The 57,671-nt window shown below is 42.2% G+C and carries 54 protein-coding genes and 1 tRNA gene (1 of these 55 running past the window's edge); 24 read left to right on the top strand and 31 right to left on the bottom strand.

Going from position 1 to position 57,671, the window contains the following annotated elements:
- From HWQ36_RS07590 to HWQ36_RS07580, 3 genes are all read right to left on the bottom strand, one after another.
- Nucleotides 1-391: the 5' end (the start) of a Calx-beta domain-containing protein gene (locus HWQ36_RS07590; protein WP_292700072.1), read on the bottom strand. It extends 5,144 nt beyond the left edge of the window; the window shows 391 of its 5,535 coding nt (coding positions 1-391); its start codon is at nucleotides 389-391; its stop codon lies beyond the left edge, outside the window.
- A gap of 559 nt (nucleotides 392-950) precedes the next feature.
- Nucleotides 951-1,625, bottom strand: a complete 675-nt coding sequence (locus tag HWQ36_RS07585; RefSeq protein WP_292700070.1) for a response regulator transcription factor — start codon at nucleotides 1,623-1,625, stop codon at nucleotides 951-953.
- Nucleotides 1,626-1,754: 129 nt separating this feature from the next.
- Nucleotides 1,755-2,858, bottom strand: coding sequence for a HAMP domain-containing sensor histidine kinase (locus HWQ36_RS07580; RefSeq protein WP_292700068.1), 1,104 nt, complete (start codon nucleotides 2,856-2,858; stop codon nucleotides 1,755-1,757).
- Between the two features lie 789 nt (nucleotides 2,859-3,647).
- Here HWQ36_RS07580 and kdpA point away from each other — a divergent pair.
- On the top strand, nucleotides 3,648-5,333 hold the full coding sequence (gene kdpA, locus HWQ36_RS07575; protein ID WP_292700065.1) for a potassium-transporting ATPase subunit KdpA: 1,686 nt from the start codon (nucleotides 3,648-3,650) through the stop codon (nucleotides 5,331-5,333).
- Nucleotides 5,334-5,541: 208 nt separating this feature from the next.
- On the opposite strand, the gene HWQ36_RS07570 is transcribed toward kdpA, so the two are convergent.
- Nucleotides 5,542-5,709 carry a hypothetical protein gene (locus HWQ36_RS07570; protein ID WP_292700062.1) on the bottom strand — a complete coding sequence of 56 codons (168 nt, stop codon included), beginning with the start codon at nucleotides 5,707-5,709 and terminating at the stop codon, nucleotides 5,542-5,544.
- Nucleotides 5,710-5,751: 42 nt separating this feature from the next.
- Between HWQ36_RS07570 and HWQ36_RS07565 the strand changes: the two genes are divergently transcribed.
- The 5 genes from HWQ36_RS07565 (at nucleotide 5,752) to HWQ36_RS07545 (ending at nucleotide 10,372) form a co-directional block, all read left to right on the top strand.
- Nucleotides 5,752-5,964, top strand: a complete 213-nt coding sequence (locus tag HWQ36_RS07565) for a hypothetical protein (protein WP_292700060.1) — start codon at nucleotides 5,752-5,754, stop codon at nucleotides 5,962-5,964.
- Nucleotides 5,945-8,053 (top strand): potassium-transporting ATPase subunit KdpB, encoded by a 2,109-nt coding sequence (gene kdpB, locus HWQ36_RS07560; RefSeq protein ID WP_292700057.1) that lies wholly within the window; start codon nucleotides 5,945-5,947, stop codon nucleotides 8,051-8,053. Before HWQ36_RS07565 ends, kdpB begins: the two co-directional genes overlap by 20 nt.
- A 98-nt stretch (nucleotides 8,054-8,151) precedes the next feature.
- Nucleotides 8,152-8,376, top strand: a complete 225-nt coding sequence (locus HWQ36_RS07555) for a hypothetical protein (RefSeq protein ID WP_292700055.1) — start codon at nucleotides 8,152-8,154, stop codon at nucleotides 8,374-8,376.
- Between the two features lie 27 nt (nucleotides 8,377-8,403).
- On the top strand, nucleotides 8,404-9,006 hold the full coding sequence (gene kdpC / locus HWQ36_RS07550; RefSeq protein ID WP_292700052.1) for a K(+)-transporting ATPase subunit C: 603 nt from the start codon (nucleotides 8,404-8,406) through the stop codon (nucleotides 9,004-9,006).
- A gap of 217 nt (nucleotides 9,007-9,223) precedes the next feature.
- Nucleotides 9,224-10,372 (top strand): universal stress protein, encoded by a 1,149-nt coding sequence (locus tag HWQ36_RS07545; RefSeq protein WP_292700049.1) that lies wholly within the window; start codon nucleotides 9,224-9,226, stop codon nucleotides 10,370-10,372.
- Nucleotides 10,373-10,376: 4 nt separating this feature from the next.
- Here HWQ36_RS07545 and HWQ36_RS07540 read toward each other — a convergent pair whose 3' ends face one another.
- Both HWQ36_RS07540 and HWQ36_RS07535 read right to left on the bottom strand, forming a co-directional pair.
- Nucleotides 10,377-11,873, bottom strand: coding sequence for a carotenoid oxygenase family protein (locus HWQ36_RS07540; RefSeq protein WP_292700046.1), 1,497 nt, complete (start codon nucleotides 11,871-11,873; stop codon nucleotides 10,377-10,379).
- Between the two features lie 180 nt (nucleotides 11,874-12,053).
- The gene (locus HWQ36_RS07535; protein WP_292700043.1) at nucleotides 12,054-13,469 is read right to left on the bottom strand and encodes a folate/biopterin family MFS transporter; all 1,416 of its coding nucleotides are present in this window, start codon (nucleotides 13,467-13,469) and stop codon (nucleotides 12,054-12,056) included.
- A gap of 688 nt (nucleotides 13,470-14,157) precedes the next feature.
- On the opposite strand from HWQ36_RS07535, the gene HWQ36_RS07530 reads away from it, so the two are divergent.
- The 3 genes from HWQ36_RS07530 (at nucleotide 14,158) to HWQ36_RS07520 (ending at nucleotide 17,999) form a co-directional block, all read left to right on the top strand.
- Nucleotides 14,158-15,423, top strand: coding sequence for an anhydro-N-acetylmuramic acid kinase (locus tag HWQ36_RS07530; protein WP_292700040.1), 1,266 nt, complete (start codon nucleotides 14,158-14,160; stop codon nucleotides 15,421-15,423).
- A 113-nt stretch (nucleotides 15,424-15,536) separates the two neighbouring features.
- On the top strand, nucleotides 15,537-15,983 hold the full coding sequence (locus HWQ36_RS07525) for a hypothetical protein (RefSeq protein WP_292700037.1): 447 nt from the start codon (nucleotides 15,537-15,539) through the stop codon (nucleotides 15,981-15,983).
- Nucleotides 15,984-16,445: 462 nt separating this feature from the next.
- Nucleotides 16,446-17,999, top strand: a complete 1,554-nt coding sequence (locus tag HWQ36_RS07520) for a serine/threonine-protein kinase (RefSeq protein ID WP_292700035.1) — start codon at nucleotides 16,446-16,448, stop codon at nucleotides 17,997-17,999.
- A 475-nt stretch (nucleotides 18,000-18,474) separates the two neighbouring features.
- On the opposite strand, the gene HWQ36_RS07515 is transcribed toward HWQ36_RS07520, so the two are convergent.
- The 5 genes from HWQ36_RS07515 to HWQ36_RS07495 form a co-directional block, all read right to left on the bottom strand.
- Nucleotides 18,475-18,672 (bottom strand): NblA/ycf18 family protein, encoded by a 198-nt coding sequence (locus HWQ36_RS07515; RefSeq protein WP_041565841.1) that lies wholly within the window; start codon nucleotides 18,670-18,672, stop codon nucleotides 18,475-18,477.
- 681 nt (nucleotides 18,673-19,353) lie between these two features.
- The gene (locus tag HWQ36_RS07510; RefSeq protein WP_292700029.1) at nucleotides 19,354-20,079 is read right to left on the bottom strand and encodes a Stp1/IreP family PP2C-type Ser/Thr phosphatase; all 726 of its coding nucleotides are present in this window, start codon (nucleotides 20,077-20,079) and stop codon (nucleotides 19,354-19,356) included.
- Nucleotides 20,080-20,099: 20 nt separating this feature from the next.
- On the bottom strand, nucleotides 20,100-21,785 hold the full coding sequence (locus tag HWQ36_RS07505; protein WP_292700243.1) for an AarF/ABC1/UbiB kinase family protein: 1,686 nt from the start codon (nucleotides 21,783-21,785) through the stop codon (nucleotides 20,100-20,102).
- Nucleotides 21,786-21,928: 143 nt separating this feature from the next.
- The gene (locus tag HWQ36_RS07500; RefSeq protein ID WP_292700026.1) at nucleotides 21,929-22,255 is read right to left on the bottom strand and encodes a DUF6825 family protein; all 327 of its coding nucleotides are present in this window, start codon (nucleotides 22,253-22,255) and stop codon (nucleotides 21,929-21,931) included.
- Between the two features lie 138 nt (nucleotides 22,256-22,393).
- Nucleotides 22,394-22,840, bottom strand: coding sequence for a hypothetical protein (locus HWQ36_RS07495; RefSeq protein ID WP_292700023.1), 447 nt, complete (start codon nucleotides 22,838-22,840; stop codon nucleotides 22,394-22,396).
- Nucleotides 22,841-23,022: 182 nt separating this feature from the next.
- Here HWQ36_RS07495 and HWQ36_RS07490 point away from each other — a divergent pair, with 182 nt between their 5' ends.
- From HWQ36_RS07490 to HWQ36_RS07480, 3 genes are all read left to right on the top strand, one after another.
- Nucleotides 23,023-23,298, top strand: coding sequence for a hypothetical protein (locus tag HWQ36_RS07490; protein WP_366828574.1), 276 nt, complete (start codon nucleotides 23,023-23,025; stop codon nucleotides 23,296-23,298).
- Between the two features lie 82 nt (nucleotides 23,299-23,380).
- Nucleotides 23,381-24,082 (top strand): Uma2 family endonuclease, encoded by a 702-nt coding sequence (locus HWQ36_RS07485; protein WP_292700020.1) that lies wholly within the window; start codon nucleotides 23,381-23,383, stop codon nucleotides 24,080-24,082.
- 68 nt (nucleotides 24,083-24,150) lie between these two features.
- Nucleotides 24,151-24,831, top strand: a complete 681-nt coding sequence (locus tag HWQ36_RS07480) for a Uma2 family endonuclease (protein ID WP_292700018.1) — start codon at nucleotides 24,151-24,153, stop codon at nucleotides 24,829-24,831.
- 12 nt (nucleotides 24,832-24,843) lie between these two features.
- Here the strand turns inward: HWQ36_RS07480 and HWQ36_RS07475 are convergent, their stop codons facing one another.
- Complete coding sequence (locus HWQ36_RS07475) at nucleotides 24,844-27,540, bottom strand: CBS domain-containing protein (RefSeq protein ID WP_292700016.1); 2,697 nt, start codon at nucleotides 27,538-27,540, stop codon at nucleotides 24,844-24,846.
- 150 nt (nucleotides 27,541-27,690) lie between these two features.
- Between HWQ36_RS07475 and psbZ the strand changes: the two genes are divergently transcribed.
- The 7 genes from psbZ (at nucleotide 27,691) to HWQ36_RS07440 (ending at nucleotide 34,647) form a co-directional block, all read left to right on the top strand.
- On the top strand, nucleotides 27,691-27,879 hold the full coding sequence (psbZ, locus tag HWQ36_RS07470) for a photosystem II reaction center protein PsbZ (protein WP_292700014.1): 189 nt from the start codon (nucleotides 27,691-27,693) through the stop codon (nucleotides 27,877-27,879).
- 190 nt (nucleotides 27,880-28,069) lie between these two features.
- Nucleotides 28,070-28,648: a 6,7-dimethyl-8-ribityllumazine synthase gene (ribH, locus tag HWQ36_RS07465; protein ID WP_292700012.1), complete on the top strand. Its 579-nt coding sequence runs from the start codon at nucleotides 28,070-28,072 to the stop codon at nucleotides 28,646-28,648.
- A 122-nt stretch (nucleotides 28,649-28,770) separates the two neighbouring features.
- Nucleotides 28,771-28,842, top strand: a tRNA-Gly gene (locus HWQ36_RS07460).
- 667 nt (nucleotides 28,843-29,509) lie between these two features.
- Complete coding sequence (locus HWQ36_RS07455; RefSeq protein WP_041565838.1) at nucleotides 29,510-29,917, top strand: hypothetical protein; 408 nt, start codon at nucleotides 29,510-29,512, stop codon at nucleotides 29,915-29,917.
- Nucleotides 29,918-29,921: 4 nt separating this feature from the next.
- Nucleotides 29,922-31,187, top strand: coding sequence for a glutamate-5-semialdehyde dehydrogenase (locus HWQ36_RS07450; RefSeq protein ID WP_292700009.1), 1,266 nt, complete (start codon nucleotides 29,922-29,924; stop codon nucleotides 31,185-31,187).
- A gap of 529 nt (nucleotides 31,188-31,716) precedes the next feature.
- The gene (locus HWQ36_RS07445; RefSeq protein ID WP_292700006.1) at nucleotides 31,717-33,288 is read left to right on the top strand and encodes an alkaline phosphatase; all 1,572 of its coding nucleotides are present in this window, start codon (nucleotides 31,717-31,719) and stop codon (nucleotides 33,286-33,288) included.
- Nucleotides 33,289-33,795: 507 nt separating this feature from the next.
- Nucleotides 33,796-34,647, top strand: a complete 852-nt coding sequence (locus HWQ36_RS07440) for a universal stress protein (protein ID WP_292700003.1) — start codon at nucleotides 33,796-33,798, stop codon at nucleotides 34,645-34,647.
- A gap of 350 nt (nucleotides 34,648-34,997) precedes the next feature.
- On the opposite strand, the gene psbM is transcribed toward HWQ36_RS07440, so the two are convergent.
- From psbM to HWQ36_RS07415, 5 genes are all read right to left on the bottom strand, one after another.
- Nucleotides 34,998-35,114 (bottom strand): photosystem II reaction center protein PsbM, encoded by a 117-nt coding sequence (gene psbM, locus HWQ36_RS07435; RefSeq protein ID WP_012407089.1) that lies wholly within the window; start codon nucleotides 35,112-35,114, stop codon nucleotides 34,998-35,000.
- A gap of 117 nt (nucleotides 35,115-35,231) precedes the next feature.
- Nucleotides 35,232-35,528, bottom strand: coding sequence for a 2Fe-2S iron-sulfur cluster-binding protein (locus HWQ36_RS07430; protein ID WP_292700000.1), 297 nt, complete (start codon nucleotides 35,526-35,528; stop codon nucleotides 35,232-35,234).
- 186 nt (nucleotides 35,529-35,714) lie between these two features.
- Nucleotides 35,715-35,852, bottom strand: a complete 138-nt coding sequence (locus HWQ36_RS07425) for a photosystem II reaction center protein K (RefSeq protein ID WP_006195022.1) — start codon at nucleotides 35,850-35,852, stop codon at nucleotides 35,715-35,717.
- A gap of 100 nt (nucleotides 35,853-35,952) precedes the next feature.
- Nucleotides 35,953-37,089, bottom strand: a complete 1,137-nt coding sequence (gene tgt, locus HWQ36_RS07420; RefSeq protein ID WP_292699865.1) for a tRNA guanosine(34) transglycosylase Tgt — start codon at nucleotides 37,087-37,089, stop codon at nucleotides 35,953-35,955.
- 130 nt (nucleotides 37,090-37,219) lie between these two features.
- Complete coding sequence (locus HWQ36_RS07415) at nucleotides 37,220-37,672, bottom strand: hypothetical protein (protein ID WP_012407086.1); 453 nt, start codon at nucleotides 37,670-37,672, stop codon at nucleotides 37,220-37,222.
- A gap of 378 nt (nucleotides 37,673-38,050) precedes the next feature.
- Between HWQ36_RS07415 and cobS the strand changes: the two genes are divergently transcribed.
- The gene (cobS, locus tag HWQ36_RS07410; RefSeq protein WP_292699858.1) at nucleotides 38,051-38,824 is read left to right on the top strand and encodes an adenosylcobinamide-GDP ribazoletransferase; all 774 of its coding nucleotides are present in this window, start codon (nucleotides 38,051-38,053) and stop codon (nucleotides 38,822-38,824) included.
- Nucleotides 38,825-38,995: 171 nt separating this feature from the next.
- On the opposite strand, the gene HWQ36_RS07405 is transcribed toward cobS, so the two are convergent.
- The 10 genes from HWQ36_RS07405 to HWQ36_RS07360 form a co-directional block, all read right to left on the bottom strand.
- Nucleotides 38,996-39,451, bottom strand: coding sequence for a PPC domain-containing protein (locus HWQ36_RS07405; protein ID WP_292699856.1), 456 nt, complete (start codon nucleotides 39,449-39,451; stop codon nucleotides 38,996-38,998).
- 87 nt (nucleotides 39,452-39,538) lie between these two features.
- On the bottom strand, nucleotides 39,539-40,216 hold the full coding sequence (locus HWQ36_RS07400; RefSeq protein ID WP_292699853.1) for a ComF family protein: 678 nt from the start codon (nucleotides 40,214-40,216) through the stop codon (nucleotides 39,539-39,541).
- A 96-nt stretch (nucleotides 40,217-40,312) separates the two neighbouring features.
- Nucleotides 40,313-40,804 (bottom strand): GNAT family N-acetyltransferase, encoded by a 492-nt coding sequence (locus HWQ36_RS07395; protein ID WP_193949681.1) that lies wholly within the window; start codon nucleotides 40,802-40,804, stop codon nucleotides 40,313-40,315.
- A gap of 275 nt (nucleotides 40,805-41,079) precedes the next feature.
- Complete coding sequence (locus HWQ36_RS07390; protein WP_292699850.1) at nucleotides 41,080-41,484, bottom strand: VOC family protein; 405 nt, start codon at nucleotides 41,482-41,484, stop codon at nucleotides 41,080-41,082.
- Between the two features lie 18 nt (nucleotides 41,485-41,502).
- Nucleotides 41,503-42,141, bottom strand: a complete 639-nt coding sequence (miaE, locus tag HWQ36_RS07385; protein ID WP_292699848.1) for a tRNA isopentenyl-2-thiomethyl-A-37 hydroxylase MiaE — start codon at nucleotides 42,139-42,141, stop codon at nucleotides 41,503-41,505.
- A gap of 86 nt (nucleotides 42,142-42,227) precedes the next feature.
- Nucleotides 42,228-44,123, bottom strand: coding sequence for a CheR family methyltransferase (locus tag HWQ36_RS07380; RefSeq protein WP_292699845.1), 1,896 nt, complete (start codon nucleotides 44,121-44,123; stop codon nucleotides 42,228-42,230).
- 501 nt (nucleotides 44,124-44,624) lie between these two features.
- Nucleotides 44,625-45,251 (bottom strand): chemotaxis protein CheB, encoded by a 627-nt coding sequence (locus HWQ36_RS07375; protein ID WP_292699842.1) that lies wholly within the window; start codon nucleotides 45,249-45,251, stop codon nucleotides 44,625-44,627.
- A 109-nt stretch (nucleotides 45,252-45,360) separates the two neighbouring features.
- Nucleotides 45,361-46,266: a polyphosphate kinase 2 family protein gene (locus HWQ36_RS07370; protein ID WP_292699839.1), complete on the bottom strand. Its 906-nt coding sequence runs from the start codon at nucleotides 46,264-46,266 to the stop codon at nucleotides 45,361-45,363.
- Between the two features lie 400 nt (nucleotides 46,267-46,666).
- On the bottom strand, nucleotides 46,667-47,143 hold the full coding sequence (locus HWQ36_RS07365) for a hypothetical protein (protein WP_292699836.1): 477 nt from the start codon (nucleotides 47,141-47,143) through the stop codon (nucleotides 46,667-46,669).
- A gap of 85 nt (nucleotides 47,144-47,228) precedes the next feature.
- Nucleotides 47,229-48,503 (bottom strand): proton extrusion protein PcxA, encoded by a 1,275-nt coding sequence (locus tag HWQ36_RS07360; protein WP_292699833.1) that lies wholly within the window; start codon nucleotides 48,501-48,503, stop codon nucleotides 47,229-47,231.
- 211 nt (nucleotides 48,504-48,714) lie between these two features.
- Between HWQ36_RS07360 and HWQ36_RS07355 the strand changes: the two genes are divergently transcribed.
- The 3 genes from HWQ36_RS07355 (at nucleotide 48,715) to HWQ36_RS07345 (ending at nucleotide 52,056) form a co-directional block, all read left to right on the top strand.
- Nucleotides 48,715-49,287, top strand: a complete 573-nt coding sequence (locus HWQ36_RS07355; protein WP_366828563.1) for a COP23 domain-containing protein — start codon at nucleotides 48,715-48,717, stop codon at nucleotides 49,285-49,287.
- 190 nt (nucleotides 49,288-49,477) lie between these two features.
- Nucleotides 49,478-50,290: a serine protease gene (locus tag HWQ36_RS07350; RefSeq protein ID WP_292699830.1), complete on the top strand. Its 813-nt coding sequence runs from the start codon at nucleotides 49,478-49,480 to the stop codon at nucleotides 50,288-50,290.
- A gap of 242 nt (nucleotides 50,291-50,532) precedes the next feature.
- Nucleotides 50,533-52,056: a tetratricopeptide repeat protein gene (locus HWQ36_RS07345; protein WP_292699827.1), complete on the top strand. Its 1,524-nt coding sequence runs from the start codon at nucleotides 50,533-50,535 to the stop codon at nucleotides 52,054-52,056.
- Between the two features lie 106 nt (nucleotides 52,057-52,162).
- Here the strand turns inward: HWQ36_RS07345 and radC are convergent, their stop codons facing one another.
- Nucleotides 52,163-52,894 (bottom strand): DNA repair protein RadC, encoded by a 732-nt coding sequence (gene radC, locus HWQ36_RS07340; RefSeq protein WP_163937806.1) that lies wholly within the window; start codon nucleotides 52,892-52,894, stop codon nucleotides 52,163-52,165.
- 168 nt (nucleotides 52,895-53,062) lie between these two features.
- On the opposite strand from radC, the gene HWQ36_RS07335 reads away from it, so the two are divergent.
- Complete coding sequence (locus HWQ36_RS07335; protein WP_292699821.1) at nucleotides 53,063-53,635, top strand: hypothetical protein; 573 nt, start codon at nucleotides 53,063-53,065, stop codon at nucleotides 53,633-53,635.
- Nucleotides 53,636-53,723: 88 nt separating this feature from the next.
- Here HWQ36_RS07335 and HWQ36_RS07330 read toward each other — a convergent pair whose 3' ends face one another.
- The 3 genes from HWQ36_RS07330 to HWQ36_RS07320 form a co-directional block, all read right to left on the bottom strand.
- Nucleotides 53,724-54,662 (bottom strand): phosphoribulokinase, encoded by a 939-nt coding sequence (locus HWQ36_RS07330; RefSeq protein ID WP_292700226.1) that lies wholly within the window; start codon nucleotides 54,660-54,662, stop codon nucleotides 53,724-53,726.
- Between the two features lie 506 nt (nucleotides 54,663-55,168).
- On the bottom strand, nucleotides 55,169-57,160 hold the full coding sequence (locus tag HWQ36_RS07325; RefSeq protein ID WP_292699818.1) for an alpha-amylase family glycosyl hydrolase: 1,992 nt from the start codon (nucleotides 57,158-57,160) through the stop codon (nucleotides 55,169-55,171).
- A gap of 30 nt (nucleotides 57,161-57,190) precedes the next feature.
- Nucleotides 57,191-57,352: a hypothetical protein gene (locus HWQ36_RS07320; RefSeq protein WP_292699815.1), complete on the bottom strand. Its 162-nt coding sequence runs from the start codon at nucleotides 57,350-57,352 to the stop codon at nucleotides 57,191-57,193.
- Nucleotides 57,353-57,671 lie beyond the last annotated feature (319 nt).

Raw genomic sequence — 57,671 nt, 5'->3', positions numbered from 1 at the left:
TGCCCTCACCACTGGCTACATCACAGCCATAAAGTAAGATGTCAGCTTTATCAGTTAAAACATTTGCCCACTTGCGTAACTGATTTGCATAGCTATTTAGGTTGGTGAGGCTAAGGGAAGTTGACCCTAATTGTAAACTCCCTTCAGCACCGTGGGAGACAATGTGAACTGATTCAACTGAGCCAGGTTTACACCCTGCTAGAAACTCGCTGATTTGCGTTAAACCGTCTCGATTATGGTCAAGGATAACGACTTCACTACCTAGTGTGATACCAGCTACTAGGCTTTGATAATCGAGAACTGCTGTATCTATAAAAACAATATTTTTGCCCGCTTCTAATAATTTTCTGGCGGAATTATTTTGGTTTTTAGAGTGACTATTTTCTGTCATAATTATTGTCCTGTAATAAAATTCTGGATTGAATAAAAGACTTGTTAGCTCTAAGGATTTACGTCAATAGCATTTATCACACAACACCAAATAGGAAGCGAATGACTCAACATTCGCTTCCATGCTCAACTCAAATTGGTGACAGAACCTCTTGTTTATTGGAATAAAACCGCAATATTTCTAATCGTTATAGCGGTTCCCAGTTGAGTGAGGTACAAAAACCCCACCCCCTCTCCGCAAGCGATGAGGGGGCTATAATGTACCTCATTTGATTAGGAAAAGCTATATACGATCAAATACACCCTAGAAAAACTAAGTTATGTTCTATCTATAATTTTTCTAAGATAATAAAATTTATACCGTACAAACAATACAAGCAACTGTAATTTTACTTAAATAAATTACAGTTACTCCAATCCGATTTAGAAATTTCGCGTCTTTATGATTTATTTTTAGGATTTTACGATCGCTTCTATTTATAAAAAACTATAGTTTTTAACTAAAGCTCTAAGTATTTACATTTAATTTAGACGTAGCACTTAGCTCGATATAAATGAATCTAGTTAATCAACAATTCTGGTGCTACCAATCCTTTTTGGATCGCTAAAACTGCGGCTTGAGTGCGATCGCGTACTTCTAGTTTCTGTAAAATGGCATGGACATGAACCCGCACTGTACCAGGGGCGATGTAGAGAATCTCAGCAATCTCTTGATTGCTTTTGCCAGCTGCTACCAGTGCCAAAATTTCTTGCTCCCGCTTCGTTAGCGGATTTTCTAGGGTTCCCTCAGTTTTTGCAGGCAGCACCACAGTAGAATTGCCCTCAAAAGCGGCTCTAATTTCTGTTGTTGCCGTTTGATCCCACCAAGAAGCCCCAGCTGCAACAGATCGCACTGCCAATATCAGAGACTCAGCAGGAATACCTTTCAGACAGTAACCTTGCGCCCCGGCAGCAATTAACCGTGAAATCAGAGGTTTTTCAGAACGAGACGTTAAAACGAGAATTGGTAAATTTGGGTGCTTCTGCTTGATTTGGCGACAAGCTTCAATCCCACCAATGCCCGGTAAACCTATATCTAGCAAAACTAAATCCAGGGGATAGCGATTTGCTAATTCTACAGCTTGTTCTCCATCTTCTGCTTCTGCGACAATTTCCAAAGTAGCTTCTTGCTGCAACCGCATCCGCAGACCAAGCAGAAACAATTCATCGTCTTCAACGAGTAAGATTTTTGTCATTTGTTATTGGTCATTTGTCATTTGTCATTGGTCATTTGTCATTTGTCATTGGTTATTTGTCATTTGGTCATTATTATTCTCTTGCTCCCCCTGCTTCCCCTGCCTCCCCTGCTCCCTGCCCCCTGCCCCTCATCTCCCCGGTGGTGGACAAGCTGGGAGTCGAAAACCAAACATTGCTCCCCGTGGTGAGCGATTCTCTGCCCAGATTGTACCCCCATGAGCAGCGATAATTTGCCTGGTTAAATAAAGCCCTAGTCCAGATCCTGAAACGTGGCGATCGCTATCTCCTTGATAAAATCTCTCAAATAAGTGGGGTAATTCTTCTTCGGTAAAGCCGGAACCAGTATCGAGGATTTTTACCACTTGATCGCTAGAATAACCTTCAAGTACTACTTCCACTTTACCGCCACGGGGAGTATGGTTAATACCATTACTCAGGAGATTGGTGAAGACTCGCCCCAGTTGCAAAGGATCGCCGTTTACCCAGAGAAAGCTCCGAAAATCTGATTCGCCATAGTGGAGAGAAATATAAACCTGACGTGTTCTCGCTAGTTCAGCCAGGGTAGCTATTACCTCCTCCGCCACGGTTGCCAAGTTAACGGGTGATATCTGTAATTTCAGCCCTTCGGCATCATTCCGGTATACATCTAAAAGTGTTTGGACTAATTGGAGTGTACTCCGATGACTACGAGCCATCGTTTGGAGGACTTTTGCTTGCATTGGCGTGATTTCACCAAATTGCTCATTTTGAAAATATTTCAGCGTTTCAATTGCTCCTAATAGGGGTGTTTTCAAATCATGCGTTAGGGTAGAAACAAAATCTTCACGCATGATAGCTAGTTGTTCTTGGGAGCGTAATTGGGCTTGGGTATAAGCGATCGCTTCTTCATTGCGGTGGTTGCGGTCACTTAACCAACCTGTCACTACCAATGCCAATACTGCAATCAATCTGTTTGCCAACGTTGAGGCATTAATCATTTCTCCCCCTGGGACAAACAAATTTAACAATGTTAATCCTGTAGCTGCCAGAGTGATCCCCAATACTGCTCCCCGATTCAATCGAGAATCTGCTACCAAAATTGTCCCTGTGTAGAGGTAGCCAAATACGTACTCAGGTGGTGTCAAATATTCTAAGCTAATCACGATGGCAAAGGCGATCGCTATTAGCCCATAAGTCTCTCCACGCTCATTTATAGCTTCTTTCATCACTACTAATCTACTTAATATAGTCATTTCTGATTTATTAAAAAATCGTTTTCTTACTATCTTTACAACTATTTAATTTAGCGATTATGATTTATCTGCAATCTATATCTGCAAATATTCACTTGAGCATTAACCCGAAAATTACGATTGTCCAGATGCAAAAAAGGGGACTGGGAACTGAGGATTGGGGATTAAGTAGTTGTCACAAGGGGCAGAGTATCGGGAGCATCCCAATGCAAGCTTAAATCTTTTCCCTCACCCCCAGCCCCTCTCCCATCTTTGGGAGAGGGGAGACATAACTCTAGTTCCCCTTCTCCCAAACATAGGAGAAGGGGTTAGGGGATGAGGGCTATCAAGGTTTTTGCACATTTGAGATGCTCCCCAGAGTATCTAACACAACCTTTCTGTACTGTCATTTATTTAATCAAATCCTTTTAAATATTTATATTCTTTGAACGTAGCAAACTTCGAGAATGTATTGTATAAACAAATAATCCTAACTAGCGAAATAGATGAATTAAAAGTAAAGATTAAATATTTTTAACTACAAGTTAAACAAGTATCTGGAAAATAGTATTGAAGAAGAATTCAGGAGTCAGAATGGGCTAAACGCCCCGCTATCGCTAACAGGAGCGGAGCCGGAGACGCTCTTGAATCCTGAATTCTGTTTGATAACTGAAAATAGTAAATCCAGATTAAAAAATGGCGGTGATATGAGATATCACTAAATTCCTCCAGATCAAATACTCCAACAGTTAATCTGTTATTTCTAATAATTGGCTTGCTAGCACTTAAATTTTATCGAGCGCGAAATATATGGGACAAGGTTTTTTGCAAATTGGCTTAACGCTGTGTATTGTCATAGCAATTACTCCGCTACTCGGTAGATACATAGCCAGTGTCTTCTTGGGAGAAAGAACACTGCTGGATTTTTTAATGAACCCCATAGAGCGAAGTATGTTCGTACTCGCGGGTGTTCGCAGAAAAGATGATATGACAGGTTTACAGTATATCCGGGCTGTATTGTATAGCAACCTGATTATGGGTATTTCAGTATATTTGCTGCTATATTTTCAGAGGCTCTTGCCCTGGAATCCTAACGGTTTTGGTGCTACCAGTTGGGATGTGTTACTGCATACAACCATTTCCTTTGTGACGAATACCGACCAGCAGCACTATGCTGGTGAGACAACCTTAAGCTATTTTAGCCAGGTAGCGGCTTTAGGCTTTTTGATGTTCACCTCCGCAGCCACCGGTTTATCTGTGGGAATTGCCTTTATTCGTGGGTTGACGGGTAGAAAGTTAGGAAACTTTTATGTCGATATCGTCCGTGGAATTACGCGCATATTGCTACCGATTTCGATTATTGGAGCGATCGCTTTGCTTATAACAGGTGTACCACAAACATTAGCGAAGACTATGGATGTGAGAACCTTAGAAGGCGGGACGCAATATCTTGCCAGAGGCCCGGTGGCATCCTTTGAAATGATCAAACTTTTAGGCGAGAACGGCGGAGGCTTTTTTGGCGTAAACTCAGCACATCCTTTTGAAAATCCCAATGGCGCTTCTAACTTGATAGAAATGATCGCCATGATTTCTATCCCAGCAGCCTTGATTTACACCTACGGTATATTTGCCAACAACATCAAACAAGCTTGGCTACTTTTTTGGATGGTGTTTGTGATTTTTGTCGTTCTGGTGGGAGTGACAGCCGTGGGAGAACTACAAGGTAATCCCCTGGTTAATACTGCTTTTGGATTAGAACAGCCCAATTTAGAAGGTAAAGAAGTGCGATTTGGCTGGGCACAAACGGCATTTTGGGCAGTGATGACTACTGCCACTATGTCTGGCGCTGTGAATGGGATGCACGATTCTTTGATGCCCCAAGGAATATTTTCGACACTCTTCAACTTGTTTATCCAGATTATCTGGGGTGGTCAAGGAACTGGAACAGCTTACTTATTCATTTACTTAATTCTTACAGTGTTCTTAACTGGACTCATGGCAGGACGCACCCCAGAGTTTTTAGGACGCAAAATTGAAAAACGCGAAATTGTGCTTGCCAGCGTCGTGTTGTTGATTCACCCAATTCTAGTTTTGATTCCCAGTGCGATCGCACTAGCTTATCCCATCTCTCTCTCTGGAATTAGCAACTCTGGCTATCACGGTATTTCTCAAGTAGTTTATGAATACGCCTCAGCCGCCGCAAATAATGGTTCCGGCTTGGAAGGGTTGAGGGATAACACCCTGTGGTGGAACTTGAGTACTTTAGTTAGCTTAATAGGAGGACGCTACATTCCGATAATTGCCATCCTGCTGTTAGCTGACGGCATGTCTCGCAAACAACAAGTACAAGAAACCCCTGGTATTTTAAGAACCGATTCTCTAGTATTTACTGGTATCACTGCTGGAGTGACATTGGTTTTGGGAGTATTGACTTTCTTTCCCGTTTTAGCTTTAGGCCCCATAGCTGAGGGTTTGAAACTAGCATCTGGCAATTAGAAAATTTATGAGTTATAAGTCTGGAATTAAGAGAATACCAAAAAATAAATAAATGATCCTGTTTTGTAGGGGAGCCAGTATTTTGTGGTGAATCCATCGCTGTAGGCAGGTTTCTCTCCGTAGGCGACTGGTGTTAGCGCAGCGTAAAGCCAACTCTTAGAGACGCTCTTGCTAGCTTGCTTCCACGAAGTGGTACGGCATGGCAACGCTATGAGCAAGTTTTGTCTGCGACACGCTGTTCGCGTTCGAGCGTCCTTCTGGTGACACTCGAACGCGAACAGAGGTAGGGAGGAACGAGCGTCGCTTCCGTTGTAGCAACTGGCATTGTGTTAGCGATCGCATAACGCACCCTACTGGCAAAGTTGTGTATTAACAAACTCTTGTGGGATGGGCATCTTGCCCGTCCGGTGCAGGCAAGATGCCTACACCACAAGAAAATTTAATGCAACATTTTAGCTTTGCCATGCCATTACAGCTTGGATCTATTTTTTATTGGAAACAGACGCGATTAATCGCGTCTCTACTCCTAATTCCTGTACAGACGCGATTAATCGCGTCTCCTAATTCCTGTACAGAAGCGATTAATCGCGTCTCTACTCCTAACTTTATTCATGAATCAAGTGGCAACTAACTTCAGAGCTAGACGGCCAAATCATCGTTCTGGCGATCGCCGTCAAGGACGTAAAAAGGCGAGAAAAATTACTAAGTGGCTGTATTTAAGGGCAATCAGAGATGCTTTTGTCAAGCTCAACCCTAAGTATGCAATCAAAAATCCAGTAATATTTGTGGTTTGGGTGGGGACAATCATCATCCTATTGCTAACGATTGATCCCAACCTATTTGGCCCAGCCCGACAAAAGAACCCGCAACTTTTCAATGGCTTATTGTCGGGGATCTTATTTTTTACAGTTTGGTTTGCCAATTTTGCCGAAGCAGTGGCAGAAGGGCGGGGTAAAGCTCAAGCTGATGCCTTGAGATTAACGAAATCAGAAGCGATCGCTAAAAAACTCGCTCCCGATGGCACAATTAGTGAAGTTTCATCCACTAGCCTTCAAAAGGGCGATAACATCTACGTCGTTGCTGGCGATATCATTCCCGGCGATGGTGAGGTAATTATGGGTGTGGCCTCAGTAGATGAATCGGCAATTACTGGAGAATCCGCACCAGTATTAAAAGAATCAGGCTCCGATGTTTCCAGTTCTGTCACTGGTGGGACGCGGATTATCTCAGATGAATTAATTATCCGTATTACTATTGACCCAGGCAAAGGCTTTATTGACCGGATGATTGCCTTAGTAGAGGGGGCAGAACGCAGCAAAACACCCAATGAAATTGCCCTGACAGTATTGTTGGCAGTTCTCAGCTTAGTGTTTTTGTTAGTGGTGGTAACTCTGCCGGCACTTGCTTACTATGTCAACAGTCCAGTCAGCGTGCCAACTTTAATTGCCCTATTGGTGGCATTAATTCCTACAACCATTGGCGGCTTACTCAGTACCATCGGCATTGCTGGTATGGATCGAGTTGCCCAATTTAACGTCATTGCCACTTCAGGAAGAGCAATCGAAGCCTGTGGTGATGTCAACACTTTAGTTCTTGATAAGACAGGTACAATTACCCTCGGCAACCGTTTGGCGGAAGAGTTTATCCCTATCAACGGTCATTCAATATCGGAAATTGCTAATGTAGCCTGGGCCGCTAGTGTCTTTGACAATACACCAGAAGGTAAATCCATTATTCGACTGGCAGAAAAACTAGTAGCACGGTTTGATTTCGACTCCAACCAGGCAGAAGGAGTTGATTTTTCTGCCAAAACCCGGATGAGTGGGACTAACTTACCTGGTGGGTATGAGGCAAGGAAGGGAGCAGTAGAAGCCATTAAAGGATTTGTCCGTTCTCGCAACGGACGACACGATACGCCAGAATTGGATGCTGCTTACGAACGAGTTTCTCGCTTAGGAGGTACACCCCTAGCAGTTAGCCTAGATAACGAAATCTATGGGGTTATTTATCTCAAAGATATAGTTAAACCTGGTATCCGCGATCGCTTTGAGCAACTGCGGCGCATGGGAGTGCGTACCATCATGCTAACTGGAGACAATCAAATTACAGCTTCTGTCATTGCTAAAGAAGCTGGAGTGGATGACTTCATCGCTGAAGCCACACCAGAAGACAAAATCAACGTCATTAAAAAGGAACAAGCAGCAGGTAAACTAGTTGCCATGACGGGAGATGGGACTAACGATGCTCCCGCATTAGCCCAAGCTAACGTCGGCGTTGCCATGAATACAGGGACGCAAGCTGCAAAAGAAGCCGCCAACATGGTTGATTTAGACTCCGATCCCACAAAGCTGATCGATATCATTAGCATTGGTAAACAATTGTTGATTACTCGCGGAGCTTTGATGACATTTTCTATCGCTAATGATATTGCTAAATATTTTGCAATTATCCCAGTGATATTTGTCGCGGCTAACCTGCAAAGCCTGAATATTATGAATTTGACTAGCCCTAAGTCTGCTGTATTATCAGCGCTGATTTATAATGCTTTGATTATTCCCGCTTTGATTCCTTTGGCATTGAAGGGAGTGCGGTTTAGACCACTGACAGCTAATCAGCTAGTCCAACGCAATATCTTAATTTATGGCTTAGGTGGCGTGATTGCGCCATTTATCGCCATTAAGTTGATAGACATACTGATTACACTTGTAGGCTTGGCTTAAGGATAGCAAAAGTAGAGATGCGAAACGAGCGCATTTTGACCAAAGTAAAATAATAAACATTTTTACTTTTATCTGTTGAGAGAGGGAACCAAAAGAATATGAATAAACAGGTCGATGTTTGGGAAAAGTTTCTGCCGATAAATCTAATAAAGGCGATGTTCTTTGTTTGGTCACAATTGCGTAAACAACACTCACCACTCGCTATTTTTCTCCTGCTGTGCTTGAATGTGGTAATTGCCCCAGTTATTTATGCTGTTGCTAACAGCATTTTTGAATATCGTTCTGATTGTGTAAAAAAAATTAAATTAAAAATTAAAAACTAAGTTTTAGTAATAATTGGAAAAGTTTTTATGGCTATTATTCGAGAAACTATCAGAGCAGTTTTTATAACTCTAATGCTTTGGTTGTTGACTGCAATCATCTATCCTCTGATCATTCTTGTAGTGGGTCAAGTTTTTTTGCCCTATCAAGCCAATGGCAGCATTATGCTGAATCTAAATAATGAACCAATTGGTTCAGCTTTGATAGGTCAGTTGTTCACATCTGAGCGATATTTCCATCCTCGTCCCAGTACTGTTAGATATAGCCAAGGAAAAAAAGCCAAGCCAACTGGCATATCTGGAGCCAGCAATCTTGCTGCTAGCAATCCAGAGCTACTAAAGCGGATTCTAGAACAGGCAAATGAATTACGAGACGAAAATCTTCAACCGATCGCTGATATGATTTATACGTCTGCTTCTGGCTTAGATCCCCACATTTCTTTCAAAGCAGCACGGCAGCAATTGACGCGGGTTGCTGGTGCGCGGGGAGTCAAAGAAGATGAGATCCTACGTTTAATTAACAAGTATACCGATGGCAGATTTTTATGGATTTTTGGTGAGCCGGGAGTCAATGTTCTCCGATTGAATTATGCTCTTGACTTGCAAGATATTAATCGTCAGCAAAATCAGTAAATGGGAATTGGAAATTGGGCATTGGGCACTTGTACTGAGCGACTTGTACCGAGCCTGTCCTGAGCGTAGCCGAAGGGCGAAGTCGAGGTAAGTCGAAGTATTGGGCATGAGTAAAGCGCTGTTTTCGTTTCCGATGAAGTAGGAGTACTAAGTAAGTGGGCGGGAATAAGCGAAAATATGCTTAAAATCCTTATCAATGACAAATGACAAAGGACAAATGACCAATACTAGTTTGAATGGCACTGCACCTTTAAATTCTGGAAGTTACTCGCTTTATCCGGCACGACGGCGGGGTAAGCATAAAATATTTATTGGCATGGCTCCTGGAGTAGGGAAAACCTATCGGATGCTAGAAGAGGGACACGCATTCAAACAAGAAGGAATTGATGTTATCGTTGGGCTTTTGGAAACCCACGGACGTAAGGATACAGAGGAGAAGGCAGAAGGACTGGAGATTTTACCCCGTAAGCAATATCCTCGTGGTGAGTTGACGCTAACGGATATGGATACAGATGCTATTTTAAAGCGATCGCCCCAATTAGTCTTAATCGATGAACTTGCCCATACCAATGTCCCTGGTTCCCCACGCGAAAAACGCTACGAAGATGTAGAAGTAGTTTTGGCAGCAGGTATTGATGTCTACTCCACAATGAATGTACAACATTTGGAAAGTCTCAATGACTTAGTAGCCAGAATTACTGGTGTAGTCGTCCGTGAGCGTGTTCCTGACAAGATTCTGGATGAAGCTGATGAAATATTGGTAGTGGATGTTACGCCGGAAACGCTACAAGAACGGTTATTAGAAGGCAAGATTTATGCATCCGAAAAAATCCAACAATCCCTCGATAATTTTTTCCAACGCCGTAACCTGATTGCTTTACGGGAGTTGGCTTTGCGCGAGGTAGCAGATAACGTAGAAGGAAATGCAATCGCTACTTCTCCCAATGGGCAATTTTGTAATATTCACGAGCGGGTTTTAGTCTGCATATCTACTTATCCCAACTCAGTCCAGTTGTTACGCCGGGGTGCGAGACTGGCTAACTATATGAACGCGCCGATTTATACCTTGTTCGTTGCCGAACCAGAACGGTTCCTCACTAAGGAGGAAAGCCTACACATCCACACTTGTGAGAAACTCTGTAACGAATTTGAAGGTACTTTTCTTCGTGTTACCAACAGTAACGTAGCTAATGCGATCGCCCAAGTCGCCGAGAAATATCGGATTACTCAAATTGTAATTGGAGAGAGTCAGCGATCGCGCTGGCTTATGCTCCTCAAAGGATCTTTGACGCAAAAATTAGTGCGCTTGCTCAAAAATATCGATTTGCATATCATTGCCAGCGAAAAAATGGTTTCACCGAAATAGGGGATCAAATTTCCTCAAAAACTTCAGAAGTAAAGCTCCCATGCAGACCATAAGGGATATGATGCTTAAGATGTAGCCGGGCGATCGCTCCTTTAGAGAAATCACTAGCATCCAAAATTACCAAATCTGAGCAGTGATGGGCAGCATCATAAACCAAAGCTAATACCCAACCATCATCTTCCTTTTCAGAATCTGGGCGCGGGACAAAAATCGGTTCACCGACAAAACCACGGGGTGCAGCACTCCAAAGTTGTCTTTCTCCAGACTCTAAATCAATTTTCAACAATGCTTGTAAGGGAGCATTACCACTCTCTGCATGAGCCGCACCTATATATAGATATCGATAAGAGCGTCCCACATTTGCCGGATGGATGCTGGGAAATTCACAACAGCGACTATCAATTAATTCTCGCCGGACTGTCCCATTCTTGAGATTCAGATAAAATCGCCAAAGTTGCCCAGGTGAAGAACCTTCAAAATCAACTTGTCGAAAATCGCTTTTAGGTTTCACTTTTAGTAAATCTTGATAGCAAATAGAATCAATCAAAACTTCGTCTCCTACCTCAAAAGCATTAACATGGTGAAAGACAAAACCCGACTGAGTTTCCAGAAATTTTATCTTTTCTTGCCCCTCTTTGGGGAAGCGGGGAATAATTAGAATTTTAGTTGGCTGATTTGGTTGAAATTTAATACATTCTCCCGCCGTACGGATTCCCAAGGCGAAAGGTATGGGATTAAATGTAACAGGATTTTGAAAGAAGATGCAGTAATTGGGAGTAATAACAAAATCGTGAATGAAACAGAAACCGGCAACCTTATAAGTTTCCTGTCTAACAATTTCACCCACTAAGTTTAGCTCGAAAATAGTAATGGTGGTAGACAATCCTGGCTTAACCGAGAAATTTACTAGGCAAGGTTCGCCCCCATCTTGTTCACAATTCTTTTCCAAGCGGGGATGGGCAGCGAAAGCTTCACCTGTTGACAAAGCACCATTAAAATATTCATTCCCCAAAGTTTCAAGAGTGTAGGGGTCGAGGCGATATGCTTCAGAAGCTTCCCACAGGGCTAGCAGTTTACCACCCCAATAGATAACATTTGTATTAGCGATATTTTTGAGTTTGAAGTCAAAGATATTAGCTAGCCAACCGCCGGGTTTTTGAGTACCAAAAGTACCGCGATAGAGAATTTTTCCCGCCTTTTGTTCTGCCAAATACCCAGTTGTACGGACAAAGCGGTTGCGAAAATGGGCACGTCCGTTGGTAAAGGTAATTTTGCTAATCATCCCATCTCCATCAAACGGGTGATGAAGATATTGCCCATTCACATCCAGCAAACCTGGGCCATTTCTAAACAACGTACCTTCTAATTCTTTGGGAATTTGCCCTTCTATATCATCAATCCAATAATCAAATTCTTGGGTGAGAGATTGATATCCTCCTTGCCAATCTGCACGAGTATAAGATTTTTCTGTAACTAAGCTCTCTTGACTTTTAAAATGCATAAGCTTTGTTTTTTATTGTTACCTTGAACGAAAATATGTAGCAGCTGACAAAGAATTCCGTTACATGAGATTCATTACACTCAAGACTTACGGAAACAATAGCTTACTTAACCCTGATTCTCATGTAGGGGCAATTCATGAATTGCCCCTACAGTGTTTGATGATGCGTAAGTTCTAACACTATTCCACTATTTCCGACTCTGGTTCTCTCAGTACCAACTCAGACATCAAATCAGGCAAAAACGGTTGTTCCCCATCTTTGGATGTCTCAGCTTGCTCTTCAGCAGCAGGTAGCCAGTTGATAAATGGTAGGGGTAACAGCGTACTAAGGTTAGTAATTATCACCAATAGCCAAAGGGAATCAAAGTTAGTTGCAGTGATCCCCAGCCAATAGGTGATTAATGCCCCCAATGCTTGGGAAACTGTTCCGGCTGAATTAAATACCGACATCAACAAGGCAAATAACGTTGCTTCCACTCCAGAGGGACAAAGCCTTGCTGCTAGAACCATCACTTGCATAAAGGCAATTTTGCCCATGACAGTGAGAATAAGACTATCACCTAAACTAAACCAGTGGTCATCTATACCCAACAGCCTATTTGTGTGAGTCACTAACAACAGCATCGTCATCCCTAACATTGAAGAAAGGACGGTACTCCAAGCGAAAATCACACGAAAAGGGATGCTTTTGAGGAAACGTTGAAAAATCCAAACACCTGCTAAAGAAGCGAAACTTGTTACTAAGTTTACCCGCCCCAAAAATTCTGGTTCAAAGTGGAGTTCGTTGGTAGAGAAGTAGAAAAAGGCTGATTCAGCATTTGGAGTAGCTTGCCAGATGAAGACAAAAGCTGTTGGTAGCCAAATTGTTTTTTGGGTAATGGCTTGGCGTAGCTGCTTCAGTTGATGTTTGATTGGTAAAGGGTTAGTTTGATTACTCTCATTAGTATCTTTACTAACGGGGGACTCAGCAATTAACCAAGCTACCCCTGAGACAATGAGAGGGAATAAAGCGGTAATTCCAAAGACAGTACGGGTAGTAAAGTATTGAAGCAGCAGACCGCTAAAGTATGCTGTTATTAAACCTCCGATCGCAGAAGCACCCCAGCATAGAGATTGTAGTGAACCGGCTTTTGCTTGGGATTCGCCTCTGGCACGTTCCACAACTAGCGAGTCAACTATCACGTCACTCATAGCGACACTAAGAGAACTAAGAGCGATCGCTAACGTAGCCGCCCAGCTAGTATAAACTACTGTGGCCAAACTCATCCAGGAAGCAGTTCCCAGTATCCCAGATAAAATCAAGTAAGGACGACGACGATAACCAAATATAGGCAAGCCATCAGAGATAAAACCAAACACCGGCTTAATCATCCAAGGTAGGAAGACAATTCCCAATAGCGCCGACACCTGGACTGGACTCAGCAGCAGTTCATCTTTGAGGAAAAAGCTCACAGCTAGACGCGATAGCCCTAAAATTCCTTGGACAAAGTAAACGGTGAGAATTGCAACTAATTCCGCATTTGGTTCATTACCCAAGAAGATTTTTTGTGTTATTGAGTCTTTGACCTTGGACAAGCCAGATGATTGAAATACCATTCGATAAATATTTTGTAAATTTTATTTACTTTTCTATCATATCTAGGACTTACGCACTATACAAAAGAATCATGTTGTGCATCAACGTATTTACGTCGTTTCAGGTTTTTATTAATCATTCATTGATGGTAAATAGACCCGCGTCGTAGGGATAATTCATGAATTGCCCCGATGACGGATCTGGTTTTCAAATCATCTATACTTGGTCTTTCCTGGCAATGCGTAAGTCCTAATATCGATTCTTAAGACCTTGGCTTTAGGATCAGTTCTCAATACGGTTCAGATAAAACTAAAACCCTTGTTCTGTAGAGACGTTGCATTGCAACGTCTCTACACTGCTGTGATTCTCGAAAAAATCCTTAACTGAACCGTATTGGATCAGTTCTATCCCAAGTTAAGTCTGTAGACTGGTTAATGCCGATATCTCTTGCTATTGGCTTTGATATTCTTCCCTTCCTCTGTTTACCTATGTCACCTGAATTTTTTGACATGGGTAGTAACATGAACTAAACTACCTCTCTATAAGCTTCGGTTAAGATCCCCCGCTTATATCGACTCCCTTCAAAAGGGAGTAAAAAGGGTTATGAATACCCCTTTTGAAGGTGAGTTTGGGGGATACTGAAAATATTGAAACGTTAACCGAAGCGTATCGAATTACCTCTTGCAATTCATAAAAGAATCTTTATCAATGCATCCGACTAAAGAAGCTGTCTCTACTTGCGTTATCGGTTTAATTAGTGGCACATCCGTAGATGGCATAGACGCTGTGTTGGTAGAGATTTCCGGTACGGAATTGGATCTTAAAGTTGAATTACTAGCCGGGAAAACATATCCTTATCCATCTGAACTCAGAGAAAAAATACTAGCAGTTGGTGCAGGCGTTGCCATCTCAATGGCAGAATTGGCAGAAATAGATGATGCGATCGCCCAGGTCTTCGCCCAAGCCGCCCAAAATATTCAAATTGGTCATCAGCCAGCTACTCTCATTGGCTCTCACGGTCAGACAGTTTATCATCGCCCACCTGGGGGAAGAGGGGGAGCAGGGGGAGCAGGGGAGCAGGGGAGCAGAGGGAGAGAAATGCTCACTTCTCACTCCTCACGGGCTAAACGTCCCGCTCCCGCTAACAGCACTCTCTTGGGTTATAGTCTCCAACTAGGGCGCGGTGCATTAATTGCCCATCTTACGGGCATTACAACTATGAGCAACTTTCGGGTTGCTGATATTGCTATTGGCGGCCATGGTGCGCCTCTCGTGCCCAGAGTAGATGCCTATTTGCTCAGTCATCCTGAAGAAGGGCGTTGTATTCAAAACATTGGTGGCATAGGTAATGTAGCTTATATTCCGCCTCGGCATGGCGATTGGCTCTCAAAAATTCGCGCTTGGGATACTGGCCCAGGAAATAGTCTGTTGGATCTGGCGGTGGAGCATTTAAGCGCTGGTGCTAAAACTTACGATGAAAATGGCAATTGGGCAGCAAGTGGTACTCCTTGCCATCCTTTGGTAGAACAATGGCTCAACCAAGATTACTTTCATCTGCCACCGCCAAAATCTACCGGTCGAGAGTTATTTGGTGTGACTTACCTACATCAGTGTTTAAAAGATGCCCAAGAATACCAACTCAATGCTGCTGATATACTGGCAACTCTGACGGAACTTACAGCTGCTTCAATTGTTCATAGTTACCGCACTTTTTTGCCAGAAATGCCACAACGGGTACTATTATGTGGTGGTGGTAGTCGCAATCTCTATTTGAAACGTCGATTAGAGTTATTGTTCGCATCAATCCCAGTATTGACTACAGATGAAGTTGGATTAAGTGCAGATTTTAAAGAAGCGATCGCTTTTGCAGTTTTAGCCTACTGGCGGCATTTGGGCATTCCCGGCAATCTACCTACTGCAACTGGGGCACCTCAAGAAGTGCTTTTGGGAGAAATTCACCAAAGTCAGTCCTGAATTATGAAACCAGAACAATAAAAAATTTCTTCATTCTTCACTCAGCACTGACAACTCAGCACTGCTATAACTGTAATCTTGGCGGCACTCGATCAAGACAGGGAATATATAAGGTGGCTCATACTTTTTTATTGGAACCAGGACGCTGGGCAATGCAAGGAAATTGGCTAGAACGAAATGGTCTGCCAATCAGCGTCAAGGGTATGACCTTGGTAGCTTGGAATCGAGATAACTGGTTTACTATGGCTACAAAGCTAATATTTCCTGGTAGCGATCGCTCAGAAATCTCTCTACAATACAAAGGACGACTGCATGAGGGAGAGCGTCAGTATACTTTTTTACTACAACATAATATTTTGGGGCAAGTTGAAGGTGAAGGCTGGATTGGTTTAGATACTATTGTGCAGCGTTACTGGGTACTTGGCGATCGTCAGCGTCGTAGTGGCTTTGAAACCCTACACCGGATTTCAGAAGATAGATATTACCTAAGTAGTGGTATCTTGGCTGGTCATTTTTTAACCAATACAATGGAAGTTAGCCTAGAACGTCAATCAAGCTAAGTGGTTCAAGTGATAAAACTGTAGAAGTCGCTAAAAGTTTTACTGACCAACGCCTCAAAATAATAGTTAATCAACAAATCTTTTCTTTTTTTATTTCCCGGTTGAACAATATTATCAAACGTCGAATTCAACTCTATGTAATGGGTAACAAATCAGTTTTTGATATGTTATAAATTCTAGCAAACTAGAGCATTTTTTACGAGATACAATGGCTTGGGGCTGATAAAAGCTAGACAGGAAGCCTTTATCTCGTTCACTGATGCTCTTTTATTGCTATTCAAAACCCCGACTCATCACTCAGTTATCATAACTCTGTAGTGAGTGTGGTACTTTCTAATTAAGGTTTTTGGTAGATCCTAAAGTTATCTATTTACTCAAAATTGGGCAAACTAAAACTACTATCGGTTTGAATGCACTTTTTCTCATAAACACTTACAACCTGCTTTTGGATTCAAATTCTCTATGTCAGACCCCAACATTGGTCGCTTACTCAGCAAACGCTACCAACTCCAAGAGTTAATCGGTACTGGAGCAATGGGTCGGGTTTATCGTGCTAAAGATACTTTGTTGGGAGGTGTACCTGTTGCGGTTAAGTTTCTCGCTCTATCAATTCAAAATGAAAAGATGCGATTGCAAGACCGCTTTGAACGAGAAGCAAAAACCTGTGCTTTACTAGGGCAAAAAAGTATCCATATTGTCCGAGTTATGGATTATGGCGTAGATGACAATAACACGCCGTTCTACGTCATGGAATATCTACAAGGACAAAGCCTAAACAATATTATTCGTAAGCAACGATTGCCCTTACCAAGATTTCTGAGTATGGCGCGTCAACTCAGCCTGGGGTTACAGTGCGCTCATGATGGCATCCCAGTTGAGGGCACAATTTGCCCAATTATCCATCGGGATGTCAAGCCAAGCAATATACTGGTGATTCAAGATCCCAGTTTCGGAGAATTAGTTAAGGTTCTAGATTTTGGTATTGCTAAGTTATTACAGTCGGATGGCGACCATACAAAATTCTATTTGGGGACATTGGCTTATTCTTCTCCCGAACAGATGGAGGGTAAGGAATTAGACAACCGTGCTGATATTTATAGTTTGGGTGTGATGATGTTTGAGATGCTCACAGGCAAAATGCCACTGGTGGCACAAACTCATTCTTTTGGAGCATGGTATAAAACACATCACTATCAAAAACCACGTTCTTTTGCTGAGGTTGCACCTGGGTTAGAACTACCACAAGAAATCGAAAATTTGGTGATGAGTTGTCTAGCTAAGGTAGCACGCGATCGCCCCCAAAGTATCACTGAAATCCTCAAAGTTCTGGCATCTCTAGAAAAACCTGAGCATACACGCAAAGTTAAGCAAGATAGCTATGCCCTAATTCCTACTACTACGGCTAGTTCTGAGCTTGAACAGAAGACTAAAGCCGATTTGCGGGCATCCTTGTCTAACGATGAAATCGCTCGTGCTATTTCCTGGCCCCAAAATAAACCAATTGCCGATATTGTGTTTCCTCAGTCCATTCACACCAATGGAGAGGTTTTACCAGCGCTATGGGTGATGCTACCGCAAGAAGAAATTCAGAAGCGCTTACTCTGTACCCGCTATAACCAATTTCTTTTCATCTCTATTCCCCATCCCATGTTGCTATGGATTACTGTCATCTACAACCGCAAGCATGGTGCAAAATGGCTACCTTACTACCTCGATCTTAAAACCAGTCTTGGTCAAGAAATTACCCGATTATTACAGCACACAGGTTACTACCGTCTGCTGTTCTTTGCACGAGAAACACCAAATCGCTGTACCCATATCTTGCCTTCCAGCGTCGCTTCTGCCCAGCGTCAACGACTGCAAGAGTGGGTCGCAATGAGCAACACATTGATGTCTTCTGCCGACCCGCAAATGAGTAAAAGCTTACTCAAAAGCGAGTACGAAAAAATTAAGCCTCAAATTCTGGCAAAACTGGAAAGCATTGATACAGATTCTCCATACGATCTTTCTAGCTAGGAATAATTTCTTAATATTACACATAATATATGTAGCCAAGTGTTGCTAACTCAAAGAATGTAAACTTTTATAAACAAAATATATATAAAGATGTAAGTTCTAGTTATATGTATAGAGGGTGAAATCACGAGCTGCCAAATCAAGGCTGTCTAAATTCTCTCTAAATATTCTTGTGTACATATTGCAGAAAGTTGTAAATTTACGCAGGTGTAATTCTCAGACTAGACAAAAGAGACAGTAGAGAAGTTTTGCTAAGATAAACGGTAAGTTTAGCGTTCAAAGCTAAAGTTATGTCTGGACTCCAGCAGATGTGCCGTCGAAAAGTTTACTAGTTGTTAGTTGATTTTGTGAATTGAATTTTTGCCCCGCTCTTGTGGAATTGTTTATCGAAGTTGACGCCCCGACATCCCCAGCTCTTTTCCTCCTTGGAACCAAGCAAGAGAAGGAGGTCGTCCACTGCGACAGTAGAACGACTCTATGCCATAGTGGAACCGGAATCTAAGCCCCACTGGTGCTTAAGAAGCTCCTGATAAGTTGCCTCGCGTACTACCATTTGCTCATAGAGCTTTACCAAAAAGTCTTTGGCTTGATCGTGGCTCATATTCTGTACTTGAGTGGCAAAAGAGCAGATGCTAAATTGCTGTTCCAAGGAGAGTTTCATTGGTTGGTTCATAGTTAACTCCGAAAAAAACGCCTAAAGGTTATACCGTTTGTAAAAGTCCAAATAGGATAATAATTGGACTTGTATGTGTCCAGCATTTGTTCCTTCGTATTAAGAAAGATAACAATTGTTTGACACATTGCCCACATCCTAAGTGTGGATTTTTTTTGATATGATATCTTGCACCTAATCCTGCTGATATACTACCCAAGTCAGCCGAGCCGGATTCCGGAAAATAGGCTCTGTTTGAACTAAGTGTAGATATAACTACATCTCACCCCTTTCTGCTTTGCACTGATCTCTTTTGAGGAGATAAGCAGATTTTGTCCGTGAGTCCTATACGTTTCCGTGTTTGAGAAAAACTAAGAGCCTGTCTCCCCAAATAAATATGGAGGAAGCTTCGGAAGCTAGGACTTAAGGAGGTTAGGAAATGAATGGTAATAAGCGTGAATTATAGTCGCTCTACCTTATTCTGTGCAAGATGTCAATTTATCAATTTTATGCAAATTCAGCCTCATTAGGTTACTTTGGAGGCTAAAAATATTTGTATCAAATTGTAAAAATTAAAAATGCTCACACTGAACAAATTGCTGAGTATATCTACCAGATTTGTCCTTTGTCATTTGTCAGTTGTCCTTTGTTTAAGGTTACTAAGCATCGACTAATGACCAATGACTAATGACCAATGACTATTTATTCCAGTGAGACGATGACAACTGTGATGTTATCGTGCCCTCCATGCTCCTTAGCAGCCTCAATTAGAGAGATGGCGGCTTTATCAAGCCAAGGAGCATCTAAGAGGCAGCTAGTAATCTTCTCTTCCACAAGTTCTTCTGTAAGACCATCACTACATAACAGTAAGCGATCGCCAGCTTTTACATCTAGTGGTTGCACATCAATCTGATGCAAGTCTTCACGCCCTAAACAGCGCGATAATACATGACGAAAAGGATGCGATCGCGCTTCATCTAAGCTGATGTCACCGATTTTGATTGCTCGTGCAACCCAAGTGTGGTCTTCTGTTACCTGTTCTAATTGCGATTCTCGGAAGCGATACAGCCGGGAATCGCCAACATGAGCGCACCAGGGCGATTCGGGGGCGCGAAAAATTACTGCTACAACTGTTGTACCCATGTCGGCGCGTTCGGGATGATTTTGTTGATCCTGCAAAATTGCTTCGTTTGCACCCCACAAAGCTTGCTCTAGCAGTTCTTGAGAAGACTTAGAAGATTCCCAATTTGCCACCAAATACGCCTGAATTTCTTCAGTGGCTATGCGACTTGCTTCTTCACCTCCAGCATGACCACCCATTCCATCGGCGACAACGAAAAACCGCCCTTCTGGATCGACATAGTAAGCATCTTGATTATTAGAACGAATAAGTCCCGGATCGCTAAAACCCGTGAAATTAAGTTTCATAAATTTTTTTTTTGCAACAATTAATGCATCCGATCGTAACGGTCAAGGCGCAAAAGTAGTCGGATCAGGATCGCTGAAATCCCTAGTGCAATTAAACCAGGCAGCAGTCCCCACCAGACATGATTGCTAACCACTAAGATCGTAGCTGAAAGTGTGAAACCACTGATTAACAGAGCATAGCTCATTGAAAGCTGAATACTGCTCTGCCGCCGCAATAGCCGTTCAGTTTCTATAGACCGAACGCGGAGGCGCATGTCTCCCCGTTCTAGCTTTTCTAGCGTATCCTCTAATCTCCGTGGTAGTCCAAAAGCAGTACTACTTACCTGAGCTGCTTGACGACTTAATTCGTTAATAAAGGTATTCCCCTCAGAACCATTCATATCGGTCATAAGCTGCATTGCATAAGGTTTGGCAACTTCCATAAAGTTAAACTCTGGATCTAAACCTTTACCGACTCCTTCTAGGGTAGAAAAGGCTCGCATCACAAAAGTGAAGGTTGCTGGAAATCTAAATGGCTGATTATAAGCTATTTCATAAAGGTCGTCACTGATTGCGGCCACCGACTGATTTTCAAAGGGCTTATCCATGAAATTGTCCAGCATGTACTGGACAGAACGCCGCACTGGGCCCATATCATCGGTTGGGGCGATCGCGCCTAAATCGATCAGAGATTGGACAACGCGATCGCCATCTTTTTGGGCGATACCAAACAGTGTTTGCATCAATCCTTCGCGCACGTTGGATTTAATCCGCCCCATCATGCCGAAATCGTAGAATATTAAAGCCCCACTTGCACTAATGGCAATATTGCCTGGGTGAGGATCGGCGTGGAAGAAACCGCTATTGAGTAACTGTAGTAAGTAGGCTTGAGCGCCTTGACGAGCGATCGCCTTTCGATCCAAACCGGCTGCTTCTAAAGCTTCGTATTGGCTAATTTTAATTCCAGGGAGATATTCTAAAGTCAGCACTCTGGAACTGGCATAACGCCAATATACTCTCGGGACATTCACCCAATCGTAACCACGAAAATTCCGGCGAAAAGTATCGGCGTTACGACCTTCATTAAGATAATCAATTTCTTCCCACAGAATGCGACAACATTCTTCATAAATACCTAACCAATCTCTTCCCCGTCCCCATTTGGGATGGTTTTGAAAGTAGCGGGTAATTCCCTTGAGAATTTGTAAATCTATTTCAAATAACTTCTTCAATCCAGGACGTTGCACTTTAACAACAACCGATTCCCCAGTATGCAGTACAGCTTTGTGTACTTGCCCCAAGCTAGCAGCAGCTAAGGGAATAGGTTCAAAATTATGGAAGAGTTCAGGAATTTTTTTGCCTAATTCTTTCTCAATGGTCGATTCTACTTGCTCATAGCTAAATGCCGGTACTTTGTCTTGTAATTTGGCTAGTTCTTCTACATATTCAACAGGGAAGATATCAGCGCGGGTAGAAAACAATTGTCCGACTTTGATAAAGGTTGGCCCTAAGTCCAGCAGGGTATTGCGAATCCAAACCGCTTGGGTTTTGCGCCTTGCAGCTTGCTTTACATCAGTCACGCCACCCGAATAACTCCAAGATTTGTTGTATAGCCAAAGTTTGAACAATAAGGTCAAGACAAAAGACCAAATGTCTACAAAACGCCGTCTGCTAGAGTATTTTTCCCGATTCCAACGGTATGCCTTATCTGAATAACCTTGTTCCATATCCTTTGTGTACCGTTGGTTTGCAACCGAATCACTTGAAAGAGAAGACACTCTGATTCCTAAACTGTTTATTCTTAAGTGTCATTTGTCATTTGTCATTTGTGAATAATTTTTGACCAATGACCAATGACCAATGACTAAATTTACGCAGAAGTTCTGCGATAATGTTGCAATTCTGTGCGTAACAGGGCAATTTCTGCTCGTAATTCATCAATATCTGCTTGCAAGTCACCTGAATCAGAATTGGCTTGTCCACTACCTGTAGTAGCTTGACCAGAATTAGCTGCTTCTGCTGACCGATTTGCCCGTTCTAGGACTTCTTCTGTAAACTGTCGCAACTGCTCTCTAGCTTCCGCATCAAATTTGCCCAGATCGCTCAAAGCATCGGTCAAGGCTACCTCTAAACGCTCATTAACTACTTCGGCTACTGCTCTGCCTACGAAAAAGGCTTGTACTAGTGGGTTACTCATAAATTTTTGTTACGTTGATCCGCAAGAGAATTATAACTTGCCTGTATGCTTTGCGGCTTCTGTTGTAGAGCGATAAATTTACGTGACGCGATATGCAAATTCAAGAATTCGCCGAGTTTATAGGCACACAAACGAGAGCTACATCGGTCTGAGATAACATATATCGTGACATTCCAGCAACTCTTGATAATATTGCTCTGGTGTAAGTAGGTTAGCGCAATTAAAGCTAACTGGCAGAGGCTGTCCTTTGTCATTGGTGAGCCAGTGCGGTCTTCTCACATTGGGAGAGGCTAGCGCCTGCCGTAGGATGCCCGTTCGCGTAGCGTCTCCTTTAGGAGAAGGGCTGTAGGGGGTTTCCCCCATGACTGACTGGCGTTCGCCTAAGCGTGCCGGAGGCATCACCCGAAGGACTTTAAGTCTGTTTACGTTTCGTAACATAATTTGGTTTGATTTACCAGAACCGCTTGCGCCGATAATAGCTATGCGATCGCTAGATAATACGTTAATAAAGATTTTTAACCGCAGAGGCACAGAGAACGCAGAGGGAAGACTTTTAGGATCAATTTTGATATAAATTTCCTCCACCTATAACTAATGTTAAAAACATTGATTAATTGATTTACTCCTGCTGATAATGTATTTGCGTATTACACAGCAAACTTGGCATATTTTACTTGTTTTCTGCCTAACTTAATCTGATTGATGAAAATGTCAATCCCATATATCCAAATCAAATTAGGCTACGAGAATTTGATATTGCGATCAAAGTGGTAGGAGACTCAGAAAGTCCACCAAAAAGTACACTTGATCCAGAAATCCTGTGTTGGTGTGAGGATCATAATTTTATATTAGTGACAAATAACCGAACTTCTATGCCAGTACATTTAGCTGACCATATCGCTGTTAATCGTCACGTACCAAGAATTTTTATCCTCAATCCAAATTTAAGTATTGGTGAAAATATAGAAGAACTTATAATAGTTGCTTTGGCATCAGAAGACAATGAATATCAAGACAGAATAGTTTATTTACCCTTACCCTAAAAATAGGCGATTACCTACGCGCGATCGCTAACTACAAGACTGCTAAAATCAATCCATAACTACTTGATGCCGTATCCATTCTATGACCATAGCTCAAGAATTAGATTCTCAAGAAGGCATCTGCCAAGATGTTATATTTCCCCCTGGTGATTTATATAGTGACGAACCTCCCTTGGAAAGCGAACTACATCTAGAGCAAATCATGCTCTTACTCAAATGTCTAAAATGGCTGTGGCGAGACAGAAATGATTTTTATACGGCTGGAAACCTGACTATCTACTACAGTCCGCGCCAACTTAAATCAGAACACTTTCGGGGCCCAGACTTTTTTGTCGTGCTGGGAACTGAACGTAAAACCCGTAAAAGTTGGGTAGTCTGGGAAGAAGATGGTAAATATCCGAATGTAATTCTGGAAATTCTGTCTGACTCAACAGCTAATACTGACAAAGATTTAAAGAAAAAAATTTATCAAGATACTTTCCGCACACCCGATTATTTTTGGTTTGACCCTTACACACAAGAATTTGCCGGATTTCATTTAGTAGATGGAGAATATCAACCTCTACAACCAAGTGAAGAAGGATATTTGTGGAGTCATCAGCTAGGGTTATATTTGGGAGTTTATCAGGGACTATTGCGATTTTTTACACGAGATGGGCAACTAGTACCAACACCTGAAGAAACAGCAGAACAAGCACAACAAAGAGTAGAACAGGTAGAACAAAAGGCAGAACGTTTAGCAGCAAAACTGCGAGAGTTAAATATCGATCCAGAGACAATTTAGACTTCTCGAATTGCTAACTACAAGACTGCTAAAATCAATCCATAACTACTTGATGCCGTATCCATTCTATGACCATAGCTCAAGAATTAGATTCTCAAGAAGGCATCTGCCAAGATGTTATATTTCCCCCTGGTGATTTATATAGTGACGAACCTCCCTTGGAAAGCGAACTACATCTAGAGCAAATCATGCTCTTACTCAAATGTCTAAAATGGCTGTGGCGAGACAGAAATGATTTTTATACGGCTGGAAACCTGACTATCTACTACAGTCCGCGCCAACTTAAATCAGAACACTTTCGGGGCCCAGACTTTTTTGTCGTGCTGGGAACTGAACGTAAAACCCGTAAAAGTTGGGTAGTCTGGGAAGAAGATGGTAAATATCCGAATGTAATTCTGGAAATTCTGTCTGACTCAACAGCTAATACTGACAAAGATTTAAAGAAAAAAATTTATCAAGATACTTTCCGCACACCCGATTATTTTTGGTTTGACCCTTACACACAAGAATTTGCCGGATTTCATTTAGTAGATGGAGAATATCAACCTCTACAACCAAGTGAAGAAGGATATTTGTGGAGTCATCAGCTAGGGTTATATTTGGGAGTTTATCAGGGACTATTGCGATTTTTTACACGAGATGGGCAACTAGTACCAACACCTGAAGAAACAGCAGAACAAGCAGAACAAAAAGCAGAACGTTTGGCTGCAAAACTGCGTGAGTTAAATATCGATCCAGATACAATTTAGGCCAAGACTATTTCATTTAGGATAGTGTTGTGCTAAAAACTCCTCAGCTTCAGTCCTATCTTTAATCACTCTATCCAAGGTAGCAGCAACTACATCATCTAATATTTGCCGATACTGTGGCCCTGGTTTGTAACCAAGTTTCTTTAAATCATTGCCATTCAACAGTGGCTGCACATTCGCCCAAACTGTTAAATATTCCCAAATTTGATGTCTAATCTCTCGCGGACTTTGCATAGCGATTAAAATCAGCATTGGTAAATCGTACTGTCGCAACAACTGCATTACTTGACTGGGGCGTTGAAAAGTGGGTAAACATTCCATCACTTGACTAAAGCTTTGGACTAAGTTTTTCAACCGAGCAATGCTATCCTCTTGTAATTGCAAATTTTGTGCTACTTTCACCCGATATTCAGGCGCTAAGTGGGCGATTAATGCTTCTAAACGCATTTGCCAATGAATGAGAGTTTGTTCAGCATCAAATCGTCGCAAACAACGTTCTAACAAACGTAATTGCCGCAAGAGTAACCCATCTAACTTGAGGGTAGGATGGATACATTGCAATGCCCCTAAGTTATCGAGTAACTGCAAAGCTGATTTCCAATAAGGGGCTTCTAGAATGTGTTTTAATTCTGTTTTCAGTCTAGTTTGCAGGGCTGGGGTTCTGCTATTTTGTTGGGAAGTGCGATCGTAAACACCACTGTTGATGGCATAGCGGATAAACTCTTCAGTTTGCGGTTCAATTTCAAATCCGAAGCGCACAGCAAAGCGCACACCACGATAAATGCGGGTGGGATCTTCGATAAAGCTGTTGGCGTGTAAAACCCGAATTTGCTTGGCTTGTAAATCGAGTAAACCGCCAAAGAAATCGAGTAATTCACCTGAACGGGGAGTAGTGAGTCGTAAGGCGATCGCATTAATGGTAAAATCTCGACGATACAAGTCTTGACGAATCGAACTCGCCTCAACTTCTGGATTCGCTGCTGGGTAAGGATAAAATTCTGTCCTAGCGGTGGCAATATCTACCCAAAGAGAATCTAATTCTGCGTCTTTGTGCCACAACAAAGCAGCAGTTTGAAAAGCCCCGTGGATTTCTAAACGAGCCGTAGGGTAAAGTTGTTGGAGTGCTTTTGCTAGTTCCACACCAGCACCAACATCTGCTGATTTGTGAAAGCCATCAACTACTAGGTCAATATCTTTAATCATCAAGCTACCTGCTGTCTCAGCCAACAGCAAATCCCGCACTGCACCCCCGACTAGATAAAGATGCCAACCCCGTTTTTCTGCTTCTTGCGATGCGATGGTGAGTAATTGCCATAACTGAGGAGCGAGTTTATTTTGTAATTGAGGGAGATTAATATTACTTTTACCCCTCTCCGTCTCTCCCCTTCCTTCGTCTTCATCTCTTTCTTGATGTAATTCGCGTAAAACATCAGTACGAGTAACAATACCAACTAACTGTCCATTTTCTAATACTGGTAAGCGTCCGATATCATAAGTCACCATTAGTGACTCAATTTGTGGCAGTGTCGTATCTGGTGTAATTGTTTTCAGATTTCTTGTCATGTAGCCCTTAACGGGCGAATGACTAAACCCGTGATGCAAGGCGATATCAATATCTCGACGCGAAATAATACCTACTAGTTGCCCTTGAATATCGACTACAGATAAACCAGAGTGTCCATAGCGCAATAAAATGCGCTGTGCCTCAGTAATTGTAGTTTCAGGCAGAATCGTGCGGACAGGAGAGGACATCAAATCCCTCGCAGTGAGGGGGTGGGGAACTTGCGCTTTTACCCCGTCAAGGAGTTGTTTTAATATTGCTTGTGAATCCACTCCTCTTAGGTTTAGCGATGCGGCTTGTGAATGACCGCCGCCACCTAGTAGCTGGAATAATAGGTTAAGATTCGTTTTGGGAATTTGCGATCGCCCAATTACTGTTAACCGTGAATCACTTTCACTCAAAGGATACTCATTAGCCAACAGTATGGCATCAATTTCGGTTAATTCTACGAGTTCTGAAGCCAAACTCGATAGCCCCGGCACAAAACCATCTGTTTTCAGAGTTACGCAAGCTATCGTATATCCACTTAGGTAAAGATATTCTAGATTTTCCAGCGCCTCAGTTAATAGCTGCTGCAATTGCAAAGACAAGCCAGGATCTCGGTAGGTAGAAATTACCGATAAACTAGCGCTTTGTTGCATCAACCAAGCCAAAGCTAAGGCATCGCGTGGTGTGGACTGGTCAAAGGTCAAAGAGCCAGTGTCAACATGGATACCCAAAGCCATCACAGTTGCTTCAGCAGGAGTCAGGGAAATTTGCTGTTGTTGCAATTGCTCGACAATTAAAGTTGTGGTGGCTCCTACAGAAGAAATATGCGATCGCGTGGCGTTAATATCTGATTCTTGCCCTAAGTGATGGTCATAAACTATAATTTCTCCAAGATGGGGTAAATCTAACCACTCAGCAGCTTTACCCAAGCGATCGCGCTTTTGCGTATCCACCACAGTCAGAGAACGAATTTTTTCTGGATTCACCGAACGGCGTTCAATCAACGGATATTCATCCCGATGCAATGCTAAAAAGTCCCGCACAGGAGGATGAGAACCGCCAGTCAGCACAATCTTGCTTCCCGGTAGTAGGCGCGTTAACCCTACTGCCGCCCCTAGTGCGTCAAAATCTGCTGTTGTGTGGCAAAGAATTAAATCCATAATTAAGAGTCATTAGTCATCGGTACTTAGACAAAGGACAAATGACTAAAATGTTGCAATTTCTGCTAGCTTAAAAATAATAAGAAAGTGTCAGTGTCGCCCTTTAGGATATTCTATCCTTAGTGTTTCGCTGTATTGGGAGAAGCAAAAATGACCATAATATTCCAATTTGCCTTGATAGGTCTAGTCCTGTTGTCTTTTGTCCTAGTTGTAGGTGTTCCAGTTGCTTACGCCACTCCCCAAAATTGGGGTGAATCTAAAAAACTGCTCTGGGTTGGTTCCGGCGTTTGGGTTGCTTTGGTATTTTTAGTTGGTTTGTTAAACTTTTTTGTCGTATAGACGACGGCTTTGCTCTGGCGCAGGCACATAATATAAGAACTAGAGGGGCAGAAAAGCCAATGGTCTTTGACCAAAGGAGAAAAGGAGAAACTTTTTCCGATTTCCTTTTTTCTGACCGGGCTTTCCTGCTCCTCTACATTTAAATAAGAAATGTATATTGGCCAGAACTATAGTTGATTAAGAGGCAGTCATGGCAGTTTTCGAGGGAACTTTTACCCAAACGGAGCCTTTGCGGTTTGCAGTGGTGATTGGTCGATTTAACGATCTTGTTACCGGAAAGCTGCTAGAGGGATGTCAAGATTGCTTGAAACGCCACGGTGTAGATCCTAACCCCCAAGGTAATCAGGTAGACTATGTTTGGGTTCCGGGAAGTTTTGAGGTACCTTTAGTAGCTCGCCAACTAGCACTTTCCCATCGTTATGATGCTGTAATTTGTCTAGGTGCAGTTATTCGCGGGCAAACACCCCATTTTGATTATGTATCCGCCGAAGTTTCTAAAGGCATTGCCGCCGCTAGCTTTCAAACTGGAGTGCCAGTAATTTTTGGCATTTTGACAGTAGACACTATGCAGCAAGCCTTAGAACGGGCAGGCATCAAAGGTAATCATGGCTGGGATTATGCCCTAAACGCCCTAGAAATGGCAAGCCTCATGCGGCAATTGCGTTCTAACCTAGCAGAGCCATATTCTCGTAATAGCCAGTCTTTGCCAGCCTCTTTTCAAAATGCCAGCATCGGCAATTTAACGGCGGAGTCAGAAGAACTCGGCTAGGGCGTGTCATTAGTCATTTGTCATTCACTAATGACCAATGACAAATGACAAATGACAAATTACTAAATAAAGGGCTTGACAATTAGGGATAAATCTGAGATATTGATATATGACAATTGATTGCGGGTATAGCTCAGTGGTAGAGCGTCACCTTGCCAAGGTGAATGTCGCGCGTTCGAATCGCGTTACCCGCTTCCAACTAAAACCTCTTGAAGTTAAAAATCTCAAGAGGTTTAGTATTTTTAGGGTGTATTGAAGTCTTTAGCGATTCGCGCTGTATTCCTGTGAATCGTTGCCAATTTTTATGAATTTCATAGATAGGTAGAATATAAAGTAATTTAGTAGATATGGTGGAACTGTGTATTCGTAGATAGATTTTACCCATCTAGTAAAACTTGTTCAAATTATGGGGGAATTCAAGGGTCTTATTCTCTTAAAACAGGTTTATGTATGTCAGAAATGTCAGCACACTGCTGATTAAGATTTAAATACATCTAAAAATCTTGAAACTGATGCGCGGATAGCTAAATCGTGTCTCGACGTTAAGGGATAACTGCTCCTATGCTCCCATTGAAACGTCAAATAATATCTAGCTTTGTCTAGATTTTATCTAGTAGAAGGAAATTTTAAATAAGATTGTCAGCTTCGGGGAAAGATTACAAATAAAAAACTCCGTACTGATATGAAAATTAGGATACTTAGAGTCTGCTGCATCTACTGTTTGCAATCATGACGATATTTGTATCGCCAGTCTATGTATATAAAGATAGCAATCTATAGTAGCAGAAGCTTCTATTGCATTTACCAAAGGATTATATTGTCGTAGTTCGTGTAAAACACGCTCAAGTTACTAGAACGCTTGTGCAATCTCAAAAACCCGAAAAAATAGATTTCAATGCTGAATACCCCTGTCCCTGTCGTCGCCGGGGTCAGTTAATTCCGATTACGTTGACAGAAGCATTTGGTTGCGATCGCTGTCAGCAAATCTTTGTTGTCGAAGATAATGGTCATGTCCTAGAACAGCTTTCTACCACCTATCCCTACAAACGGGCTTGGCGTTGGATGGGAAATAGTTGGCACGTTGTCCATCCCCGCTTGGGAGAAAGCTATCTGCCTATAGCACTGGGCATTATTTTCGTGCTAGTGATTATATGGCTGCCATTAGCACTGCGATTAGCAAATGGTTCCAGCATTATTGCTTGGGCAATGGTGGCGGTGCTATTAGCTATTCTGCCAGCATTAATGGTCTGGCTTACCTACAGACGTTAACTCAATGACTGTTGAAGTTTTAGATGACCACCCCGAACCGATTACTAGCGCCCAACGAGCCTATCAAGCTTCCCTAAAGTTGGGAATCACCAAGGGAGCAGACCGCAGTCGTGCAGTATTGGCGATGGCACAAGCCCTTGAGCGCTCATTTGACGACATTCTAGAAGCCAACACGTTGGATTTAGAAGCTAGTCGAGAAATGGCAGTGCCAGAGTTGATATTGGACTGGCTAAAGCTGACTCCTACAAGGCTAGAGATGACAGTAGACGTTTTACAACGGTTAGGGGAATTATCAGATCCGCTACGGCGCGTTAGAACGGCTGATTATCAACTGGAAGATTCCCAGAGTTACACCCAGTTAATGCCTTTGGGAGTGATTGGATTTATTTATGAAGCCTTTCCCGATTTAGGGGCGATCGCAGCAGGTTTTTGTATTAAAACTGGCAATAGTATAATTCTCAAAGGCAGTACTGAAGCTAGCCATTCCAACGCCGCCATCGCTGAAGTACTGCAAAATGCGATCGCAGAAGTTGGTCTACCTCCGGGGTGTGTAGAACTGATCACAGCCGAACATGGGGCTTCAATTCGGGATTTAGTCACCCAAGACCAGTACGTGAATCTAGTTATTCCTTACGGACGTTCTAGCTTGGTACAGCAGGTAGTACGACAGTCAACTTGCCCAGTCTTAAAGTCCGCGATAGGTAACTGTTGTCTCTACTGGTCGCTAAATTCCAGCTTAGAAATGGTGCGCTGGATGATTCTTGATAGCCATCAAAGTGAACCCGATCAAGTCAATGCCATTGAAAAGGTACTTATTCATCGTCAAGCCTTGCCATCATCCTTAGCAGTTTTGTGGAACAGCTTGATAGAAAAAGGCTTTGAAATTAGAGGCGATGCAGAACTAGTAAAAGCTTTTCCCCAGTTGCAGGTAGTGAAGGAGGGCGAATGGGGAAACCCTTATTTAACAAAGACAGTAGCTTTTAAACTGGTAGATAGCTTAGAAGGTGCGATCGCTTGGATTAATGAACATAGCAGTGGTCATGCCGACTCCATCGTTACTGAATCTTATCAGGAAAGTCGGCAGTTTGCTTTAGGAGTTAACAGTGCCTCTACCTACATCAACACTTCCCCGCGTTTTTCCCGCAACCCCTCGCGGGGAGATTCGGTGTTTCTCGGTATGTCTAACCAAAAAGGCCATCGTCGAGGATTTATCAGCCTAGAAACTTTGACCACCGTTAAGCACATTGTTCAGGGAAATGGCAGGTTTTAAATAATTCGTAATTCGTAATTCGTAATTCGTAATTAGAAAAGGGTTTGCCAAGAGTGACCGCTCATAGCAGTACTTCTGCATTAGTTGTGTAAGACTTACGTAAAACTACACGCGGTAGGGGCAATACGCGGTAGGGGCAATTCATGAATTGCCCCTACCGGAAAATCAAGGTTTGGGCTATTTTTTGCGTAAGTTCTGTTGTGGTCTAAATTCTTAATGCCCCAATCCAATTTTAAACTTAACAAAATCTTAATTTCTGCTTGATCCTAGTTTGGTAGGTTGCTTGTGTTTGGTTGAGCAGCAATTGGGAGACAAGTCAAATCAAGATAAATAGTAATTACTAATTCATAATTCATAATTATTAGACGGTTTAGAATTTGCTCTTTATATAAGAAGCAGCCACATTTTGTTTGGTGTCTAAATCTTCACGCAAAACCCAATTACGAATTACGAATTACGAATTACGAATTATTTAAAGCTGACTCTCCCGAAGTTTGCCAACTGTATTTACATCTGGGTAGAGGTGAATATGGAACTTATGGATAGCACACGCCTGCTAGCAAATCGGTGCAGACGGCGGAGTTTTTTGTTGGGTGCAGGATTATTAACGGGGTTAACAATCGCTAGCCAGTTGCATCCGGTACTGGCTAACTCAAGGTTTTCTGGTTATCCGTTCAGTCTTGGTGTTGCCTCTGGCGATCCTTTACCGGATGGTGTTGTGATCTGGACACGACTGGCTCCAAATCCACTTTCTGGAGGTGGAATGCCATTGGTAAATGTGCCAGTGCGGTGGCAAGTTGCCCTTGATGAAAACATGAAACGGGTTGTGCGTCGAGGAACAGCGCTAGCAACACCAGAGTTAGCGCACTCAGTCCATGTTGATGTGCGTGGGTTAGACCCTGACCGTTGGTACTGGTATCAATTTCAAGCAGGTAGGGAAGCTAGCCCCATTGGGCGGACTCGCACAGCACCAGCATTTTATAGCTATACCCAACAACTAAACTTTGCTTTTGTCTCCTGTCAAGACTGGCAAAATGGTTACTATACGGCTTATCGGCATTTGGCTGAAGAAAACCTCGACCTTGTGGTTCATCTGGGTGATTACATTTACGAATACGGGCCACAATCTGGTGGGCCACGCCAGCATAACAGTCCAGAAATCATTACTCTTGCAGATTACCGCGATCGCTACGCCCTGTACAGAACAGACCAGAGTCTCCAAGCTGCTCATGCTGCTTTTCCCTGGATTGTCACCTGGGACGATCATGAAGTTGACAATAATTATGCCAACTTAATCCCCGAAGATAACCAAACCGAAGAGGCTTTTAGGAAACGTCGAGCTAGTGCTTACCAGGCTTACTACGAACACATGCCCCTCCGTCAGTCTTCGCTGCCCAAGGGCCCAGATGCACTGCTTTATCGGCGGTTGACTTTCGGTAATTTAGCTGAGTTCAACGTCTTAGACACGAGGCAGTACCGTACTAACCAACCTTGTGATGATGGACTGAAGCCTCGCTGCCCAGAAGCTTTTGATCCAAATGCTACCATGACCGGCTCAGAACAAGAGCAGTGGCTACGAAAAGGTTTAGATCAGTCGCGATCGCGCTGGAATGTAATTGCTCAACAGACCATGCTTGGCCAGTACAATTTTAATAGTAGTCCAGGCCCCGGTGTCTTCAATGTGGATCAGTGGGACGGCTACGTGGCTTTCCGTAATCGGCTCTTGAGTTTTCTAAACCAGCGCCAACCTTCTAATCCAGTGGTGATTACCGGAGATATCCATTCTAGTTGGGTACACGATCTGAAGCTTGATTTTGATAACCCAAACTCAGCCACAGTCGGCACTGAGTTCGTCGGAACCTCAATTACCTCTGACTTTCCCACATCATTTATCGCTCCAGTTCAAGCTGCTCTACCCAACAATCCCCATACTAAGTTTTTTGACGGTGCTTTCCGGGGATACGTCCGTTGCAACCTTACCCCACAACGCTGGCAAAGTGACTACCGCGTTGTATCAAGCATCCTTGACTTGAATGCCTCCGTCAAAACTCTAGCTTCGTTTGTCGTCCAAAACGGACAACCAGGAGCGCATCTAAATTAACGTGAGTTCGATACAACCTCTTCCTGACTTCAACTAAAGTTCAAGTCTCTCCCTCTCCGACTCGGAGAGGGACGGTTTTGCGTAGTAAAACCAGGGAGAGGTCTTTATGGTATGAAATATGACTTCAAGCCGGAAGCGATCGCTTGTTAAGCATTACAGCAAATAAATTATCCTCAAGAGTTATTTTGGAAATTTCTTTGCAATACTTAACTAACTTCTAATTAAAAAAAGTAAATATAGATTAACAATGATAACTAACATCATATTTTATTAAGTTCATCAGACTCAATTGAGAGTATGCTTAATAATTGAAGTTTAGTTGAGAATTTAAGTAACTAGGTGCAAACAAACTTAAATATTTGTTGAGTATTTTGTACTTTGCCATTTGTTTAGTATTAAATATTCAAAAACAATACTAACTAGGTTATCAAGCGAGGCGGTGAAAATCCGACCTAAGCCAAATAATAACAGCGAAAACAAAAGTAAACTTAAAAACAATTACGCAAGATGATAAACAAAATTTTGTTGACTGTATCGGGATTGGGACACGCAGAAGAAATGCTCAAAACCCTGAGAGAAATCCCTTCAATTGAATCTGCGAAAGTTACAATTTTGCATGTTGTTCAGGCACAAAATACTGCTTCTACCATGACAACTAAATGGGAAAATGGCGGTAAAATTCTGGCTAATGCCATTCAAACTTTGAACTTAGATCCTAGTCAGGTTTCTTCAATTTTGCGCGAAGGCGACCCCAAAGATGTAGTTTGCCAAGTAGCTGATGAAATCGACGCTGACTTGATTGTTATGGGTTCACGCGGACTGAAGCGACTGCAATCTATTTTATCGAACTCAGTCAGTCAGTATGTTTTCCAGCTATCTTCTCGCCCCATGTTGCTGGTAAAAGATGACATTTATGTTAAAAGAATTAAGCGCGTTATGGTGGCAATAGACAACTCTGATTCTGCAAAAAACTGCTTGAAATTGGCACTGTTTTTACTGCGAGATATTCAGGGAGGCCAGTTAATTTTGGCAAATATTAGTACAGATTTAGGCGGTAAAAAATCGGAAATAACCGAGGTTAACTCAGATAAAAATCCAGTTTTAGCAGCCGCAGTTGCAGAAGCTCAAAAACAGGGTATCCAATCTCGTTCTTATATCAGCAGTGGCAAACCTGGTGAAGAAATTTGTCGATTGGCAGAGGAGTTGAATATAGATTTATTATTGCTCGGTTCCCCAGATCGTCGTCCATCCATCGCTAAGAGTTTTGTTGATATAGACCGACTCATCGGATCTTCCTTGTCTGACTATGTTCGAGTCAATGCCACTTGTCCGGTATTGTTGGCGCGGACGATCGCTTAAATCAAGAGTGCTGAGTATAAAAATTGTTGTAATAAAATAGTAGAGAAGCAAGATTTTTTGTCTAAGTAGGAAGGCTAAATTAAAGCTCACCTAGATTGCCGGGTTTCGACTCCGCTCAACCCTCGTCTTCTCAGGGAGAGAGCATTGAGCGAAGTCGAAATGCGTCTTACAAATAATTGTAACTTCCTACTTACTACTCAGCACTTATACTATTTTTGTTTGAAGATGCGCCTATAAAACTGTAGGGGCAATTCATGAATTGCCTCTACAGAAATGCTATCAGTTAGCGGTTGATAAATAAAAACCCCCACAGTACTAGTGCAGGGGTTATTTATTTTATACACAAATTCTTAACTATCTTTTCCACCTTGGCGGCTAGCAGTTTGGATGTACAGAATTAGTAAAAACACAGTGGGAACTAATACGAACAAAATGCTCGCTACGAACCCCAGGTCATTAACTTGCATGGCAAGAAAGCCTCTCTTAGTTTTCCAGTCAACAACATTAGGATAGCATTATCAACGACAGAGTTAGCCCAAATTTTTTACTTTCTCAAATGCTAACCACGGATGATCCCAAAAAACTTAAGGCTTCGTAACTACACTGACTGAGCCATTCACTAAAGTTTGACAGGCAAGACGGTAATTTTCTGGCTTTTTCTTGAATTTACGATTTTCTACATCTGTGCGGCGAGAAAGATTTTCTAGTCCTTCGACTATCTCAACAATGCAAGTGCCACATTGACCATTACCACCGCAATTGGTCATCTTGCCAATAAATTTATATATATCAATGTCATTTTGCATGGCTTTGAGTCGAAGATTGGCTCCATCTGCCGCCACTACTTCTTTATTCTCTTTAACGAATTTGATATTACCCATAACTGATTCCTCCCTGACTCTAAGCTTGGCTTTCAAGGCTTCATATTGACATGGCTTGATTCATATCTTACTTATTATATTAAAACATTACAAAATATTAACGAATGTTAATTTTATAAAATGTAGTGCCACAAAAAAATAGAACAGGTAATATACCTGTTCTACTTAATTGAAAAATAGATTAACTTACCTAAATCCGACGGCTGCTTGCCAAACGAAAGCAAGCAACAAGAAGAATACAGGGATGACTGGGAGAACGTCTACCAAAGGATCGAAGATTTGGTAAGCTTCAGGCAGTTTTGCTAATAAAAGTGCTGCTTCCATGTTTGTTTAAATCCAACTATCCAACACTAGCTTTCATAATTGAAAAGTATCTTAACATGGTTTGGTCATTTGTCATTTGTCATTGGACATTGAGTATTAGTTATTCTCCCTCATCTCCCTCATCTCGCGTTTCTTCGTTGAGCCAGTGGCCAAATTCTGTGGTGAAGCGATCGCTCAAGATTGCTTCTCTAATCTTTTGGGTAAAGCGAATTAGCTCGGTAATGTTGTGAATGCTCAACAAGGTATAAGCTAAAATTTCCTGCGATCGCACTAAATGAGAAACGTAAGCACGGCTAAAATTTTGACAAGTGTAGCAGGTACAAGTTTCATCTAATGGCGTAAAATCTTCACGAAACTTAGCATTTTTTAAATTCCAGCGTCCGCCCTGAACTATCGCCGTTCCATGTCTCGCCCAGCGAGTGGGAATCACGCAATCAAATAAATCTATCCCAGATGCGATCGCGATCGCCATTTCCCGATAAGTACCCACACCCATCAAATAACGTGGCTTTTCGGGCGGTAGAAGCGGTGCTGTCACTTTGACAATCTGAGCCATCAATTCTGGCGGTTCTCCCACACTCACGCCACCAATGGCATATCCAGGTAAATCTAACTTAGCCAAAGCTTCAGCCGCACGGCAACGCAAATCCAAATACACGCCCCCTTGCACAATCCCAAACAAAGCCTGCTCACTGTGTTGATGAGCCGTTATGCAGCGTTCTAACCAGCGATAAGTTCGTTCAGTAGCAGTTTCAACCTCTTGATGAGTCGCTGGGTAGGGCGGACACTCATCAAAGGCCATAATCACATCTGCCCCCAAAGTATTTTGAATCTCAATGGAGCGTTCTGGTGTCAAATTAATAATTCGTCCATCATGTGGTGAGCGGAAAGTTACACCTTCTTCAGTAATTTTTCGCATCTCACTTAAGCTGAAGACCTGAAACCCACCGGAATCTGTGAGCATTGGACCGTTCCAACCCATAAATTTGTGTAATCCTCCACCCCCAGCCACGATCGCTTCCCCTGGTTGTAGGTGAAGATGATAAGTATTAGATAAGATCATTTGCGCCCCAGTATCTCGTAGCTGGGCTGGGGTGATAGTTTTGACATTGGCCAGCGTTCCCACTGGCATAAATCTTGGGGTTTCTACAACCCCGTGAGGAGTGAAAAACACTCCGGCTCTAGCTTTTGTCTGACTACAGCGAGCAAGACATTCAAAGGAAAAATTCGCACTCATGCCATTTTAGATTTTTGAAGATGCGCCTATTAAGACTTATGCAAAACTATACGACGTAGGGGCAATTCATGAATTGCCCCTACATCAATAAAGCGCAGCCTTACATCAAATTGGGATAGTAGTCGCTATTTTAGAAAGAATCAGAACAGTCATCGTCAATTTCTGCATCCCATCTGGCTGAGAGGACTTGCTCCATCATCGCTTCTATGGCGCTGACATTGAAGGTTCGCTCTCGTCGCTCCTGGATGGGGGTTGAGCGGGGAATCAACCGCAGACACACTCCTTCTTGCATCAAATCGAAGTAAGTTTCTTGTTGCGATGACTGTTTGAGTTCCAAGTAATCGAAACTACAAACATTCAAATATAGCGCATGGTTAGCCACTAAGGTAGACCTTTGTGGATTAGCAAAAACTTCCATCACATCCCCTTCACCCTCGCTCAGTACCTTATCTTCTTGGGTGTAGATGTAGTGGACTCGACCTAAATCTGCCAGCAATCGCCGGATGTCGAGCTTATTCACAATGATGCCCGTGTTAATAATGCACGGAGCCGGTATCCTGGTGTCGGGTAGATGGTGACTCATAGGAAAATAGCGATTGAGCTAAGGAGAGCAACAACAGAGCTAAACTGTCAGAATTGAATAGCTTGTTTACTCCCTACATTTAAAAAAATATCAATTTTGTGGGGCAATCGTCTAACAATTTGGAGTAAGTTTTTAGTTAACGAATACAAAACACAATTTTTGATTCCTGATGGAATTTTAATTTCCTGAATCATTTGTTTTTTGTATCAAAAATTACTTAAAACTTTTTATTCAATACTTAGACCAGCATAACAAAATTTTAAGTGATAATCTCTAACAGAAGTAAATCTTATCTAAAGCTTTAAAGTGTACTGATGTTCGATTGTAGTCAAATTATGATGATTATCCAGCAATTAACCAAATATTAATGTAACTACGATGACGAAACAGCAACAGTGGTGGAAAAAGCTGCTGTTAAAGCTGGCAGCTAGTATTATATTTTACACTAGTATTCCATTACCGTATTTTGACGGATTAGACTTTCAGGGAGTGGCACGTCTTGCTTCGCTTGTAGGGGTGATAATTGGGGGAATTTTAGGGTTACTGGATATAGGAATGGATTATCTTGGGATGCCAGTGTTAACTCGTAGTGCTTTGGTAATCAGTATTTGGATTGGTATAACTGGAGGACTGCACTTAGATGGGGCAATGGATACTGCCGATGGTTTAGCAGTGGGCGACCCAGATCGGCGGCTGGAGGTGATGGCAGATAGTGCTACAGGTGCATTTGGAGCAATGACTGCGATCGCCTTAGTGCTACTTAAAATAACAGCCTTAACAGATATGTCAGAAAACCGTTGTTTGTTACTGATGGCTGCTTGTGGCTGGGGACGTTGGGGACAACAGGTAGCGATCGCGCGGTATCCTTATTTGAAACCAACCGGCAAAGGTGCATTTCACAAACAAGCCATTCGTTCTTACAAAGATTTGTTACCAGGATTGTTTTTGCTCTTAGGTTTGAGTGGTTTACTTGTGCTGATAGATAAACAGCAATTATTTCTGGCACTGGCAATGATAATTGCAGGAAGTGCGATCGCCACTCTAACTGGTGCATGGTTCAACCACAAATTAGGCGGACACACCGGAGATACCTACGGCGCAGTCGTCGAGTGGACTGAAGCCTTATTTCTCTGCGTATTGACCGTTTTTTAAGATGTGGGAAATAGGGAGATGAGGGGGATGTGGTTCGACTTCGCTCACCAACCGGGGGATGAGGGAGACAAGGAAGCAGGGGAGCAGGGGAGCAAGGGAGAAGAGTTTTCCCCCTGCCCCCCGCCCCTCTGCCTCTTTTCCATGCCCAATGCCCAATTCCCAATTCCCAATTCATTTAATCGGTTGCAGCTTTGTCACCTTGAGTTTAAAAACCCCAACCCCAGTTTCCCCAAAAGACCGGACACGAATCACATAATTCCCTGTCTCTACGATGCGGGTAAATAGTAGCGAATTGCTACTACCATCAGGGCCATCATCATTTTCTGCCAGAGTCGATCCATCAGGTGCCAGCAATGTGATGATGCTGTCAAAATTTTCAGATGATAGGTCAACTGCTAAATTATCGCCCTTTTGTAACTTCACAGTATAATCACGAGCAAACCCACCTTGACCTGTGGGAATGTCTTTATCTGAGAGGCTATCGTTAACTTCAGTACTGTTAGATAAAGGTATTGGACTATACAACTTATTTTGGGCAAAAGCGGCGCTTGTACTTACGCCTATTGCCAGCAATGTGGCAGGAATAATCATGAGTTGTTTTAAACCCGCCGCAAAAACTTTATTCATACATTTCAAGCAATTTTTTCCACAAAAATAGAGTAATTCGGTCAATTTATGCGCTTATATGTTCAATCTAGCCCATTAATTCTGGATTTATCCGTCTTTGACGGCAGTGGCTACTGCTACTAATCCTAAGACCACTATTCCATACTGACGAAGTGTTTGCACAGCAGACCTGGCAGTAGCACCAGTAGTATAAATGTCGTCCACTAACAGTACAGGAACATTTGGGGGGCGATCGCAAAATTCTTGCCCAACAGCAAAAGCTTGAGCTAAGTTTTTTTCTCGTTTAGATACCGATAAACCAAATTGCGCTTCAGTTTCTCGCACTCTGGCTAGACCGTTTAGTTTCAATTTTAATCCAGTTATTTCGCAGAAGCTTTGTGCTATTAGTGCAGCTTGATTATATTTACGTTGCTTTTGCTTGCTAGGGTGGAGTGGAATGGGAACCACCACAGGCTGGCTATCTCGCTTCGGTGAATTTAATAACCATGCTTCTCCTAACCATTGACCCAAAGGACGAGCTATTTGGGGTTGATTTTCGTATTTCATCGCTGCGATCGCTCGTTTCACTGGGCCACCATACTCCCCCCAGCCAAATACTGGTATTGGCTCTTTCCATAGAGAAATCGGGTCTTTACGTTGACATTTTTGCAGTTGTCTGGTGCAATTCTGACAAAATTCTTGAGAAGTTGCGCGTTGACATAAGGGGCAATGGGATTGGAGAAAAAGATTAAGTAAGCCTGTGAGATTTTTAATCCAAGTGTGCATTTAGAATTTTCCTTTGTCATTTGTCCTTTGTCCTTTGTCATTTGTTCTTAGCTAATGACCAATACTTCGACTACGCTCAGTACAAGTGACCAATGACTAATGACCAATGACCAATGACTTAAAATACACGCGATCGCAGCGTGTTGTTTCTACTCCCGTTGCTGGAGTATAGCCATTGCTTTCATACAGCTTGACTGCTTCCACCAAAACACTGGCGGTTTCAATCCAAATTTGCCCAAAACCACGCTCTGCGATCGCTGCTTCTAGCTGTTGTAACAAATATTTCCCTAATCCCAAACCCCTGATGCTGGGCAAAAGATACATTTTGCGGATTTCTACAGCTTTTTCACCCCGATGTATGGGGTAGTATGCCCCAGTTCCTACTAACTGGCTTTGGTGTTCAATTACCCAAAACTCTCCCCCAGTAGCTAAATAACATTCCTCGACTCGCAGCACATCTCGGTCAGCGCCGTTGGGTTCCCAACCCAGACCGTATTCTGATAATACATAACTGATGACTTCTGCGGCTCTTGTGCGATCGCTTGCGACCCAATCACGAATTATAAAATCTTGATAATAGTTTTTCATTACCATCTGCTGGTCAAGTTTACACAGAAAATTTTCTGGTTCTATATCCCAATTTACCCAGCAAATAGCAATTCTTGCAGAGTTCATTTCAAACGATAATCTCAAGGTGTCAATAAAGGGATAAGAGAAAGGGAAGATAATTCCCCTCCCCTTGCCTCTTTAGCAAGGATAATTCAGCGATATAGTAGCGATCGCTGACACTAATTTTACGACTAAGCTTGGTTTTATAGCCAAATTGGTAGTTCAGATATTGGATAGTTTTTGACAGCCAAATTTTAACTGACAATTCCTAGATTGCTGTAAATTTCGATGAGATTGCCATCAGGATCGCGAAAATGAGCGGTGCGGATTCCCCAGTCTGAGCGATCTTGTGGTTCAGTCACAACGATCGCATTCTGATTTTTTACTCTCTCATAAACTTCATCCACGTTATCGACTGCAAAAATCAAGACTGTTTTATCTCGATTGGCAACATAAGAAGGCTGTTCTATTCTTGGAACTACTTCAGCCATTAATTCTTTTTTAAACAAACCGAGCTTGAGATATCCGGTATTCAACTCAGCATATCCGCTATCTTCATCGCCCCAATCGACATCAAATTTCAGCAGATCCCGGTAGAACAGAAAAGAATCTTTGTAGTTGGAGACAAGCAGTCTCAGGTGTGTTAGCTGAAGCTTCATATCTGTTGGGTTAGTCTACTAACTGTGAATTCTAGGTTCTGAGTGCAAAGTCGCCAGCAACTCGCTTTCGACAATTGCTAATTCATCAAGCCGTTGCATGACAATTTCTCTGTCGAAATAAGTAGCAGCTAAAACCCAATATATACCGTAGTGACGCGCTTCAGATGCCATTAGCCCCCGATAAAATTTTGCTAACTCTGGCTCTGGACAGTGAGCAGCTAATAGTCCGAGGCGTTCGTGAGAACGAGCTTCAATTAAACCAGTGACTAGTAAGGAATCTAGAAATCGTTCAGGTTCTTTCGGGCGAACTTTAGCTTTTAAACCTGCGCCGTAAGGAGGTGGCGGTAAGGGGGCTAAGGGAATATTCCGACGTTCTAACCATTGGTTAACTAGCTCAAAGTGTTCTAGTTCCTCGCGGGCGATCGCAGTTAGTTCCCGCACCATTTTAGTATTGGAAGGGTAGCGAAACATCATATTCAAAGCCACACCTGCTGCTTTGCGTTCACAGTGGGAGTGGTCGAGTAAGATGATGTCTAAGTTAGCGATCGCTTGTTCAACCCAAGCAGAACTAGTGGGCTGTTTCAGGGCGTTGATAGTTGGTAACTGAGTAAGCACAGGGTCAATCAATTTTGGATTTTGGATTTTGGATTTTTTCATAGTTTAAACTAATAGTCCACCAAAGAAACTTTGCGGGGTTTCTCCTCAGAAAATCAAGTTTTTTCTCCCCCTGCCCCCTACCTTTTTCATTCCTGCTGCCGCCGTTCCTCCATTTCTTGATTAGAAATCATACTATGGACTCTCTCTACATCTGCCATCATCAAAACTGCTCCTTGTATTTCTATGCCAAGCAACGGAGTGATTGCCAAGTAACATTTTATTTGCCTGCCTCGACGATTGGTAGCATCAAGGATCATTTCTTGAAATTGTTTTTTACCAGATAGGGAGTCGCGAATGGGCGATCGCAACTGCTCAACAGGTAGCCCAATATCTAGGCTGAAGATAGACTTTCCTAGAACTTCATTAGTTCGCAGTCCCCATAAATCCTCTACCATGTAATTCCAAATTAAGATGTTAAAACTGCCGTCAATTACCACTATTCCAGTTTGGAGACTTCTGAGAATAGAGATTAGGAAAATGTTTGTACGATTAAGTTCTGTGGTGCGTTCACTTAGTTCGTTATTAATTGTCTGTAATTCTTCATTAGTAGATTGGAGTTCTTCATTCATCGTCTCCAATTCTTCATTAGTAGATTGGAGTTCTTCGTTGGTAGTTTCTAATTCTTCATTGGTAGATTGAAGTTCTTCGTTAGTGGTTTCTAATTCTTCATTGGTAGATTGGAGTTCTTCGTTAGTGGTTTCTAATTCCTGTTGGGAGCGTTGCAAGGCATCTTGGAGTTTAATGTAACGGGTGACATCATGAAAGGCGATGCTAACACCTAAAAAGCTGGTGTCTGTTTCTGGCAAAGGCGTAATTCGCACATCCAAATATTGGGTTTCTGTGTTAGACAAATAGCGCTCTACATTTGTTAGGGTAATTGGGCGGCGTTCAGTATAAGCACGTTCAATTAGCGATCGCAATTCAACCGGTCGATAGGAAAGTTCTAGATCCTGGAAAGGACGAGCTAAATCTTTAGGGGAAAGGGTAAACAAAGTCCGCGCCTGCTCGTTCACCAGTACCAAAGCGCCATTGATATCAATGACTACTTGGGCGATTGGTGATGTGTCGAAACCCATGTCTCGCAGCCGCAAATGTCGAGACACACGGCTGCTAGATTCGTCATCTACTGAATTTGCCATAACTAGAAGGCGATCGCGTATATTCACCGACGATACTTTAGTAAATATCCGGTTTTTTAAGTCTATTGGGGTAAACAGACTAGAATGCATCAATAGCATCTCTGCTTTCCCTAAAAACAGATAGCCATTATCATTTAAGGCAAAATGAAATCGGGCTAGAATTCGTGCTTGAGTCTCAGAATTAAAATACATTAATGTATTGCGACTAACCAGCAAATCTAAGCGCGAAATGGGCGCATCTTGAAGCAGATCGTGACGACCAAAAATCACTGAGCGTCGCAAGTCTTGACGGAAGACATAGCGATTACCGACAATCTCAAAGTATTTCTGCCGCAGTTCATCTGATACTGCCTGGACATCTTTGGCTGAATACATGGCTTGACGAGCTTGATTGAGAGCATCTTCATCTACATCTGTGGCGTAGATTTTCACCCGTTGGCGAAATTCCTCTGGTCCCAATATTTCAGACATCAACATTGCTAAAGTGTAAGCTTCTTCCCCAGAAGCACAGCCAGCACTCCAAATGCGTATTTGGTCAGAAGTTTTTTTATTTTTAATTAGATTAGGCAGTATTTGCTCTGCTAGGTATTCCCAAGCTGATGAATCTCGAAAAAAAGCGGTGACGTTAATTAAGATAGTGTTGAAAAGATAATTGAATTCTTCTGGATCAACTTCTAGGTAGTCTAAATACTCTTCAAAGTTTTCTATAGTTAATAACTGCATCCGCTTGCGAACTCGACGCATCAAAGTTGATCGCTTATAGCCTGTAAAATCAAATCCCCGGCTTTGTCTGAGATAAATCAGTATATTTTCAAATTTGGGATCTCTTTCTGCGGAAGTCATAAGCTATGGCGTAGGGGATAGGGCAATACTTTGGCGCATAGTCATCAGAGATCCCCCTTAGTCCCTACACAAGTTTGTATAAAACCAAAACGGGGGATCGACTCAAAACCTACGCAGTATTGGGAGATAGGGGGGATAAGAGTAAAACTTTTATACTTGTCTACGACTATCAAAGACTTATTAAAGGAGTTCTCAGCCAATACGGTTCAGTTAGCCATAAAAACCTTAACCTGCGTAGGTTGGGTTGAGGAACGAAACCCAACATCAAGCGTTAATTGTTGGGTTTCACTTCGTTCAACCCAACCTACTAGCGCGGTAAGCTTAATTTGTTGGGTTGAGTAATCATAAAATAGTTTTGTTTGCGACTTCCAATGTTTTAAGGTTGACGTGCTATTACGATTATCCTTAACCCAAGCGTATTGGGTTTTAAGCTTTATTAATGAGTATCAAAGACTCATTTGTTATTCCAAAATCTATTTCCTCTGCCCCTTAATTCTTATCTTAGTTACATTCTCCCATGACTAAAGTCACCAGAGCGCTGGAGATTTCATCTAGGGGGAGAATAAAATCTACGTTGCCAGTTTGAATCGCAGCTGAAGGCATGCCGGCAAATTCGGCGGTTTTTACGTCTTGGACAATGACAGTACCACCCATTTTTTTGATTGCTTCTACTCCCATCGCGCCGTCGCTACCTGTTCCAGTTAGCACAATGGCGATCGCTCTTTCTTTGTAAGTGGCTGCAACCGATTCAAATAATAAGTCAGCCGAAGGACGTAAAAAATGTACTAATTTCGATTGTGATAAGGAAAGCGTGCCGTCATTGTTAACCAACAAGTGACGATTGGGTGGAGCAATGTAAGCTGTTCCTGATGTAAGGCAATCTCCCTCCTCTGCCTGCTTGACGGTAATATCCGTGCGCCGACTGAGAATTTCTGCCATGAATGACGGATGTTCAGGAGAGATGTGTTGCACAATGGCGATCGCGGCTGGAAATTCTGCTCTTAGAGTCGATAGCACTTTAATTAGAGCAGTCAGACCACCTGCTGACGCTGCGATCGCTACAATATCAAAGGCAGCATTAGCAAAGCGAGGTGGAGCGTTATTGGCATCTTCTGCCATCTGAATCATGATTTTTTGGCTGTCAGTACCAACCAAACTTATTAGTTACAGAGAACATTAATCAATTTACAATTGCTCATCTTCATTTATATAAATTGTACAGTATATTTAAACTAATTTACTTTTTTTTTCCTTTATCTGTTATAATCATCTGTTCATCTTCTTGATCTAAAATGCGTTTTGCCTCCAAAAGTTGCTGCCTATGTTCATCACTAACCGTCGGGTATTGTAGATTTAGCTCTTCTAATTTTGTGCAGATGATATTGGCGACTACCAGACGTGTAAACCATTTGCGATCGGCAGGAATAATATACCAAGGGGCCGATTTTGTACTAGTGTTGTTGAAAACCTCTTCATAAGCATTCATATAATCATCCCAAAAAGCTCTTTCTTTGACATCGCTATCTGAAAACTTCCAATTTTTTTCAGGAGATTCAATCCGTTCTAAAAAACGTTTTTTCTGCTCCAATTTAGAAACATTGAGAAAGAACTTCAAAATTATCACACCATTGTCTACTAAATATTTTTCAAAATTATTAATTTCTTCAAAGCGTTGCTTCCATATCTTATTTCCATTAGGAAAATGAGGAAGTTGTTGCTTTTTTAACATTTCTGGATGGACACGAACCACTAGCGCTTCTTCATAATATGAGCGGTTGAATATCCCAATTCGACCTCTTTCTGGCAAAGCCTTCATTGTTCGCCACAGGTAGTCATGGTCTAATTCTTCCGTACTGGGCCCCTTAAAACTAAACACTTGAAATCCTTGCGGATTCACCCCAGAGGTCACGTGTTTAATTGTGCTATCTTTACCAGCTGCATCCATTGCCTGAAAAATAATCAGCAAGGCATAGGTGTTTTGAGCATAGAGAATATTTTGGTAATTGGCTAATCGCTCAATATCTGTCTGCAATCTGTTTGCAGCATCAGCTTTTTGATCAAAATCAGTTTTATAAGCTGGATCGTAGTTTTTTTTCAGAGAAATCTTTGAACCTGGTGGAACAATGAAAGCATCGTAATTCATATATAAAATTTCTTTCTTAGCGGCTGTTTATACCGAAGCATATTATAAAGTGCTAATTTCTGAAAGTTATAATTTCTTAATTAAATAAATAAAATTTTGATTCCAAATTCATAACTTTTAACCAATTTTGAGGAGTTAAGTATCCCTATCCATCATCGGCAAGTTTTGTGGCTATTTTAAATACCCCTCATAATTTAACTAGTTCCGTGGGTTTAAGTCCCCCGGTTCAATAAAAAAGCAAGTTTTGTGTTGGGGTTAAATCCCCATTACAAAACTTAATTACGTAAAGCCTGCGGCATAGCTTCTCTTCTCCTATCGGAGACGCTGCGCGAACGAGACGCTACGCGAACGCTTAACGCGGAGCGTGCCGGAGGCTCTATTACGAATTACGAATTACGAATTATTTCCGTCGCTTTGGCATAGGACGCATCGCTTCTCGGCCCAACATAAACATCCCCGCAACACCCAAACTAACAAACCAAATATATTGATACCAGTATTGCCGAATCTGCTCACTAGTGCTGAGTTCTGGATGCAACGTGTTCAAGTACAGTAGTAGCACTAATATCATCAGCGCCCCAAAACCAACAAAGCTTAAGCCAACACGAATTCTTACAGGTCGCAGTTCAAAATCACTAATAGTGTCTAGGTCAATTTCTGCCAATTCCTTAAAGGAGTCATCTGCCAAAGATGAGGTTGCTTGGAATTTATTGCTCAGTTTTGGTGGCAAAATCGGCGACAGTGTTGCTACAGTTGGGCGGCGTAGTAAAGCCTCGGTATCTCGCAGCAATTGCAATGGCTTACGACTAGTAGTTTGTTGAGCAAACTCTATATTGTCTGTGGAAGTTGGGGCATTGGCTTTACTTTCAAAATCCATAGTACGCTTCAGAAGAACCAGGATATACATAGCCTAACGAATCATCAGAAAAATGCGTCAAAATAATATAATTATGAATTATAAATTACTCGTCCATCTCTTTTAATGTAGCTAATGCCGATGGAGATAAGCGACTCAGATAACGGAATATCCAGTACTTAAAGATAGTGTTTAAAATTACAGGGAATGTCGCAATAAATAAAAATATTGCATTTCTACTAGCTTGTAAACCTAAATGTTCAGCGAATCCTTCCAGAAGAACCTCCCAGCCATCTGGTGAGTGAAATCCTACGAATATATCTGTAAAGAGAATAATTATAAAAGCCTTAGCACTATCGCTCAATCCATAAACTATATTATCTATAAAAGACTTCACAATCACAATTTCTCTTTTGCTAAAAACGATAATCATACTAAAAGAAATTAATGATATCAAGTCAGCAAAAACATTACTAACAGCACTCTTAGTTTTTATATTAAATTCCTCAGCTATCTCAATTGCTTTGTCCTTTACTTTTTCTTTAATTACCTCTGGAGAAAGTGCTGGTGCATGATTTAATAAAGATTCAAATCTCAAATTGTGTTGAAAATTAGATAATTCATGGAGAGCTTCTTTTTCCATGTCAGAATTGATGAAAATTTGAGATGTATTTTCTCCTCTAGTCTTTTCTAATATGGAAGTTACTAAGAATTCTTTAGATAAAATCTGAGTCAAAAGAGGAACAATCATTAAAGTGAGCAAAAATTTTACACCAATTCTTGTTCTATTTTGAGAAATTCGGTAATTTCTGACAAATTCTTCTTCTCCCTGTGGGGAAAAATCTCCTTTAATTCTATTAATAGTTCTGCCAATAGACCCAGGTAAAACTCTGGTGTTTTGATTTGGAGGCAGACGTTTAATATTATATGATCCTGGTTGTTTATTGATTTTGGTCTGATTAATTTTTGGTGGTTCATAATTTGACAATAACTCACTGTTGCTAATCAGTTCATCTTTGATAGCATATTTCTCTACAACTTCATCAATCACCTTCAGCTTTTCTAATAAAACAGAATTAGAGATATTGATAATTCCCCGACTAAGTTGAAATTCTGCCAGCCTGAACTTGATAATAGTTAAATTTTTATCAAGGTAGACTTGCCAATAAGACATCGCGGTTTTAGTATATTTTCCTGATTCTGAAGATATTTTTTTACCTTCAAAATGTTCTATTTCGATGTTTTTAATTCTCTGAGCGGCTTGTTGAGCTTCTAAAAGTGCCCTTTCTGGCGTATCGAAAAACCAATTATTCAGCGATCGCAAATACTTTTGTAAATTTTGGCGAAGCAATTCTGCTGTTTTGGTAAATGAATCTTTCATTATATGTATAAATATTTATACCGTATGTATTATAGTTATATAAACATGAAAAATAGGTAATACTTAGTTTAAAATATTATTAACTATTAAAGTAGAGTATCAATAGACTTAGCATTCAACTTCACGGGAAACAAGCGCTTAGGGTTTGTTGCCAATTAAGTCTTAATATTTCAGTAACATATTTGCTGTTTTGTTAGTAAGCCACGCATTAATGATGAGACTAAAGTTATTTGGTCAAAGATCGATAGGGATTGTAACAGCTTCGCTGACTGCATTTACCACAATTGTAAGCATCAATCACCCTAGCTACGCTGGAGGGACAACCTTCTACTGCGAAAAGAGTAATGGTGTACCCGTAACATTTGCTCGTACCCAGGATGGGAGAAAAGTACCAATGATTAAATGGATTTCTCAGAACTACTTTTCGCAAGAGTGGACTGTTGAACGTCGTTGTCAAGAAGTATCTCGCAGATTTCAAAGGAGCTATGATAATGGTACGCTAAAGTACATCAAGACTGGGACGCTGAGAGGAGAACCAGTTGTATGTGCTGCGACTAAGGAAAATGCTCCTTGTACAGATAGCACTTTGTTATTCACTCTCAAGCGTGGTAGTAATGCCAAAGTTACTGTGCGAAGGTTATTAAATCGCCGTGGGTTGGTAGCTGGAAGTGTATTGAATGAAAGTGGTGGGGACACGCTTAATATCGATTTTGATGTGTATTTAAATAACGCTACAGATGAGCTAAATAGTGAGTCCAATCAAGATTCAGGTAATACTCCTTGATAAGAGGCTGGGGGCAGGGGAGCAGGGGGACAAGGGGGAATTATTGAACAAGTCTCTTCCTTGTCTCCCTTGTCTCTTCTTCATGCCCAATTCCCAATGCCCAATGCCCTCCTGCTTCCCTGCTTTTTTAAGGGATGTCTACGACGGGCTATTTGGTGTCGCTAATATTTCATATTATCTGTAAACTCAGATGGATTGGCATAAATTCACACTGGTTATTTATATTGGCAGTTTATCTCTTACATTGTCAGCATCAACACCAGTTAACAGTGTTTCTGCCCCATACAAAAGTTTTGATTGCAACATTTCCCAATCGGGGCAAATCTTGCACCATGCACAATCTATCACGGTCAAAGTTTTATCAGCAGATTTTCTCGGCTCAGGAATTATGCTGCGGAAAAAAGCTGCTGTTTATACAGTGTTAACTAATGCTCATGTGTTACAAGCAGGCGATCGCCCCTATCGCATTCAAACATCGGATGGTAGCATTTATGCAGCTAATTTACCTCAAAATTCCAGCTTTGGGGAAAATGATTTAGCTTTATTACAATTTCAAAGTACCACCACCATCTATGGTGTAGCATCCCTTGCATCTTCCCCAAAAGAGGGAGATGAGGTATTTGTAGCGGGTTTTCCTGCTACTGAAGAGGGTTTTCAGAACCAAGGTTTGGCGTTTACTGCTGGTAAGATTTCGTTAGTACTACTCAAACCTTTAGAGGGAGGCTATCAGCTTGGATATACTAACGATCTCAAAAAGGGGATGAGTGGAGGACCACTGTTGAATTGTCAGGGTGAGGTTGTGGGCGTGAATGGAATGCAGGCTTATCCTCTGTGGGATGCTCCTTCTGTTTTTCAGGATGGCTCCAAGGCAGATGAACAATTACATCAGATGATTATTCGCTTGAGTTGGGCTGTACCAATAGAAAAGCTTGTGCAAATGACACCAAAATCTACAAAAACGAAAGATTCTCCCGTTTTAAATAAGATGTTGTTTGAAAAGTAGTTAGCTGTGATTTTAGGCACTTGTTGATCCCCCCTAACCCACGCCAGTCGCTCCACTACAGCGCTTCGCGCATCCTGCGGCGGGGGAGACCCCAAGACCGCGCTGGCTCCCCTTAAAAAGGGGGGAACTAGAATTAAAGTCCCCCTTTTTAAGGGGGTAGGGGGATCTAGAACGTTTTGTTACCGAGAAGAGGACTTTTCAAACAACCTATAAGGCTGATAAGAGGTGATGAGGGAGAAAGGATGAAATTTTATTATGCGATCGTACCAGCAATCATGGGAGTGGCAATTACCCTTGGACCACCGCAATTTGCCGTGGCCCTATCCTCAAATGAGGTGGGTAAAATTGCCAAAGCAATCACGGTACTAATTGACAATCAAAATGGTTCCGGTACTGGAGTAATTATTCAGCGAGAAGGCAACACTTATATTGTCCTTACTGCCAAGCACGTAATCGAAAATCAAGCCAAATATGAAATTGTCACCCCAGATGGTCAACGTTATCCACTCGACTACAAGACTGTGAAAAAGCTGCCTGAAGTAGATTTAGCAATTGTACAGTTTACCAGCCAACAAACTTACACTGTTGCTAAAATCGGCAACTCAAATGCAGCTACAGAAGGAACTACAGCTTATGTGGCTGGTTTCCCACAAGCCACAGCAGCAATTTCCAGCACAATTTATAATTTCGTCACTGGGCGGATTACTGCTAATGCTTCTAAACCTCTGCGTGATGGCTATACCTTGGTCTACAGTAATCTTACTTTACCGGGGATGAGTGGTGGCCCGGTGCTGAACGATCGAGGTGAATTGGTAGGAATTCATGGTAGAGGAGATGAAGCAGATATAGAAACTTCAAAAATTAATTCCACAATTGCTTATGTGAAATCAGGTTTTAATTTAGGCATTCCGGTTAATACCTTTTTGAGATTGTCAACTCAAGTTGGGGTAGATTTAGGCGTTAGTCTTCCCAGCATAGCAACAGAAACAGCACCGAAAGCGGACGACTTCTATATTCAAGGTGGCGATAAATACGATAAAGGAGATTTTAAAAGTGCGATCGCTGATTATACTAAAGCAATTAGTCTTAATCCCCAATATCTTAAAGCCTACAATAATCGTGGTCTTGCCCGCTATAACTTAGGAGACTTCCAAGGGGCAATTGATGACTATAACCGAGCTATCAAGATTAATCCTAAAGATGCCGACTCCTATAATAACCGGGGTTTAGCTCGTTATAGCTTAGGAGACAAGAAAGGTGCGATCGCAGATTATAACCAAGCTATAAAGATTGATTCCAACTATGTCTTTGCCTACAATAATCGGGGGATTTCTCGCAATAATCTAGAGGACAGCAAAGGGGCGATCGCAGATTTTAACCAAGCGTTAAAAATTAATCCCAACTATGCGGAAGCCTACGGGGGCCGGGGAATTTCTCGTTATCAGTTGGGAGATAAAAAGGGAGCGATCGCAGATTATACCCAAGCTTTGCGAATTAATCCCAACCTGGCCCCACCCTATGCCGGAAGAGGAATTGCCCGTTTTGAGTTGGGAGACAAAAAGGGAGCAATTACTGATTTTAATCAGGCTTTGCGGATTAATCCTAACTTTGCTCCAGCTTATACGGGGAGGGGAGTTGCCCGTTATACATTGGGAGATAAACAGGGTGCGATCGCGGATTTACAAAAAGCTGCTAATCTCAATTTGGAACAAGGGAAAACAGATGATTATCAACAACTGTTGGAGTTAATTAAGAAGCTTCAATAGTAAAAAGTAGGAAGGGGATCTGGGGGTTGCAATTCTCACAAGTCTTGAATTACGAATTACGAACTTGTACTGAGCGTAGCCGAAGTATTACGAATTACGAATTATTTTAATCCCCTTGCGGATGTTCATCCCACAAGGTTGTTATTTCTCGTAAACTCTGATGATTGCCATTACCCAAAATCAGGTGATCTAGTACCGGAATACCCAAAAGCTGCGCCCCTGCTAACAACTGGCGCGTCAATTCTATATCTTCATGGCTAGGTTCAAGGTTCCCAGAAGGGTGATTGTGGGCAACTATTGCCCGCGTTGCACCTTGGCGAATAACTTCCCGAAAAATATCACGGGGAGAGGCTAGGGTTTCGGTTGCTGTGCCAATGGTAATTACTTGCGTACCCAGCAAGCGATTTTTAACATCTAATAGCACCACTGCAAAACGTTCTTGTGTCTGCCACATCAAATCTTGACTGAGGGTAGCAGCAGCAGCAAGTGGGCTATCAATTAATGTTCCGTCATTCGGTCGAGATTGAAAGGCACGTTTACCTAATTCAATTGCTGCTAAAATACTTGTCGCTTTTGCCGGGCCAACACCAGAAATTAGCATCAACTCTGCGGGGCTAACTTCTCGCAAAACTGCCAAAGGATCGCGTTGGTGTTTGCCTAATTCGCTCAAAATAAATTGTCCCAAACCCACAGCAGATAATTTCCCTGGGCCTTGACCAGTGCCTAGAAGAATTGCGATTAATTCTGCTGTGGCTAAAATTTTGGCACCATGCGTCATTAATCGTTCACGCGGACGCTCATTTGTCGGTAGGTCGGCAATTCTGAGGCAATAGGTCATAAACTAAGAAAATCGTCACCACACATCGAACTATCCTTAGTTATCCCTCCTTTGCGGTCAAAATCACCTTTATTTGAGAAAATCTTTAACCTTGTAAGTTTATGTGGGTAATCTCATTGGCAACTTTCACAGGGAATACTAAAAATAATATAATTTAGGGCGATCGCTATGTTTGACGATTTATTCAACAATCTGAAAGGTTTTATTGACTCTAAAATTCAAGAAGTCGGTAACGATCTGCAAAAGCGCTTCGGCGTTCCCGAACCCGCAGAGCCATTTGTGCTGATTCGTCGATTCACATCTGCCGATTCTACGGTGACAAAGGGAGGTATTGCAATTGTTGGAGAAAGTTGGCAAATTGAAGCTTATGACGATAATAATCAGTTGTTGTTGACTAGTACAGATCCTTTGCGAAATGTCATCTTATTTGAAGTTGCAGAACCCAATGTCCAAGAGTGTGTTTTTGCTTGTCAATTTAATGCGAAAGCGCTAGACACAGAAAAACCAATTAATGTGAGTTTAGGTTTATGTAGACCAGGAAAATGGGGCGGAAGAACCACAACATCATGGGCTACAGGAGTTTCACCAACCCTAGATTTTAAGCGTTACGAAGCGCGTGCCCATTTTAAAAAAGAAGTAGATGCTGCCAAAGTTCAAATTAGTGTGCAATTTGAGAGTAGTGGCATTCTTCAAATTAGAGATATTGAATTGTTACAAGCACCTGTCAAGTCACAATCCTGAGCATCTGAGTTTGAAGAGCATAAGTATAGTGCGTTGGCGTAGCTGACCACAGGCATCGCAAACCCATTAAACCCTTCATCTTCGCTGATTATTGATAAATTTGTGTTGCTTTGAGCATGTGGTAGGTAATAATTAGCTGGGTGAGAGCTAGGGGGTAACTTTGCAATGTCTCCCCAGTTGTACCAGCAATTTTACCCAGTTCTGGATTACTTTCGCGATCGCAAATATTTCGCAGATGCGGCATATCAGAACAAATAATATGCTCTAGCTTATTCACCTGTTCTAAGGTGGCATGACCATCAACTTCTAAGACATCTACCGGTTTACTCATATCCCTATCTAGCCCCAAACGGATGGCTGAGTCAGAATTACCGTAGCTAGAATTGGTAATTGCGGTAAAATCTGGATGGGGAATTGTCGGACGCAGTACCAGTCGGACATTTAGGTGTCCATTGGTTTCATCATCTTCATCGGTGGGTGGATAAAAACTAATGACTATATCAGACCATTGCCGTTGCGGACGGATAAACTGGGCTGAGTCTGGTTCGCGCTTTTCTAGTTCCGCTAGCACCTGTTCAGGTGTGTAGCCTCGTTTTTGGGTATCTCGCTTGACTTTCCACTTAGCACGTAATTCTTCAGGAGGCGCAAGGTAGACTTTCACATCGTAAGAATCACGGGCAGCACGAGTAGAATAACCGAGTAATCCTTCGATAATCACGAATTTACTGGGCTTGATATAATGCGGTGCCTCGAATGTGCCTGTTTTGTGGCTATAAACTGGTTTAAGAATTGGTTGTCCTGTGCGTAGCAGCGACAGATGTTGCTGCATAATATCCAGATGGTTGCAATCTGGGTGGAGGGCAGTGATGCCAATTTCTGCACGTTGTTGGCGATCGTAACGGTGGTAATCATCTGTACAGATGATTGTGACATTTTCTGGGCCGAGTGCCTGAGCGATTCCCCGCGTTAGTGTTGTTTTCCCAGCAGCGCTGTCGCCGACAATACCAAGAATTATTGGACGGCTCATCATACCTCCCAGAATAAAAGTAAGTTTATTAATACAATTTCCCTACAATAGTTTTAATTCTAGAAGGGTTTAGCCAAGTAACTCAAGCAAAGACTTGGTATGCAATATCTCTACATATAAAATATCTGTGCGCTGGTTTATCGAAACAGAATTCAGTAAAGGTATTCTAACCTCCAAATAAAAAAACATCCCAAATTTTCTTGTGGGATGGGTGTCCCCACTATTGGTGTCAAATTAAGCTCAAACGCTTATCCCGCAAGCATTTTACCCCCCTTAATCCCCCCTTGTTAAGGGGGAGATCAGAAATCTGGTTCCCTCCCCTTTATAAGGGGAGGGTTAGGGTGGGGTAACGCGGTGAGTGATGGTCAGTGAGTAAACTCAATATCACGTCTTGACAAGGGTTTCGCGTTAACTTGACACCAATGGCTTTTCGGCCCACCCCACAAGATTGGGTAATTTATTTCTTGTCAGTCCCTAACATCATGTTTCATTGAGCGGTATCAAGATTAAACTAGAGCGTACACTTTCGCTTCCCAAGGGAAGATGCCTTCTCTGCCTACCCATTCTGATGGAACTATCCGCTCTTGAGTAATTTCCTTCCACTGCTTGCCAACTGGGGTTGCAGGCCAATTCGGGACTCTGTACTCAGAAGCAGGAGGAGTGCCGTAGTCAGAGAAATTTGCCACTACAACTACTAATTGATCGGCTTTATTACCACGTTGCCAGACTAGAACTCGCTTACCATCATTAAAGTCAACATGAATAAATTTAGTATCATTCACAGCTAAAGCATCAGAAGTTTTACGCAAGCGAACCAACCTTGCAACGTATTGGAAAATGCGTTGCCGCCAATCATCTTTTACACGGCTGTAGTTAACTGGGTCAATTTGTTTATGATCGTCTGTTGGAGGCAAATCTTGCTGATCGGCAAATTCATCTCCGGCAAGAATCATGGGAATTCCTACAGAGGTAAGCAGCGAGACAAATGCTAACTTAATGCGCGGTTCAGTATCAGCAATTCCATTACTAAGCAGGTAGCTGAAGAAACGCTCGTTGCCATAACCGCCAACATCATGGGAAGTTATATAGTTTACCGCCTGAGAACCATCTGTAAAGCCTAAGTTTCGGCAATCAATTAGTTTACGGATACTCCACTCAAAGCTGGGTTCATCCCAGGCATTCTTACCTAAAATCACTTGTCGGATGATTTGCTTGAACTTTTCATTCCAAAGTCCATCCAGACGATTTTGTTGAATGAGAGATAGAGGTACACTCAACTCTTCGCCAACTACGAGGAAGCGATCGCCGCTTCCACCTCTTTTGTCCCAAAGGGTGCGGGCAAAATCCTTAAATTCTTGCAAAAAGTCATAGTTGGCAATATTGTTCACGCTATCCAACCGCAGACCATCAACCCGATAGTATTCCAACCAGTGGGCAATATGGGCTTTTAAGTATTCACGGGCTGGCACAAACCAGGACTTTTGTCCAGTAGTGGGATTATAGCCCTCTACCCAATAGTTGTACTTAAATAAATCCCCACCAAAGCCATCTCTTGATCCTTGTTCTGGATCGCCACTGGCCCATTTGATGTAAAATTCCAAAAAATTAACGTTATGGTAAGGATTATTCCGTGAGAATGCCATCACCACATCCACAAAAAAGCGCAACCCTTGCTGATGGCAGGCTTTGATCAAATTAGCTAAATCAGTTGAAGCAGTGGGTGCTGACTGGCTATCTGGACGGCCTAAGTCAAAATCTGCGGCAAAATAATTTGCGGTACCATAGCCCCAATTGAGATTATCATCACTGTCTTCTGGTGGCAGAAGTTCTAAGGCGTTGATTCCCAGTTCCCCAAGATGAGCGCGGTTATTCAAGGCGGTGATCATGGGAAAAGTAGGAGCGATCGCTTCTGGTATCAATAGTGCCAGTACATCACGAAATGTACCGTTTCCTTCTTCAATTAATCCACTTGAGTTAATCTTTGTCCAGCGAGTTGGTAATTCGTAAATCACCAGTTGATTATTAGTTGGCAGCGTCTCTAAAGGAGCATCGCCTTGCCAATTTACAGTTTGCCCTTGCGGATCGCAGGGAATCAATGTCCCATTTTGATAAAGCACGACGCTTGCCGGATCGGAGCTAGTAACGCCTCCTGACTCTGACGGCGTTGGTGCAGGAAAGCGTCGATCTATAGTTGTCGCTGTTGGATCTGTACAGTAAAGAATTTGGTTAGCATTGGCAGATGCGTAGGGGTCTGAGTTGCGGACTTTAAACCAGTAATAGTAGACCTGTCCTTCAGTCAGACCAGATTCTTTAGCCGAAACTTCCCACAATTCTGGAAATTCTGCTGATTGACGAAGCGGAATTTCTCTCAATTGAGCTAATCTGTCTGGGTTTTCGGGAGTAGTGTTGCCAATGTAGAGAGTAGGAGCTAGTTTTGAAGCACCGACACGCCACAAGACAAAATGAGTTTTTTTGCGGCTTAATAGATCGATAGGCATTAGAAAAACCTCTAGGTCATCAAAGTTCAGCTATGAAGTTCTTACACAACAGCCGAGTGTTATTCCAGATGATAAGTCGGTCGGCGCAATTAAAGCTAACTGGCAAAGGCTGTCATTGGTCACTTGTACTGAGCGACTTGTGCCGAGCGACTTGTGCCGAGCGAAGTCGAGGTAAGCCGAAGTATTGGTCATTGGTGTCAAATTAAGAGCAAACGCTTATCCCACAAGCGTTTTACCCCACCCCGCCAAAGCTACGCTTTGTCTCCCCTCCCCGCGTGCCTACGGTGTACACACAAGTCCAAGTAAACTAATAACAGAAGGAGTTGTGGGGAGTAAGAGGTGGTGGAAAAGGGAGCATCCCAAATGTGCAAAAACCTTGATAGCCCTCATCCCCTAACCCCTTCTCCCATGTTTGGGAGAAGGGGAACTAGAGTTATGTCTCCCCTCTCCCATCTTTGGGAGAGGGGCTGGGGGTGAGGGAAAAGATTTAAGCTTGCATTGGGATGCTCCC

Source organism: Nostoc sp. NMS2 (assembly GCF_017115105.1).
Lineage (GTDB): Bacteria > Cyanobacteriota > Cyanobacteriia > Cyanobacteriales > Nostocaceae > Nostoc.
This window is presented reverse-complemented; position numbering and strand designations above follow the sequence as displayed.

Bases quoted from the DNA above. Each gene is read 5' to 3' on its own strand.
- HWQ36_RS07585 (WP_292700070.1), bottom strand. From the start codon at position 1,625: ATGACAAAAATCTTACTCGTTGAAGACGATGAATTGTTTCTGCTTGGT.
- HWQ36_RS07580 (WP_292700068.1), bottom strand. From the start codon at position 2,858: ATGACTATATTAAGTAGATTAGTAGTGATGAAAGAAGCTATAAATGAG.
- kdpA (WP_292700065.1), top strand. From the start codon at position 3,648: ATGGGACAAGGTTTTTTGCAAATTGGCTTAACGCTGTGTATTGTCATA.
- HWQ36_RS07565 (WP_292700060.1), top strand. From the start codon at position 5,752: ATGCCTACACCACAAGAAAATTTAATGCAACATTTTAGCTTTGCCATG.
- kdpB (WP_292700057.1), top strand. From the start codon at position 5,945: ATGAATCAAGTGGCAACTAACTTCAGAGCTAGACGGCCAAATCATCGT.
- HWQ36_RS07555 (WP_292700055.1), top strand. From the start codon at position 8,152: ATGAATAAACAGGTCGATGTTTGGGAAAAGTTTCTGCCGATAAATCTA.
- kdpC (WP_292700052.1), top strand. From the start codon at position 8,404: ATGGCTATTATTCGAGAAACTATCAGAGCAGTTTTTATAACTCTAATG.
- HWQ36_RS07545 (WP_292700049.1), top strand. From the start codon at position 9,224: ATGACCAATACTAGTTTGAATGGCACTGCACCTTTAAATTCTGGAAGT.
- HWQ36_RS07540 (WP_292700046.1), bottom strand. From the start codon at position 11,873: ATGCATTTTAAAAGTCAAGAGAGCTTAGTTACAGAAAAATCTTATACT.
- HWQ36_RS07535 (WP_292700043.1), bottom strand. From the start codon at position 13,469: ATGGTATTTCAATCATCTGGCTTGTCCAAGGTCAAAGACTCAATAACA.
- HWQ36_RS07530 (WP_292700040.1), top strand. From the start codon at position 14,158: ATGCATCCGACTAAAGAAGCTGTCTCTACTTGCGTTATCGGTTTAATT.
- HWQ36_RS07520 (WP_292700035.1), top strand. From the start codon at position 16,446: ATGTCAGACCCCAACATTGGTCGCTTACTCAGCAAACGCTACCAACTC.
- HWQ36_RS07515 (WP_041565841.1), bottom strand. From the start codon at position 18,672: ATGAACCAACCAATGAAACTCTCCTTGGAACAGCAATTTAGCATCTGC.
- HWQ36_RS07510 (WP_292700029.1), bottom strand. From the start codon at position 20,079: ATGAAACTTAATTTCACGGGTTTTAGCGATCCGGGACTTATTCGTTCT.
- HWQ36_RS07505 (WP_292700243.1), bottom strand. From the start codon at position 21,785: ATGGAACAAGGTTATTCAGATAAGGCATACCGTTGGAATCGGGAAAAA.
- HWQ36_RS07500 (WP_292700026.1), bottom strand. From the start codon at position 22,255: ATGAGTAACCCACTAGTACAAGCCTTTTTCGTAGGCAGAGCAGTAGCC.
- HWQ36_RS07485 (WP_292700020.1), top strand. From the start codon at position 23,381: ATGACCATAGCTCAAGAATTAGATTCTCAAGAAGGCATCTGCCAAGAT.
- HWQ36_RS07480 (WP_292700018.1), top strand. From the start codon at position 24,151: ATGACCATAGCTCAAGAATTAGATTCTCAAGAAGGCATCTGCCAAGAT.
- HWQ36_RS07475 (WP_292700016.1), bottom strand. From the start codon at position 27,540: ATGGATTTAATTCTTTGCCACACAACAGCAGATTTTGACGCACTAGGG.
- psbZ (WP_292700014.1), top strand. From the start codon at position 27,691: ATGACCATAATATTCCAATTTGCCTTGATAGGTCTAGTCCTGTTGTCT.
- ribH (WP_292700012.1), top strand. From the start codon at position 28,070: ATGGCAGTTTTCGAGGGAACTTTTACCCAAACGGAGCCTTTGCGGTTT.
- HWQ36_RS07450 (WP_292700009.1), top strand. From the start codon at position 29,922: ATGACTGTTGAAGTTTTAGATGACCACCCCGAACCGATTACTAGCGCC.
- HWQ36_RS07445 (WP_292700006.1), top strand. From the start codon at position 31,717: ATGGAACTTATGGATAGCACACGCCTGCTAGCAAATCGGTGCAGACGG.
- HWQ36_RS07440 (WP_292700003.1), top strand. From the start codon at position 33,796: ATGATAAACAAAATTTTGTTGACTGTATCGGGATTGGGACACGCAGAA.
- psbM (WP_012407089.1), bottom strand. From the start codon at position 35,114: ATGCAAGTTAATGACCTGGGGTTCGTAGCGAGCATTTTGTTCGTATTA.
- HWQ36_RS07430 (WP_292700000.1), bottom strand. From the start codon at position 35,528: ATGGGTAATATCAAATTCGTTAAAGAGAATAAAGAAGTAGTGGCGGCA.
- HWQ36_RS07425 (WP_006195022.1), bottom strand. From the start codon at position 35,852: ATGGAAGCAGCACTTTTATTAGCAAAACTGCCTGAAGCTTACCAAATC.
- tgt (WP_292699865.1), bottom strand. From the start codon at position 37,089: ATGAGTGCGAATTTTTCCTTTGAATGTCTTGCTCGCTGTAGTCAGACA.
- HWQ36_RS07415 (WP_012407086.1), bottom strand. From the start codon at position 37,672: ATGAGTCACCATCTACCCGACACCAGGATACCGGCTCCGTGCATTATT.
- cobS (WP_292699858.1), top strand. From the start codon at position 38,051: ATGACGAAACAGCAACAGTGGTGGAAAAAGCTGCTGTTAAAGCTGGCA.
- HWQ36_RS07405 (WP_292699856.1), bottom strand. From the start codon at position 39,451: ATGAATAAAGTTTTTGCGGCGGGTTTAAAACAACTCATGATTATTCCT.
- HWQ36_RS07400 (WP_292699853.1), bottom strand. From the start codon at position 40,216: ATGCACACTTGGATTAAAAATCTCACAGGCTTACTTAATCTTTTTCTC.
- HWQ36_RS07395 (WP_193949681.1), bottom strand. From the start codon at position 40,804: ATGAAAAACTATTATCAAGATTTTATAATTCGTGATTGGGTCGCAAGC.
- HWQ36_RS07390 (WP_292699850.1), bottom strand. From the start codon at position 41,484: ATGAAGCTTCAGCTAACACACCTGAGACTGCTTGTCTCCAACTACAAA.
- miaE (WP_292699848.1), bottom strand. From the start codon at position 42,141: ATGAAAAAATCCAAAATCCAAAATCCAAAATTGATTGACCCTGTGCTT.
- HWQ36_RS07380 (WP_292699845.1), bottom strand. From the start codon at position 44,123: ATGACTTCCGCAGAAAGAGATCCCAAATTTGAAAATATACTGATTTAT.
- HWQ36_RS07375 (WP_292699842.1), bottom strand. From the start codon at position 45,251: ATGATTCAGATGGCAGAAGATGCCAATAACGCTCCACCTCGCTTTGCT.
- HWQ36_RS07370 (WP_292699839.1), bottom strand. From the start codon at position 46,266: ATGAATTACGATGCTTTCATTGTTCCACCAGGTTCAAAGATTTCTCTG.
- HWQ36_RS07365 (WP_292699836.1), bottom strand. From the start codon at position 47,143: ATGGATTTTGAAAGTAAAGCCAATGCCCCAACTTCCACAGACAATATA.
- HWQ36_RS07360 (WP_292699833.1), bottom strand. From the start codon at position 48,503: ATGAAAGATTCATTTACCAAAACAGCAGAATTGCTTCGCCAAAATTTA.
- HWQ36_RS07355 (WP_366828563.1), top strand. From the start codon at position 48,715: ATGATGAGACTAAAGTTATTTGGTCAAAGATCGATAGGGATTGTAACA.
- HWQ36_RS07350 (WP_292699830.1), top strand. From the start codon at position 49,478: ATGGATTGGCATAAATTCACACTGGTTATTTATATTGGCAGTTTATCT.
- HWQ36_RS07345 (WP_292699827.1), top strand. From the start codon at position 50,533: ATGAAATTTTATTATGCGATCGTACCAGCAATCATGGGAGTGGCAATT.
- radC (WP_163937806.1), bottom strand. From the start codon at position 52,894: ATGACCTATTGCCTCAGAATTGCCGACCTACCGACAAATGAGCGTCCG.
- HWQ36_RS07335 (WP_292699821.1), top strand. From the start codon at position 53,063: ATGTTTGACGATTTATTCAACAATCTGAAAGGTTTTATTGACTCTAAA.
- HWQ36_RS07330 (WP_292700226.1), bottom strand. From the start codon at position 54,662: ATGAGCCGTCCAATAATTCTTGGTATTGTCGGCGACAGCGCTGCTGGG.
- HWQ36_RS07325 (WP_292699818.1), bottom strand. From the start codon at position 57,160: ATGCCTATCGATCTATTAAGCCGCAAAAAAACTCATTTTGTCTTGTGG.
- HWQ36_RS07320 (WP_292699815.1), bottom strand. From the start codon at position 57,352: ATGACCAATACTTCGGCTTACCTCGACTTCGCTCGGCACAAGTCGCTC.